The organism is Gilliamella sp. wkB18 (genome assembly GCF_001690875.1).
GTDB lineage: Bacteria > Pseudomonadota > Gammaproteobacteria > Enterobacterales > Orbaceae > Gilliamella > Gilliamella apicola_A.
The window spans coordinates 1-40,786 of sequence record NZ_LZHM01000053.1 but is presented as its reverse complement, the minus strand read 5'-3'; the positions used below and the strand labels follow the sequence as shown (position 1 = coordinate 40,786).

Here is a 40,786-nt window from a genome sequence, read left to right as displayed (position 1 = left end):
GGATTGCAAATCCGTCTACCTCGGTTCGATTCCGGGACGCGCCTCCATTAAAATCAACGACTTACCCAACAATTTCTTAAGTAGATAACAACCGGTGGCGGTAAAATGGCGGTTGAAATTTTTCAAGAATTTTTATTGATAGAGTTTTATCGATTTAACTTACTAAAGTTAATACACGTTATAAATTTCAGTTTAATTATTTAATAATTAATTGATTATTAAATAATTATGGTTTATTTCAAATTTTGATACACCTGTTTATTGTTCACCTAAAATAAAAATGTTATTATTACTCATAACGTTAATTATTTACTCCGATCTTTTTTATAAGTTAAAAACTGAAAAATATTGAAAAGTATTTCATTTATTTCAGTTTTATACGATCCTTTAAGATCCTTTTTTCAATAAGCCTTTGAGCTTTGTTTTGTAATAAAATCCAACTGAAAAAAAATTCACGTACAAACCTCGTAGGCGGGTGCGGTGTAGCGCCGATTTGGTCACATGATCGATTTTGTCCCCCGATTATTTATTTTTAAAAATTTAGATATAAAAACGCCAATAGTTCAGATGGGTTATTGATTTATTTTAGTTTTGTTTGAAATATATTTTAAAAGTGTTGACTTTATAGGTAGGTGCATCTATAATTATAAACATCAGCAGGGCTGATAAAGCAAACCCCCAGCTTTCGATGGGGGCTTAAGGGAGAAAGAAGATGATTCGGATCTTAATTCTCTTGGTTCTATTAACGGTATATCTACCGGTTTACTAGTTCCAATCAAAGGCGGGGGTGCGACCCCGCCGATGACCTTAATATATCACCGATTAACAAAAAATCAAGAGGCAAACCATGGCATTATCAAAAGCCGAGATCCAAAAAAGAAGCGACGAAAAAAGAGGCTTTAAATCAAAAGGTTATAAACTGCCGATTAAAACCATAGAGATGATCGCCGAATTAAGTGAAATAACGGGCAAACCACAAAGCGCAATCATTTGTGACGCAATCAAATTATATAATAGCATTCTGCAAAAAAGCCCGCAGTAGCGGGCGAGCTGAGGCATAAAAACTATTTAGCAATTACTGGCGAGTATTTTTCATCTAGATTTATTGCGTCAATTTTAACGACAGCAATTTCGCCGGCGTTAGTCGGAGGGGGGGTGTTCGGGTGTGTATGTTGAGCTGTCAAACCAGCTAAACGCTCAATCAGTTCTAATGTGTCTAACATCAATTGCAATACATTTATCTCGCCGCTGCCGATCCAAACCTGCGGGGCAATAACCTCTTGTTTTGCGTCGGCAATACTCTGGCGAATTGTTTTAATCTGTTCTTTGATTTCGTTTGCTGTTACATCAATTTTATTTTTTACTGATATCGATTGATTGCCGTTTATTGTTAATGAGTAATCAACATCAACAAACTGCACAAAATTCGAATTAGTTCCGATTGTGTAATCTTTTAGTGCCAGCTGCGTTATAGTGTTCGCAGATAACTTATAATTACTGTACGTGTTGATAGTATAATTAGCGTTAACTGTTGTTATTTTTGTTGTTGTTTTTTCAGTTGATGAATCGCTATTTAAACAATAATCCCTAGCATTATCTGTTATAGTCTGATCGCTTTCACGTATCATATTGCCGACGTTATCAATCTTGGTAAACACTTCTGCACGTTGTTGCAATAAATGCTCATTTTTTTTTATATTTGGCATTGTTTTATTATTTGGGTAGATATTACGAATAACCGGCTGATCCGGTTTACCGTTAATAAACCCTATTTCCACCTCTGCGCCTTCTTCTGGATAATGATACGATCCACCCTCCGAGCCAATATTTGTGACTGGCAACGGCACAGCCTTATAAACTGGTGTCGTTGATTCTTTGCCGTTTTCATCTAATAACTGCACATTAACGGCGTACTTAGGGCGGAATGGGGTAGATATATCACCCAAGCTTGCCTCATCTGAAATTGCTACAACCTTGGCCATTTTTGATAAGTGGTAGCCGTCTGCCAGTTCCGGGAATTCTTTTTCAATTTGTCGCCGTGCTGCCGATTTTTTCCCTGCTTTGTCCTCAAGGGTTATTATCATGTCATCGTTAATCAAATTGACAATAGAGACCTTTTTACCGTTGATTTTGACACCCGGGCGAAGTTTTGGCACTAGCGGAATTTCAACAATGTTAGATCCAGCGGTTGAAGATGCGATTTTATTTAAATTATCCCCAAAATTGATACATTTATCATTAAAATAACTATCGTTGTAGCTACCGCAATAGATTTTGCCTGTTGGTGTTTGAAAAAATGTATATTCTGGAATATTGAACGCCCTCCCGATCTCTCGCAGCAGATGGAATCCTGTGCCAGAGTGTTTAAAATGTGGGATTTTTATGTTAACATAATCAACACACGGTAAATCGAACTGCAGCCCATTTTTTGATGTTAGATACTCAGTAACAACTGTTAACGTTGGGTGCTGAAACGAACAATCAATTGTTTGTTGATAACAACCGATTAATTCACGTATAAATAGCCTGTTAGCGTTGTGCGCTGCCGTCTGTTCGCTCTCAATATATCCGGTAAAAAATCGTTGTAAATCATTTCCATAACCAACATTTATTATTAATGTTTTATTTTTTAATGCCCCCCTACAGCCAGCAGGAACTGTAATAAAACCTCGCCCGCACGCATTTAGTTCTAGTATAATATTACAGTCAATAATTTGAATGCGTTCATTGTCAATAATTGCATATTTATTTATTTTCATTTACTAACCCATAACATCGTCAACATTAGCTAAAATGTTTTTCTCAAACCACGACAGCGCCTCGTTTTCATCCGCTGGCACACTCTCAATTATTGCGCCGACATGTTCGTCACCATTTTCAACGGCTCGCTGGCGCCCCCTTAATTCTCGTTTTTCCGGTACTGATTTACGCTCTGACAGGACAAATTCAACCTGCCATGCCAGCAGAGTAGAATGCGGAGAAACCGATATCCTCCCACTAAAAACAGCCTCACGCAAATTCATGACGTTAGCTGTAGCATTGGCTACACGATATAATTTTTTAGTGCCGTCGATTTCGGTTTGATATGACAATTCAATCAAACGCCTCAGACGGTCTGGCGCCGAGTGTTCAATTAATCCGCTAACCGCTAATTTTTTTGGTTTGATGCCGTTTTCACTACTGTTTGTTGATGATGAGCCACCACTCTGATCCTCCTCTGGCAAATCATATTCCACCCTAATAGCCAGATTTTTTAATATAATAGATTCACCATCCAGCGCTAATACAATATTATCAACGCCACTAGCAGATCCATTATTGTTTATCTGTGAGTTTTCTATCATGTACTAAATCCAAAATAGGGGTTAAATTGTTATCTGAAAACGCCAGCAAAAACGTAAAAATATGCTGCTTATTTGGTAACCCTTTATGCAAATCACACGGCAAACCACAAAAAAATGTTATATCAATACTACCGCCAGTTAATGACGTCGTCTGACTTGCAACTTTATTTAAAACCGCTGCTTTTTGCTGTGCAAACTGCTGTAATTCACTCATTACGCTATCAATTGATGCTGTAGCGTCTTTTTGTGCTGCTTTTAACGTTTGACTGTTAACAATTGCACGTGTATTGCTGGATGATAGCTGTTTGACAACTTTACGATCTGCAGGATTCGGTATAACCATTTTTGTGATATCTAAATCTTGCACTGTTTTAGCTGTTCTCAGTGCTCGCTTAATTTCCGGCAAATCCCAGCATTGACTGAACGCCGTCAACTGATTAATAAAACCGGTTTCTGTTACAGATGATATCAATATAACAGCAACCGGCGTTATGCTGTCGATTTTTGCTAATAACGCCCTGATCGCCTCTTCGGGTGATAAAAATTTGCTATTAGTGATTTTATATGGCTCAATTGCCACAGCTTCAAAGCTCATTGACTTATATTTTGCTAATGAAAATGTTTTATTACACCACACGATCGATTACTCCGGTTTTTCCGGCCAATCAATTTCTGGCGCAGCATCGACATCAATACGATTTAGTAATGCACGATATTTTTTCCATGTTGCGTATAACGTTTTTTCTTCATCAGTTGCTATTTCTGTATCAATTGCATCTTGTAGATAATCAATTTGCGTAGTAGCTTCGCTTAATAGCTGTTTTTTCTGTGCTGCCGCTACAGCTACATAGTGCTGATGCTGTTTATGTTCATCTAACATCCATTTCTCACCGTCCCAGCTATCAAATTCGCCTGACGGTTTTAATAGCGTGTAGTCTTTTGGAATATCGCCGATTTCTGTTACTGTTAATTCTGCACCTGTTTCAGTTGAGTAGATTTTTTTACCTCTATTATCAAATGGATACGTCCACCGATTTCCAACTCTAACGATCGCACGGGTGTCGTCAACTGATCGTGGAGCATCTAAACAAACGTGCGGCGGCAAACCTATACCCTCCGAAACATATTCGTATGTTGCGTTTACAAATTCACCGGTTCGAATATTTGTGTTATAAATTAATGCCCACCCTGCGGCCACTACAAAACCGCCGCTATCAAACTGGGCCATTACTGGTGTGAATTGATATTTCATTGGTTACTCCTTTACTTTACTTTACTCTGCTTTAACTATATACATAAATGCCAGATTTCGTGGTCGGTTATCGTGAGCAGTCGGTGCGACCCTCGACGCATCAAATATTAATGATTGGTGCGAACCTCCGGCTACGCCTGATACTGTATATGCACCCCAGTTAAAATTACTGGTGTAAAATGCACCACTGCCAATATGGTTAGCTGAGCCACTGATAACTGTTTCGATAGAACCGTGAATATTTCGTATTGCATCCCTCTGCCAACTGAGTATCCCACGTCCTGGGTCAACGTTTTTACCATCATCCCACCCTCGGATAAATTCCCCCCGTAAATCCGGCAGATTTCCGGATGGATACACATGTGCGAGACGTGGATACCGATTTTTATCAAATTTCCAACCGTTGCACTTAAGCCACCCCGGTGGCGGGGTTGTTGTTGGCCATGGTTGAGGTATGCCTACTGGTAGCGAATGGGAACGAACATATTCGTCTAGACCGACAACTCTATCGCAACCGATATACCCATCAATCCCACCATTTTGATTAATCAGCCACGCGAATTTATTTGTTAAATGATTATAAACACCGCAAACTCCATCGTTGCGCATAACAATTTGATAGTTATGATTAGGAGAAAAAACGACAGACTCATTATCGGTAGACGTGAATTTACTAATTACGTTCAATAGATTGTTATGATTTTCAGTTGCTAAATCGTTAACTGTTTTAATAGCCAAAGGCGTTGCTGCTTCTGTTTCTGATGTGCTATTTGTTGCTGAACTAAGCCGAACAATTCCCATTTTTTCAGTCGTTGAATGATCGTACGTTGTAATAAATGACTTCGCCTTAACAACAACTAACTTACCGCTTGCATCAACCGACGCTACACGTTCGACATAGTGCTTAAACCCGTTTGTTTCGTAATCTTTTAAATTAGTGCCAGCAATTAAATTATAGTTTACAGACCACTCTCCAGTTGTCGTCCCAGACAGCCACGCATCAACGTATAACGATTGATTATTTTCAACTGTTATCGATGTTTGCGCCGTGTGCTCAACTCGTAAACCAGCAACATATGCCAGACCTGCAGATACTGTTAATTTGTTATCCTTTTTTGTTATTGTAAAACCGCTGTGAATTGCTAACCGATTATATAAATCATAATTAGTTAATCGAATACGCTCATCTTCGCCAGCTAATCGTTTTGAATAATCGATCTGCCACGTTTGTGCATTAACAGTAATCCCCGTCGATTCAGAAGCGTTATCGATTTCAAGCCAAATTGATTCTGTTATCGTGTTACCTTGACGCTGCCCTGCGGTTTTTATTTTTCGTGTTAGATCAGTATGCATTACCATGCATAGCGTGTTAGTTTCTGCGTTGACAAGCCCGATATAGTTAAATGAAAAATCACCGATGCTAGTGTCAAGAATAACAGAATAAACCACAGTCTTATCATTCAATAACCCCGATTGTGTTACTGGGGCAGTATGTACGATCTGACTTGCGTCAGGCATTGAACCGTTTAAATCGATTTCAGTATCGCCATTGATTCCGCTAATATTTGCAAAAATTACACGATCGAGTTTAATCGGTTGTGACTTGCTCAATTGTTTTATAAAAAACTGTTCGCCTGTTTTTACTATTGCCGTTTTACTCATTGCTGTACTCCATTAAATTCTTTTACTTCACCAAAACCACCCACTTTTAAAATTACTGTTACTTGGTGTATTCGTTTAAAATTAAATTTAGAACCGTTGTAATGTTGATTATTATTAAACTCGCCGCATCTAAATTTCATCGGCTGCACGTGAACAATTTCAAAAAAATAACGCCGACATGTCCGTCCGTATTGCCTTATTATTTCAGTTAGTAGCTCCCGATTATTTGTTAACTGATTATCAGATAATCGCAAGATAATAACGTCCCAGTCATAGCCGCTTTGGCGTTCTAATATTTGAACCGTGCCAATTTCTAGCCGCTCAAATATATTTTTAAACCCAACAACAGATCCCGAATCTGCAGCATTAGCGTATGCGTATTTAATACGTTTTCGATACAGTGCTAGCGGCTCGTTATTTAGTCGTTTAACATCGCGTTGATATGCATATAAAAATAATAATCGCTCGTCGCATGTTAGCGGGTCGAATTGCATAACTGGGAATTTTAACCATTGATACATACGATCCCAGTACTTAACCGCGGCATTAGCCAGTTTTAACGGCTCGCCCCGATTCATCCACACCGGCAGTTTGATTTTTAATTTCATTCTGCGACCTCGGTATTAATGGTTAGATTTCGCAGCCGCGGCACTTCTAACTCGCTGACAATGTCGCCGATGTTAAATACAATCGAATGTAACTCGTTAAATTGTTCGTGTAATTCTTCGTTTAATTTTGAGATACTAAACCGTGAATAAGCATTTACCTGCGTTACGTTATAGTCGTTATTTTGACGAAATACGCAACGTATAAAATGCTCAACGTTTAATACATATTGATTAATGTCGATCGGTTGTTGTTCACGTTCAAAATATAACGTAACAACAACATTAATTTTTTTATCCGGCACAGCAAAGCACTTTAAATCGTCACCGTGCCCGCGGTAACCCTGTCCCATGATGTAATTGTTAACTTTATCGATAAAATATTTTGAATCTACGCCATCATTCAGTAACAAATATAAGTTAGCTGTGCCCGGCCCGCGTGGCGCGTCATGCACAAAATAGACTTGCTTGGTTGAAATACCGGTAATTGTTGTCACAATGCCACGATATACAGCATCAGTATGATAATGACCAACAAAATTGTATTGATTCTTGGTTCTATCCCTTAAATCGTCATCTGATTCAATATTAGCGCCGGGTGAGATCAACCAGTTATCATCGTTTGTAACCGTTACCCCGTCTATCTGTTCAACTAAAAAACGATAATAACCAGCAGCTAAGTTATAGTTTTCACCGCTACCAACTGCTACTACTTGAATGCGTGCAGTTTCGACACCGGCAGGGATGCTATACTCTTGAGTAGTTTGTAATTGATATGTAACGCCGTTAATTTCTGGTGAGCTGATCACCGTGCCCATGGGTATTACTACCGACTGATTTTTATTTGCTTTAGTGAATAATATTTCACCCGTTGCCAATGTTGCAGGTTTACGCTCTAAATTAACCGCATTAGCAAACAAATCTAAAAACTGACCGCTGGCCGTCATTAAAAACATATTCATTAATACATTTTTGATAAATGCATCTTTTAGCCAAATATATGGCCGTATCACAATCGCAGACATCAAACGCCAAAATGGCGAATACTTCGACGTGTTTGTAATTAAACCCTCCGCCTTTGTTAATTCTTCGAACTCTTTGCGTGCTGCGTTCTCGTCAACCGGCATACCATGATCGTGTAGAATTTTTTCAAACATTTTTTGATAATCAGCCATCGATCGATACTCCAATTTTTCCAAAATCATAAGTGTCTGCTGTAAGATAAAGTCGCTCTGCTGTTTCTTCTTTGATGTGCGCTGTTCCCGGCACTATGCGGCGGTCGCTTTCAACTAACAAAATAATCTTAGTAAACACGTCATACCGCATTGTTGGCGAGCGTTCAGCAACTAATTCAGTCGCTAAACCGCTTTCAATAATCGCATGTTTAATATCTTGCCCGATGCTTTGCTGATTTTTTGCCAAATTCGGCTCATAGCCGTTATTTAACGAAAAATCACGATCTGTAATGAGTAAATCAAAATATCTATCCTGCATACAATTGATTCCACTCTTGCAATTGAGCTGGCGTCATCGGCTGCGCGTTATTAATTGTGACCGACTGAATATTCTTACTATTGTCAATATTCTGCGATTTACTGTTTTGAATCTCTTTTGACAATCCACCGTGATCGATATCACGCACGATCGTGCTTGCGATCGGCGATTTTGCAGTGCTAACAGGGGATTGCTCGGGTGCGTCGATTTTTTCGTATTCAAGCAGCTCAATGTTAACGCCCGGGATATAATTTAAGCCGTCGATAATTGTATTAATAACAGCTATTCCCATGTTTTTTACTGTTTTCCATGTGTTAGTAAACATTTTTACTAGCGATTCACCAATTTTTGAAAATGAATCGATAAATGAAAAATCGGTAAAAAATGCAATAAAGCTATCCCACGCATTTGTTAACCACTCAACCACATTAACAAACGCATTGCCAATACCTCTCCAGATACCACAAACAAAATCAAATAAAAACTGAAACCCCTTAATCAACGCTTGAATTATCCAAGTGTCCTTAATGCTATCCCAAAATTGCATTATCCAATTAATACACCACTTTATACCCGCCATTATTTCATCTCTGAAATACCAAACAATTGCAACAAGTGCGATTATCCCCAGTATAATTAAGCCCCATGGTGTAAATAACAACATGACCGCCTTTGATAGCTTTGTGAATATCCCTGTCATCATCTCCAAACCAATTAGCGCACTACGTACATATTTAACAGCAACAGATATACCAACTAATGTAAGTCTAAATAGTTTTAAAATTTGAATTGATGAAACCACGACAAATTTAAATAAATTAAAGACTGCAATTAGCATACTAATAGAGCCCGACAATATAGATATAACAGCAGAAATGCCTGCAAAGCCAAGCAATCCGACCGCAACAATACCGATCCATTTGGCGATGTTTGGGAACATTTCCATCCATTTTGCAAATTTGCCGATAATGCCACTAATAGCATTCATGACAGGCATTAAAACTGGCAACAATGCCCGACCGATTGATTCTTTAATATTCATAAACTGGGCATTAATACGCTCCAGCGGTTTAACATTACCCTGAGCCATTTTTTGCATCAGCTTGAAGTTTTGACCTTTTCCGATTTCTTTCATGTGCTGATTTAATTCATCTGAATTACCAGCCAACGCTTTTACGATATCTGAGCCAGCGCCCAGCGCTTTATCTAAAGCTTCTTGTGCTTTAATGTTCTTTGATAAATCCTTGCCAAATTTACCCTGTATTTTTGCGATAATTTCCGGCATTGATAGCATTTTGCCGTTAGCATCAGCAAACGAAAGCCCTAGCTCTTTACCCGCTTTGCCTAAATTTTTGTACAGCGCGGCATATGACCCCGCCGCACCAGCGCCTAAGCTTTTGCTTGCCATGCTTAGAACGACGGCCTGCTCCGACATGCTTACGCCGTTGTTGGCGGCTGTGCCTTTGGTTTTTTGCATCATGCTTTGCAGTTGCTGAGTTGACACGTTAAAATTATTTTTAGCATATGCAGCTATGCCCGCAGCATGCCGAGCAAAATTTAACTGTCCGATTTTGTTAACTGTTCCTTTGTAGCTAGCTGCCATCTGTTCGATATAAGCGGTTGATGTATCCACGCTTTCGCCGGTAGCTTTTGACAGCATATTCATTGCCGCCACGGCTTGCGGCACGTCTGCATCACTAATCCCCGATAACGCCCCTTTAATTGATGATGCGGAATTAACAAAATCAATAGCACTAGTGCCGTATTCCGCACTGAATTTTTTTGCTGCTGTACGCAGCTCATTAATTGACGAAACACCGCCCAAACTTGCATTTTTAAGAGCCCGATCCATTTCTTCCGCAGGTGATAGTAAACCGGTAATACCCTTGGCAACGGCAAAAAGGGCAATGCTGCCGCCGCCGATTTTTTTAAATGAGCTGGCAGCAGTCGCATTAAATGACTTAAATTGAGACTGCACACGCTTAAGTGGCGCTGTTACGCGATCAGTTAATTTAATTGTAAAATCTAATGATGATGACATTTATTTAACACCTTTAAACGCTTTACCTATGCCGTTTGCTACCGCTGCAGCCATTGCCTCGGCTAAATGATTATCTAGCCATGCCGCACGGGCGAGGCTTTCGCTACTATCATCCTCGCCCGGTAAATAGTAGCGACGTAAAATCAAGAGTTGTTCTAACGAATTCTTCTCAATCCTACTTACTCGCCGATTTAGTTTTTTACTTCGATCTCTAAGTCGGGCGCGTATTGTTTGATAACTTTTTCAATAATCTGTAATGCTGCCCCGACATGGTTTTCTAAAATTTCGTTTAACTTCTCTTTATCTTCTGCTAACACAGTACGACGTAAAAAGTTGGTTGCGGGTGCAATTTTGTCGTTCATCGTGATATCGTTGATATACGTGTTATAAGCCAGCTTTGTTGGTTCGAATGTGATATCTGTGCCATTAATTGTTAGTGTGATTTTCATGTTGTACCTCTATTGTTTCTACTAAAGTGTTATGTCTCAGCGCACAATCGATATAAATACTGCGCCACTCAATTAATGCGTTTTGTATTGCTGCTGCTGAGTTGTTCTCAATTTTCGGCAATATTTCAACGCACTTTGTTAATGTGTTTTGTTGATAAAATTTGCTCGTAATCTGCTGTTTGTTTGTTGAACAGCTCGACAAAATCACGACTAATGCAATTGCTATTAACAGCATTGCTAATGGTCTGCGCTTTCTTGTTATTTTGTCGTTCATACGTTCTTACCTGATTTAACTTAGTTTCTAGCTCTTGCGATTTATTGTTAATAACTGATTGTTGTTGCTGTGTTTCAAAATTTAGCTTGTTTATTTGTTTTAGTGATTTGCTATCATGTTGTAACGATGAAAAATAAATACCAAAACAAAAAATCAACACTGCAATAATCGCCAGTTTGTATTTACTCATTCGATCCCCACCGAGCTTTTACTACTCTAACATCAATATGGGTAAATGTGCGATATCGACCGATCCCGAAATTTTCCGGACATTTTGCATCTAAATAATCAGCAACAGCAGACGGCGGAACGTTTTTTACTCTGATATCAGCAGCGTTACCGAGCACGTGCTGGCTACTGGTTTTACCCCCAACGGCTTGATTATGTTTTTTGCAGCGACATGCGCTATTAACAAAAACAGGAGCATTAAAATAAGCACGAATATCTTCTAATACATCAATTAAAAGTGGATTTACATCATCAAAGCCGCAACCGCATTTACATGCAAATTCTGAGCGTTTAAAGTGTGCTGATAAATTCATTGATTTTATCCTTTTTGTTTTTTATCAATATACGTAATTACAACCCATTCGATAAGCGAATGGCCCAAAATACCCAACAACGCCGCCGCTCCAACAACAACCAATTGCGGCGCGTTCGGATGTGGGATCATGATCAAACCGGCAATCAGTGATGAACCAGTTCCGAGTAACGCTCGCCCTAAAACTTTACGCCATGTAATCGCCTCATCCCCAGCCAACAACTTGGCGACGCCGAGCATAAACCCGACCAATCCAATTTTTACTAACAGCGAATCTTCATTAGTCATCACCGAACTCCATTAATAATTTAATAAATTACGTGTATCAGTTGCGGACAAATATGGTACGCCGTTAATACTGACAAAATCTGGGGACGTGACAATGTAATCGATAGTGTGAGTTGTCTCGTCGTCACTAGATTTATCCGCATTAAGCAGATCTGATATTTTTAATCTACACCCAAAAGCTTCTATTTTTTGGCTTTCATCGCCAGTATCTGCATAAAACATCAAATCAAAGTTTGGTAGATTACGAAATGAACCAGCATTGCGAGCAAAATCAATCAATTTGTTAAAATATTTGCTCGAAAAAGTCAGCGCGCCCTCTGCTGTTACTGAACCAGCAACGTACCCATCTGGGACGCCGTTAGTTGATGCTGCCGCGCTATTATCAGTAATCGATAGCGTCGCGGTTTTTACTTGAACTAATTCGCCGCCGATGTTGACATCGAACGATTTTCCCGTGATTCTTGAACCCATTTAATTACTCCTGTTATTGGTCTAATGACGCATCAAGCATTAAGCTGATAGTGATTTGCATCGGAATATCACGCGTGCGCACAACCGCATAAATATCAACGGTTTTAGGTGTTTTCCACGTGATCATAATGTCGCCATCTTTTGGCGTTTTAACTTCGCCCGGAAATTCAATTCCGTTTATTTGTGATGTGATTGACATTTCACGCATCGGCTTAGCAAAGTATTGCTGATGTACAGCTATCGAATTAGCCGAGCTATTGAATGAGGCATCGGCAATTTTGGCGATCGCTAATAATCGAATTTTACGAGCCACTTTATCGATAACGCGTACTGTTTCGGCTGATTGATAATCACCGCCCTCAACGTCCAGCGTTCTATCATCTGCCCAGTAAACGCCGTCGTAATCCGGATACCACATTGGGACGCTATACCGATTTGCGTTTAGTGTTTGCAGTGTGGCTAATGGCAATTCAACACCGGCAGAATCAACAGGCAGGGTGTCACGCCCTAAATTACTTACCGCGCCAGTTTTAACGCGTGCTAGCGCATCAGCAATGGTTACCGACCGATTGCATGAACGCCCTGCGTTGACAAAAGGCTCGTTGCCAAAAATCATGGGTACAAGTGTAATTGCATATTCATCAATACCATTTTGTAGTGTTGCTAGTCGTGATTCATATTTTGCCCACGTTTCGTCAGTCTGTAGTCCCTCGACACCTAAAATAAATCTTACCCAGCGCCCGTACTTTGCAATTAAATTTTTGCGCAGACTAATGGCTTTATTAATTTCGGCTTTGGTATTGATATTTTCAGCATAAACAACCGCTTCAAACGATCCGATTTTTTGAGCTTGTATTACTGCATCTGTCCAATCTTGGCCATCGTTTAAAATAGCAATACTAGCAAACCAATTCTTTCCTGCGTTTTCTAATGCCGCTAATACGCCTTTTTTTAGTGTACTATTGTCATTGCCCAGCACGCCATTAAAATCAGTCTGGGCATTAACTGATATAATTTGCCCTTTATTTTTATTTGCATTGCCGATAAACAAAAATCGGCGTTCTACTTCGTCGGTTTCGCCCTGAAGTAGATTTAATTGGTTAATTGTAATTGTTGGCCAAGTCATTTAATTTTTACCTCGTTTTATGTTTTGGGCTTTTACATCCCAGCCAAAGCTAATATTTTTAAGTTGTCGTTCTAATATTTTGGAAAATTCATTATCAGTCATACCCATAAATGCACGGCTAGGGATTTTTACTGACCAAAATTGCTTAACTAGCTCATCGACCATTCTTTTTATCACTACGCCCGCCTGTGCCTTTGAATAATTTTCACGAAGCCACTTAACCGATGATTTAACTTCTTTTCCTTTTCTTGAGTGCGTATGTCCCAGCTCTCTTAATTTTTTAATTTGTTGTTTTGTAATCGAACCCTTTTTTTTGCTATTAGATTGCTTTTTAAATTGCTTAGCATTTTGTCGAATTGTCCGCCCATTTTGTTGCACATCAGCAACTACGCCTATAGGAATGTTTTTATCCGACGTGCTTTTATAATGTCCTTTAAAATAGAGTTTCACCGCTTCAATCGCCGGCATTTCTCTAACTACTATATATTTAGCTATTTTTTTCAAAAGCGGGCTTTTACGCTTGCTTTTCCTTTCTTTAAAACCAGAACCATTAAAGTCTTTTTGTTCTTTAATATTCCTTTTTATTGCCGGAATCAGCCCCAACTTTGCTATACGCCACAAAAGACGTTGTTTTTTCTTGGGCGGCATCTCAAGCTTTTTAATAGCTTCTTGTAATTCTTTTAGTTGGGCTTTGTTTAATTCGCCACTAATTTGCATTAATATTCACCTCGTCGGGATGAACCCAAACGCTAGCAGTACCCAATTTATAACGATCACCCTTATATGGTATTGATCCGCTTTCATCTTCGATCAACGTGATATCTTCCGATAAAGGTACCGCAATCATTAAGTACGCTGTTTGTTCGTCATTTTCTGAAACATCAATGTCAGGGTTAACATTATCGAACTGCGCATCGTCCCGGTTTTTGCTTTCAAGCCAACACATGACTAACGCAAATACTAAGCACGGGTCGTAAACTCGATAAGGGAATTCGTCAAATGTTATTACCGCGTCGTATTTCAGTTTTGCGCATAAAAGTTGCTCCATTGGCTGTTTTGTAACTAATTTAAATACGCGATCGATCTCTAAATTGTCCATAAATGAGCTGAATTTTTGCCCACGATAAACCGCAGCTGGCAGGTTATCTTTTAAAAATGTGGTTAACTCAGTAATCAAACTCATATCAGCGCAACCCCGCAGCGGCGTAAGCCCAGTAATTTACGTATTTCCCTTGTACTTTCTGCTAATAATGCCGTTTTCATTTCTTTTTGGCTTTCGCCGATTTTGTCATCTCGACTAGCAATACTGACAAACTCACCGAGCAGGTCGGCTTTGGCTCGTGCAAACACAGCTTTTTTATAAATAATCACTGTTGAAGAAACACCCCCAACGCTGACTACTCCGCAATTTTCGGCGCTCGTAATACCGTTCGCCATTTGTTTATTTTTGTACTGTTCTAACGTTAAATTAATTTCAACAACAGCCGACACGATCGCATCACGCAATAACTGATTATTAATGTTTGGCGACATAGCGCGTTCTATCTGAAATTCTGATAAATTCAGATCGGGCCAAAATCCGTCATTCTGTATAACTGTGTCTGATTGACTAAATGTCTGTCCACTAAACATAAAAACATCCGTAAAATAGCGCCCGTACGCGGGTTTTGAATCCTGACAGATGCCAAATTCGCATCCGCTGGGCACTGGCGTTGTGTGTAGTCTGTTATTTACTTAATGCGTTAATTCGTTGCTCAATATTGCCTAGCATTGTTTTAACGCCCACTTTGGCATAAATATTTTGCGCCCGAGTTAATAACTCTTTTGCCTGATTTAATACTTCGACGTTATCGATTGCCGTGGCTTTTGGTGCGCCGTTTTCATCACGTAATAGATATAAACCGGCAAACTTGTACCACTCAGCTTTATCTGATTCGTATAATCGCCATTTATTTTTAACTAACTCAAAAACTCGACTAAAATACGGCTCAACAGAATGCCCGTTTGCGGCCGTTGTTTCGACCCAATTAAACATCTCACGGGCAACAAACCCCGGCAGTTTCATGCTCCAATTTTTTGGCGTGTTTTGATTTTGTTCTATTGCAATTTCTGCCCAGTCAAGCCCTTGATCGAATTGCTGAGTATCAAACAACCAAACAATGCACCAAACAAAAATTGGGTTAGGGTAGACTTTACCCTCCTGTAAATATCGCTCAACTTTCGGCATCCATTTGGGCAATACAACGTTTAATTTATATTCGTTGCGCTCTGCCATATCATTACCAAAGGTACGCAGGTATTCGATATCACGTTCAAGCTCAGCATTAACAATATGCAAGCTACTTTTTGAATCAACCAACACCGCTTTTTCTTGACTGATTTGTGCAACTTTTTCCCGGTGTTGCTGAAATGGTGATAAAACAACTGTCATATAAAAACCTTTTATTGAGCCGCCAATAATAACTAGCGGCGTGGTTAATTAAACGAATGAGATAGCACTTTCATCAATCGATACGTACAATTCCGGTACTTCTAATGCATAACCTTCATTACGCCAATACTTGTTTTCGAATTGTTTACGATCTTGAACATCTTCGGCCGCCCGGCGACGTGAACCTTTTTGCGTGTAGATGTGAAGATTTTTAAGCGTGGTTGCTACAATACGTTTACCGGGCATAAATGGCGGCACAAATGCCTTTTTACCTGCAATAATCGTATCAAGCTGAGCCGCTGCCAAATTTTCCGTTGGCGTATCAGCTTTGCTATATAAGCGGAATTGTTCACGAGCAAGCAAATCACTGCCGACTAAGATAACAATATTAGGATCGTTACGGCATTCAACCGGTAAATGATTAACTAAATCCGACGCCATAGCGTCTAATGTTTCATAACTACCACCCGGGCCTAATGTAACCGGAGTTGTTAACACCTGAGATCCACCGTTCCACTCTTTAGCGATTTGATGCCAGCCTTTGTTAACATCTTCACCATTTGGGTACTGATCAGGATCGGAAGTATTTGCAACACTAACACCATTAAAGCCAATGCGAAGCATATCTAGTGCGAACTGCTTATCGATGAAATCTTGCATCATGCGGAAAAATTCACCCTCACCGCCGGAGTTAGCCCAGACGCTTAACGTAGCCCAATCTAATGCCGCACATGAGTCGGTTTCGCTTAGTTCGTAGGTGTTACCGTCTACGCCTAATTTTCTGATAAATCGACCGCCTGACTTTCGTCCCGTCAATAATTGAGAAGTACCCGTAACAACAACTTGCCCTTTCAGTTGATCAACGTCAAAACACGTTATCATTTGTAAAAACTCGGTGCTGTGTAAAATTGCCTCGCGGAGGCGGGTATCCATTGGATTCGATAACGAAAACTGCTTAGTAATATTCGTAACACCGGCTTGCTTAGCTAGTGCCGTGCAATATTTTTGTATTAACTGTTCTGCTTTTTGATTTAACATGTGTTTATCTCGGTTTTAGTTTTATCTTGTGATTAAAGTACTTAGTGCAAATCAATGCTAAATGCTTGTGAACCAATACCCGGTTTTTGACTTACGGGGGTTTTCATCAATGCATTAAATTTATTTGTTAATGCTTTATGTTCTGCTTTGAGTTGCGCCATTTCTTTTTTAATTCGTGAAAACTCAGCATTGTCTGCCGCTTCTTCGGTTACTTCTTGAGCTTCCTCAATGTTATCGATTGCTTGTTCAGCTTTTTCTTGAATTTCTTCGGCTGTTGCTTGTGCTGCTTCGACATTCCCGCTTTCAAGCTGTTCAATCAGTGTCTTTTTTTGTTCTTGCAGTTCTGCAATTGTGCTCTTAGCTTCTTCAAGCTCGGCAAGCAATGCATCAATTTCGTCTTGTGTCATGCTAAAATTCTCTCTTTTAGTGAGTTTTGATAAATTAATTTTTTTATTTGGTAAGCAATTATTTTTTTCAGAATTAAATAGTAAAACCGGCTCAGCTCGAAACCTCTTTTTATTGGCTGAAAAAGCAAGCCGTGAAGTTCCTGTACTCGCCGGCTGATCGGTAGCAGCCAAGCCGACAAGGTAAAAATCGCCGTCTTCCGGAAAGTCGGGTAAAATTTCAATTGATGAATAGATTTTCTGTTCTTGTTCATTCATAGATTGAAAAATAGCGTTAGCACGCAATCGAGCCATTAATCTTAGTTTTCCGTCTTTTTCCTCTAACTTTAATTCTTCAACCGTGCCCAAGTTAGCGGAAAATTGCCGCCAAAATGGTTCTTCATGCTCACACCAAACCAATGCCTGATATAATTCTGCACTGTAATTTTTTACAACACTTTCGAGCCATTCACGTTTGATTTCTCGCCCGTCGATTGTTTTGCCTTCTTGAGCAATGCATAACCAATCACTGATTTTGATTTCTGCCATATTTTTAACTTGGTTGAATTGATTTAAATGATGTGAGTATGTTAACGGCTAGTAATTTAGTTTGCACGGCGTGCGTTTCGGATATAAAGCCTTTTCCGAAAAGGGTTTGATGAATGTTTTATGTGATTACTAGACAATAGTTACATGAGATACAATACCGAACTAATTAAAGCAGCGCAGGCGCTATATTTAAAGCGTCACACGCCAAAAGAGATAGCCAAATCGTTACATTTAAAAAATGTAAGGATCGTTTACTATTGGGCGGAAAAGTATAAATGGTCGTTACTATTAAGTGAGGAATCGGTCGAAGATGCGATCAATCGCCGACTAGCGTTATTAATCGGTCGAGATGATAAAACTGAACTTGAATTAAAAGAGATTGAAAGCTTAGTTATTCAGCACGTCAAGCTTGTTAATGCTCGTTCTAAAACCCCAAAAAAGGCAGAATCAACCGAAATTACGAACAACGTTAATACTGCGGTAAATAGTGAACAAAATTTACAACAATCAAACGAAAAACCTGGTAAAAAGCCACGCCGACGCCGAAAAAATGACATATCAGGCATTACAAAAGAAACCTTTGACGACGTAGCACAAACGCTTTTATATCCGCACCAGCTTTATGTTAGAGAACACAAGCAAGCATCACGCTATCGCTTTATTTTAAAAAGCCGCCAAATTGGTTTTACGTTCTATTTTGCATTCGAGGCGTTTGAAGATGCGGTATTGACGGGCAATAATCAAATATTTGTATCATCATCAAAAGCACAAGCACGGGTTTTTTCAATGTATATAAAGCAGATTGCAGGTAAGTTTTTTGGTGTTGAGATCAAAGGTGGCGACTTTATTACATTGAGCAATCATGCCAATTTAATTTTATGCGCCAACAATGTAAGCACAGCTCAAAGTTACAGCGGTAACGTCTATTTTGATGAAGTTTTTTGGATGTCCAAATTTATCGACCTGTACACCGGCGCCAAAGCTATGGCAACGCTAGGGGATTTTAGAATAACGTTATTTTCAACACCAAGCACTAAAGATCACCCATGTTATAAATTATGGTCGGGCGAAGAATGGAAAGATGGATCACCAAAACGGAAAAATATCGACTTCCCGGCCGATGAAACGCTGCGCATGAATGGCACAATCTGCCCAGACAAGTTTTGGCGGTTACTTATCACGATGGAAGATGCAATCAACCTCGGTTTTGATAAAGTTGACATTGATGATCTAAAAGATTCGAACAGCACCCAAGCTTTTAAAATTCTGTATTGCTGTAAATTCGCTGAAAGCGGTAAAGGTGTTTTTGACTTTGAAAAATTGCAAAAATGCATTACTGATACTAGCAAATGGCAGGATTTAGACTTAAAAGCCGATCGGCCATTTGGAAATCGTGAAGTGTGGGCGGGCTTTGATCCGAGCCGAACACGTGACAACGCTACGTTTGTGCTAGTTGCTCCGCCGTTACACCCCGATGAAAAATTTCGGGTACTAACTATTTATCAATGGCGTGGCATGAACTTTAAATATATGGCCAACGAAATTAAAAAAATCAAGGCTAAGTTCAATATTACTTATATTGGCATTGACATAACCGGGATCGGCTACGGTGTTTATGAACATATTAAAGAGTTTGCACGGCGTGAAGTTCGAGATATTCACTATAACGTAAATATCAAAAATCAATTAGTTTTGAAAATGGTTGACGTAGTGGAAGAGGGGCGGATCGAGTGGGACGAGGAGCAAAAAACCTTAATCACGGCGTTTATGTCAATTGAACAACAAGCCACAGCCAAATCAAACCAGATCACATATGCCGCTAGCAGAACCGAACAAACGGGGCATGCCGACGAATTTTTTGCTATAGCGCACGCGGTATTTAATGAACCATTAAACAACACTAAAAAACGTCAATCAAAATGGGTATTACAAAAATGATAAATCTGTTTAAACGAAAAAAAGCACAAAAAACCGCTCGAATGAGTTCAATCGCATTTGAACGACCCGAAACGGTATTAACTGATCTAACGTACTATCATAATGCCCGCAATGAATATGAACGTGATTGCTATACGATCCCGATTGACCGGCTCGCCCTGTCACAACTGCCAAACATCAACGCACAGCACGGCGGAATAGTGCAAGCACGGCGTAACATGTTACTAAGCACGTACAAAAGTGGCGGATTAAGCAATATGCAAGCCATGTCGGCTTTTTTAGATTTAATTATATTTGGTGATTGTTATCTGCTAAAGCTGCGTAACGCCTTTGGTAATGTTGTGGGATTGACGCCGCTAATGTCGTTATATGTCAGAGCACAAAAAAACGATGATGAAAACGAAATAACTGGCTTTGTTTTCCCAAATAAAAATGAAACGATTATTTACCCGGTTGAAGATGTAATTCAAGTAAAAATGCCCGACACACAGCAACAAGTTTACGGTCTGCCTGATTATTTAGGTGGTGTAAATAGTGCCATGTTAAACAGTGAATCTACTATGTTTCGCCGTCGCTATTATAATAACGGGGCGCATATGGGTTACATTTTTTACGTTAATGACCCGAATATCACCGATGAGGTCGAAAATGAGATAAAAGAACGGATAGAGAACTCTAAAGGCGTGGGTAACTTTAAAAATATGTTTGTAAGTATCCCCGAGGGCAACCCCGAGGGTATAAAATTGATACCCGTTGGCGATCTAAACTCGGCCAAAGATGAATTTGCTAATATCAAAAATATTTCAGCACAAGACCTTTTAAATGCGCATCGTTTTCCTGCCGGCCTTTCGGGTGTTATTCCGGCCAACGGATCAAATACAGGGGATGTTACAAAGTTACGCAAGAATTATATGGCAACTGAAACCAAGGTTTTACAGGATTTAATTCGTGATTCAGTGAACAGCGATCAAGACATCATTAATTCACCATTTTCTAATCGATTACTATTTGATTTTGAAGTAATTATTTCAACAACTGATTAAAATATGTTATAATTGGCTCGTGTAGAACTTCCCGGGGAATAACATGAGCCGAACACCTTTATTATTCTGTCCCGAATGCGGCCAAAAAGCCGTAATAACCAAAACCGCACGAACCCACAAACTGCTAAATTATCAATATTGTTCATGTTCAGATCCTGAATGCGGCTTGACGTTTAGAATTAAATCGGAATTTGATAGAGTGTTAAGCCCGAGCGCAAAAGGACTAGATAGATTAAATGCTTATTTAGCCAGTCATGGCAATAATTCACAACTGGCTTTTGATGTGATTAATCCTGCGTAGTTTTGTCAATTTCTTTCATTTTTAATAATATTTCATGCAACAAACATAAGCCGATTTTTATATCATTGTTTGATAACTCAGCATCAATCATTAATTTGTTTAAAAATTCGGCTTGCTCTAACTTAATGCTATTTATTGTTATTTGATCCATTCTTTCACCCTTTGTTAACTGTGCATATATACAGTATATTTATACAGCTATCACTTGGCAAGAAAAAATTAAAAAAATGTGATCAGTGTCTAACTATTTGATTATTAATACATAAAGCCGCATAAAAAAACAGGTAAAAAATAAGCAGATTACAAAGCTGCCGAATTAACGACAGCCATTTCTATTCAGATTGTTCAATCACAGAATGCAACAAATCAGCAATACAGCAAATTATCACCATGAAATCGGTTGGAGTTGAATGTGCATTAATGCAATTACGGGCGATTGTTTCGGCTTGTTCGATTTTTGCAAAATTATTTAGATGGATGATAACATTTTCTGATGTGTCAACTGTTGTAAGTTGGTTAAAGTTTTTCATAGTATTTACCTTTGTATAATAAATTAAGTAAACACCAACAGCGATTCCAAGCGCTGGCGGTGAACTGAATAAGGTTGGAATTCCGCCTACAAAGAAAACGGCGAGCCTTTCGGCTCCCTTACCCAGCCACCATTGAAAAGGTATGACTAAGCGCGCATAAAAATACCGCGTTGAGCGGTTATGCTCTTTGTAAGTTTAGGATTCCAAGCCTAACGTTAGATTTTGCTAACGTATTTTTACTATATATCGATTTTAGTTTTATTGTCAACATGTGTATTAATTCCTGTTTTAAGTTGAAACGGTATAGATTCCTGAAAGTTTTTTACAAAATTTAAAAACTCCACTCTATATCCGGCGGCGTACCACTCCATTTTTGGCGTAAGTCGATTATGGCCAACTTGTCTTTAACCCATTTTATTAGTAATTTGTCACTAAATTTTAGTTCCCGACCCGCTAAAAGATGATTTAACTGATGAGAATTGTAATTGATTTGATGTTTTTTTAGCTCATTTATCACTTTTTGACGCTGATCGTCCTGTGGTGATTTTTTAACCTCCGTACAGTTATTGACAGAACTCCAAGGGGCGCATTCGCGCCTATTTTTAGAGACAATAGCCCATTTAATTAGCCGCGTACAAATAAATGACGCAGCACCAACCAGCGGCGAAAAAACACCCTTTATTTTTTGTATAGTCTCCTCGAATTGATTTTGCTCGTCCTCGTACGAAATTCTGACCCGCAGGTCTTTGCGCTGAACCATCGCACCCCCCTGTAGCTGCGTATACGCCGCCCAGTCGCCCGCATCGGCTGCGGCCAAAACCGGATCAATAGCTGGGCTTTCGACTTTTTGACTGCCGAGTCGACGCAGTTCACGCCACACGGTTACTGGTGCGCCGCCGATCTGCTGAAATTGACGAATGCCCCAGCGGTTCGCCCAAGCCGTTACGTTCTTCGCCATTTCTTTTAGGTTTTGTCCTGTTTCGTCGTCCGTTTCATTATCTAGCTGATAGCCATCAATATTTTTTGAGATGTACTTGGCAATATAACCCGTTGCAGTGCCTTTCTCTTTTTCGATATTTTCAAACTTAAAGCGGGCGTACTGTGCACCTTGTTCGCTACCGTCCGCCTCCAATGCGTATGATCGCATAATGTCGTAAACTTGCTGCTTATGTTCGGGCAACATAAAAACCAATATATGCCAATGTGGTGTCCCGTCGTGATGCGGCTCAGCAACTCTAAAGCCAAAGATTTTGATATTTTCACGATTAAGCTTTGCCCTGATTTTTGCCCATACGCCACATAAATAACGCTGCGTGTCCCGTGGCGTGCCGCCGTTCCAGTTTTTCACAAAACCACCTTTGGCGTGTACTGAGTGATATTTAGATGGTGCGGTCAATGTTATAAATGCCCCCTCATAGCCGTACTCGTCGGCGATATCCTCAAAGCCTCGCATACGGACCATTAATTCGCAACGACGGATTGCAGGGTTGGCATTTGATTTATCGACCTGTAAAACTAACTCGAACTGTTCGCCGGTTTCGACATTTTCGATACATTGATTTTTTAACCATTCTCTATTTTTTCTTTTTTGCTCTTTCCATTCACCCACGCAAGTGCGGCTTGCGTAAGGGCTTGCGGATTTCTGAACTTGCCCAGCGGCAATAGCTAAATGTTCACGTTGAAAAGCCCACTGGCGTTTTAATCTGCTTTGCCACCATTTGTTATCTGATAATTTTGCCAATGCGATAACAATTTGCTGTTCACTGATTTCACCTTTTTTATAATCAGCAAAATAAGGGGCTGTAATTTTTAGCGGCTTGAGTTGCCCTAATGCAAATTTATAGATAGCTAATTCGTGAGCGTTATTGCTTAACTTAAATTCGTCAGTTTCTAAAAACTTAATAATTAGACTGTGCATATAGTTAGCAATCTTCCCACCAAGTTCTTCAACGTCGATTTTGTCTAAAATTGGTAATCTCGATAATTGCTCATAAAATTCTTGTACAATCAGGCTTTCCCCTGCATTTTTGATTGCGTATTGCTGTTGCACTTCGGTACATCGAGTTAGTCCACAAGTGCGTAAATAAGTATTGGCTGTTTTTGAACCTTTTTCTTGATACAGGGTTGCATATTTGCGAGCAAAATAACTACCAATAAATTGCGGGACGTCACTAAAATACGGGTGAAAATAGTCATACTCATGCGGAATCTGTTCCCATAGTGGACGCTCAATAATTGTTAAATCACGAGGCGCACGGTGGGCTGTTGCGTATTGTGATTTTTGTTGAATGAATTTAGTCGGCAAAAATTTACCGACGGTATCGTAAAAATCACGCATACCAGAAAGCAGGGCGTGTTTAACCCCGTCACTTAATATTGGTAGATTCTGCGTGATTGTAGTCATGTTATTTGCTACGTTTTTTATTACGATTTTTTCGCGCCACTCGGCGGGCTTTTGCTATGCCTGTAGGCGTGTGTGCGGTTTTATTTTTGCCTTTGCCTTTCCTCAATTTCTGTGGCTGCATAACGATCACTGAACGTTCCAAAGAGTTAGCAGCACGTAATAAATATTTACATATATAATTGAACACAGTTACACCTCCCTAATTTTGATGATGATTGTTAAAGCATATCCGGCGTTAATACGCCTATGATTTCTTTTGCAGGCTCGCGGTTACCATTTGCCGCAACCGACCGCGGGGCGTCGATTTCGTAGATTTCGAAATCACTAAAAATACCTCTTACTATTGCGTTGTTACTGTTTGATACGATCGCAGTTGCCCCACGCCTGACAGCATGAACCAGTAAATCACGTAGCAATTTCGTAACTGGGTAATTAAATTTGTGGGGAGTGTAGCCGGTGAAAATATCGTTTTTAGTGCCCGAAATGTACGGCGGATCGCAATAAATAACGTCGCCCGCCTCGGCCATTTCGATCGCCGCTCTAAAATCTGCTGCTATTAATGTAACTGGGGTAGAAACCAGCTTATTGCTGAATGCGATTAGCTCAGCCTTGGGGAAATAAATTTTTTTATATTTGCCGCTCGGCACATTAAATTCACCTTTTTGGTTATAACGACAAACACCATTAAAACAATGACGATTTAAATAGATAAACTCAACGGCACGCTCCAACGTAAAGGGTTGCGTTATATTGCAATTAAAGCGGCAGCGAACTTCATAAAAATCGATGTCACTATCAAATAGTGATTGAGCGGTATTTACTAATCTGACTAAATCATCACGTAGCCAGCAATAAACATTAATTAAATCACGGTTTTTATCAGCTAATATATAGCTATTATAATTTGTATTGATAAACACATTACCCGCCCCAACAAACGGCTCTATTAGCCGCTTGCCGTCTGGCAAGTGAGGTAATAATTGAGGAATAAGCCGACCTTTACCGCCGACCCATTTTAAAAAGGATTTTTCTACACACATTTTTTGAGCCTTAAAAGATTTGGGGCTGATTGCCCCGATTGATTATTGATTGATGAATTTATTCTGTTTCGTATTTTTTGACTTCAAACTCAAGAATATCTGTAAAGTTATCAACCGCGGAATCATATAAACCGATTGCTTCACAAACAATCGCATCGCTACCGCACGCAATAGCAAAGATTGTTGCACACTTTAATTCTTTTACTTGCTCTTTAGAGATGCTCATTACTCGCACGCCATAACCCACAATTAGCTCAAACTGATAATCATCTACATTTATAACTTTAATTGTTTTGCAAGATTTATTTTCAAATTCACAAAGCATCTGCTTTTCTCCTTTATTTTTTTGTTTGAAGTAGCGGTGTTTCACGCTGCAAACACCAAGATTTTTCAAAGTGATCCGCAAGTTTTTGCAGTTCCGCAAGTATGCGGACGTGCTGCGGGGTATAACCCATGGCGGATCGCAATTTATTTACTAACCCCATGCTTTACCTCGTGTTCTTCTTTTTGCTTACAATAAACACACAAACTACAACCCGGCACGGCGTCACGCCTTGCCTCAGGTATTGGCTCGCCACATTCGTGGCAATAAAGCGAAGACACTCCACTGTAAACCTTTGCACTTGCATTTTTCACAGCCGCGGCGACAATTGTTTCAATGTGTGCTTGTGCAATATCTGCTAAATCTGTCATTAAATATCTTCCCGTTGTTGCGATCGCATGACTTCGGCTTCTTGTTCTAACAGCTCCGCCGATTCGATCGGTGTTAAGCAGCTGGTGCGGATATGTGTAGCTAGTCGTTCCAACTTTGCCGTAAATACGTCACAGAGTCCGCTTTTTGTTTCTTCTTTTGCTTGATTTAGAGCCTGCAATAATGCATCGCCCGATAATGCTGTCATTTTCATTTATGCCACCTGTATTTTGTTTCTTTCTTAAAATCCTGTTCTTCACATAGTCCGAATGCATCAATAATTGCTTGCAACCTGCGTAAACCTTTCTTTAAGTCGTCGACTTCTTTATCTGTCAGATTGTCATATTGCATTTGCCAAGCATGAGTAAATTGACTATCTGAGTTATAAATTTCCGTTGTACGCAATTCGATGCCCGACGCGCTGAGCAATAAACGTTTTTGCCCGGGCTTTAAATTGTTAAAAGCAGAACGAGCCAGACTACGTTTACCGCTCAAAATTTGATGAAACTCACGCAATAAGCTGCGTGGGTTAACTGTTTGTTGGTTTTGCATGGTTTTCACCATTCACTAACTTAATTACTTGCCCGTTTGACTTTTCGATATAGCCTTTCGGATTGTGGCTATTAATCTTGATATAAATTAAAGTCGATTTATTAGCCGACTTTGGGCTTAAATAGATTGCGTGGCTCATACTTAACCCTCAAAAATTAAATTGATTCGTTTTTTACTTTCCATTGCCGCACCTGCTGAGATATCGAACATATTAATCAGTGTACGGGTACGGCTTGATTTTTCTGAAACAGGTTTCTTCTTGACCGGAAGCTCCCCTTTTTTGACATATTTTTTAACTGTTTCAAGAGGTAAACCGGAAAGTTCAGCGTATCGTTCGACAGTTACCCAAGGTCCAAACTTTAAAGTTATTGAAATTGGTTCGCTCATAGTGCATTATGTCCTTTTTGGAATTATTGACCTTTATTGACCTTTATTGATATTTAAAAATAACCATATTGTGTTTTTTAATTAATTTAAAACACAATATGGTTAATGTCAACACTTTATGGTTAATTTTGTTTTTGTGCATTTGAGAGGGGAAATGGTTAAGTTTGATAATAGTAAAAATGTTGTTAACAGAATGGTTAATGCATACAAATTGAAAACGGTCAAAGCATTGTGTAGCCACTTTGATGTGGGGTTAAGCGTTATAACAAATAGAATATTAAGAAATTCTTTTCCTGCTGAATATGTCATTCAATGTGCATTGGAAACTGGGGCTGATTTGAGTTGGCTTTGCACGGGCGAGGGTGAGCCAAACATCGACGGTATCAAAACAGAAAAAAAATCAATTGAACTATCAAGCGAAGCGTTGGAAAAACTGGAACGAATTGCAGCACTAAAAAAGGATAATTTAATCACTGAAAGTGAATATCAATTATTAAAAGGTAGTATTTTTAAGAACCAAGTTTAATTTACAGAAATAAAAAAAGGAAATGGGATGACAATTTCAGAGTATTTATTAAAGGCAATTGAATCAGGTGAAGTGCTTAATATTATTTATCATGGCGGATCAAAACCGGGCGGAATGAGAACAATTATACCGCGTAGTGCAGACGGCGGAGCGCTGAGAGCGGTAGATGTTGAAACAAACCGAGTAAAGTCATTCAGTATAAAAAAAATAGAAATTCTTGACGAGAAAAACGAGATAATTAAATTTGATATTGATGAAAAGAAAATAGAAGAATTCCAGAGCTTAACAATAGAGCGAATCTATGAACAATATAAAGATACGCTAGAAGGATTTGGTTGGCAGACTTTTTTACAAAATGGCATGGATGACTACTGGAATGAGATAACATACATCACCTTGCACGATTCATTCAAAAACGGAAAGCCTAGGGCAAACCCCAATGTATACATATATCAATCCGAATCGAAACATAGACCATTCGGAGTGGGAAGCGTAAGAATGGAAACAAGGACATATTCAAATTTAAACAATGCATTAAAGCTGTTCCTAGAAGAAGCTAAAAATTGTGAAATAAAGAATCCAAGAAAATAACAAAAGGCTAAAATTCTGGGATGAGCGTACGCAAGCAATCCAACGGCAAATGGCTGTTTGAAAAATACTTAGAGGGTGGCAGGCGCATCCGCAAAACCTTTGCAACAAAAGGCGAAGCGCTTGCCTATGAAAGCTATATCGAAGAACGAGCAGCTACCAAGCCTTGGATTGCTGAAAAGCAAGATCGGCGGCGTTTGTCTGACTTAGTGAATACGTGGTATTTATCACATGGAAAAACACTAGCGGACGGCGAGAGAGAAAAGCGGATATTAGACTTTATTTGTGAAAGCCTAGGGGATCCACTTGCCGATAACTTCACTACAAAGGATTTTACAAATTATAGACAAAAGCGATTAAGCGGTGAAATTTACAGAGTAAAATCTAAACAAACAGTATCAAAAAGGACATTGAACTTAGAGCTTGTTTATTTACGCTCCGTCTTTAATGAGCTAAAAAGACTTGGAGAGTGGGACAAGCCAAATCCCTTGGAAAATATAAAACAGTTCAAAACAACAGAGCAAGAAATGGCGTACCTTACAGCAGAGCAGATCGATGCTGTGCTAACAGAAGCTGCGTTAAGCACAGATAAAGAACTGTTACTTAAAGTAAAGATAGGGTTGTCAACTGGGGCGCGTTGGTCTGAAATATGCGATCTGACTGCATCACAAATAAAAGACGGTCGGATTACATTTATCAAAACAAAAGGACGGCGTAACCGTTCAGTACCGATCGCGCAAGAGCTATTAAACGAATTACCCAAAACCAAGGGCAAGCTATTTAAATGTACTATTAGTGATAAATACTTTCGAAAAATGATTGAGAAGTGCGGCATTGATTTGCCCGACGGACAACTAACTCATGTATTACGCCACACTTTTGCTAGTCATTTTATGATGAACGGGGGCAATATCTTGGTACTACAAAAAATACTTGGGCATACTGATATTAAAGTCACAATGCGTTATGCTCACTTTGCACCCGATCACTTGGAGGAAGCAGCGGCATTAAATCCACTAATTAAACGCTAAAAAATGGCGGTAAAATGGCGGTCGAGTTGCCCCTTATCGACCATTAAAGACCTTTATTGACATTGTAAAATATTGATTTATTTATAAGTTGTTGTTTTTTAATGTGTGAGTTAAGGATTGCAAATCCGTCTACCTCGGTTCGATTCCGGGACGCGCCTCCATTTTAATAATCTTTATTTAGAATAATCTTATAATCACTTTATGCGAATTTGTCATTAATCAAATATTGTATATTAACGATTTATATTAACTTTAAATATGTCAACATGTTTTTAATATTTATTTTTTAGTTTATTGAGATAGGCTATGAGCTATTTTAATTATCATGCGAAAGCAAAGAATCTAATAAAAAAAGGTTGTCTTATTCGGTATGAATTTGTAGATAATTGGAATAACATTAAACCGGCATTAGTTTTATATTTTAATGGGGCTAAACCTATGCCTATTAGGGAATATCGCTGGAGTGAATATTTACCTTTACTTAATAATGCTGATTAAATTATTTGCAATAAATGTTTTATCTATAATTTAATTTTCTGTCTTTATACAATAAGATATTTATTAACTTTTAGTGCAGTAGGCTTATAAACATTTGCTATGCTGATAATAGCTGATTTATTTGCTTTGCTTTTAAATAAAGCTAAATATGGTGATACTTTGATTGCTTTGATAATATATATTTGCCAATCAAAATTCTAAAGCGTAAAATGCCCTCTATTTTGCTTAACCTATTACTTAATATGTAATACTGACTTGAAATCAGAGGCATTTTTGATGACACTTTTATATGCTAAACCAGAATTACTTTCTCCTGCCGGTTCTTTAAAAAATATGCGTTATGCGTTTGCCTATGGGGCTGATGCGGTATATGCAGGGCAACCTAGATATAGTTTGCGGGTTCGTAATAATGAATTTAATCATGAAAATTTAGCAATTGGTATTAACGAAGCCCATGCTCAAGGCAAAAAGTTTTATGTGGTAGTTAATATTGCTCCTCATAATTCTAAACTCAAAACTTTTATTCGTGATTTAGAACCCATTGTAAATATGAAACCTGATGCTTTCATCATGTCAGATCCAGGTTTAATCATGTTAGTTCGCGAACATTTTCCTGATATGGAAATTCACTTATCTGTACAATCGAACGCTGTTAACTGGGCAACAGTAAAATTTTGGCATCAAATGGGATTAACTCGAGTCGTTTTATCGCGTGAATTATCACTTGATGAAATTGCTGAAATCCGTGAAAAAGTTCCTGAAATGGAGTTAGAAGTGTTTATCCATGGCGCATTGTGTATGGCATATTCTGGGCGCTGCTTGCTTTCGGGCTATATTAATAAGCGTGATTCAAATCAAGGAACATGCACTAATGCCTGCCGTTGGGAATATAAAGTTGCTGAGGGTAAAGAAGACGAAGTGGGGCAAATTGTACATAAATGTGAACCGATCTCGGTAAAACAAGTTGAACCAACATTAGGAATTGGTCAAACTACTAGTAAAGTATTTATGCTTGAAGAATCAGGTCGCCCAGGTGAATATATGCAAGCTTATGAAGATGAGCATGGTACATATATTATGAACTCAAAGGATTTAAGAGCAGTGGAACTAGTAGATGATTTAACAAAAATTGGTGTCCATTCGCTCAAGATTGAAGGAAGAACTAAATCTTTTTATTACTGTGCAAGAACAGCACAAGTGTATCGCCAAGCTATTGATTCTGCCAGTGAAGGTAAGCCTTTTGATCCTCGCTTGTTACAAGATCTTAATGCTCTCGCTCATCGAGGGTATACAGAAGGATTTTTGCGTCGCCATAAGCATGAGGAAATGCAAAACTACGAACATAGCCATTCAGTTTCGGAAAGGCAGCAATTTGTTGGTGAGTTTTCTGGTAAACGATTAAATGGGTTGGCTGAAGTTATCGTAAAAAATAAATTCTCTGTTGGAGATAGCGTTGAAATTATGACACCGAAGGGTAATAAAACTTTCACGATTGAGCGAATGGAAAACAAAAAAGGACAACCTGTTCCTGCTGGTTTAGGTGATGGACATATTGTTTATATTCCAATTCCTGAAGAAATCGATTTAAATTATGCATTATTAATGCGTAATTTTGATTAGTTTGGTTAAGCATAAAAAACTGTTCGGAATGCTCGAACAGTTATATTAAACAGAATCTTATTATTGACGAATTAAATTGTCTCCATAACCTATCCATTTATAGGTAGTTAAAGCTTCAAGCCCCATTGGTCCGCGTGCATGTAGTTTTTGTGTACTAACTGCTACTTCTGCACCTAATCCAAATTGCCCACCATCAGTAAAACGTGTTGATGCATTGACATAAACTGCAGCTGCATCAACCTGATTTACGAACTGTTCTGCATTAAGCAAGTTACGCGTGAGAATGGATTCTGAATGACCCGTACCATATTTGCGGATATGCTCTACAGCCAGCTCAAGTGAATCAACAATGATCACGTTTAAATCTTTTGATAACCATTCTTGCTGTAATTCTTCATTTTTTACTGGTAGGATAGTTGCATTACCTGTTTTTAATATGTCATAACAGTCTTGGTAGGTATGTAATACGACGTTATTATCTGCCATGACCTGACAAAGTTTTGGTAAAATTCGGTGGACTAGTAACGTTTCAAGCGTATTACAAGTGCTTGGACGCTGAGTTTTGGCGTTGGCAATAATAGATCTTATAGATAGAAAATAGCTGTTCCCAAAGTTGAATAAGCTTACTTTGTCCAACAGAAGCGAGCAATTGCTTTGAAGCAACGGTATTAGGTAGAGTGGGGTAGTTAAGATATTCGCGACCTGCTGCAATTGCACCTGATGTAACAATAATAATTTTATGTCCATCTTGATGTAAAAGTGCGCATTGTTGAATAATTTTAATTATTTGTGCTTTATCTAATTGCTTAGAGCCACCAGTAAGCACACTAGTACCTAATTTAACAACAATTGTTTGTTGTTTTTTGTTGCTCATAATATTACTCTTTTGTTTAAACGTGAATTATAGAACTGACTCCATCCATTTTACTGATTGTGTTAACGCTTGATGCAAGCTTTTCTGTAATTGTTTTTTAGGAACAGTTACTACTTTGTTTTGTTTCGTTGAATGAATTAATTTTGCTTCACAAAGATCACTTAACTTATCACCCTCAAAGAGGATATTCATAACAGGCACATGACAAGAATGAGTTAAAAGTCCTTGATTTTTTAGTGAAAAATAATTTAATTCTGCTGCCAATTGTTGGTTGGATATTGAAGGTAATCCCAAACGGCTAGCTAACATATCTTTATAACTATTCGGTAGATTTTTTTGCAGATCTTTATCAACAAAGATTTGATGAATAAACGGAGTAAAATTAAATACGCCTTTTATTTTATTTGGCATCAAATAAGCTAAGCGTGTAGCAATATGCGAACCAAACCTAAATCCAGCAACAATAATCCGATGATCATCTATCCATGGAACAGAAGACAACTGCTCTAATATAGCTTGATGAATTTGGCTACTATTTTGTGATAAAGAAAAGTTACGGCTATAACCAACAGTTGGTAGATCAACAGTTAGCATGGCAAATCCAAGCGGCGCTAAAAATTCACTAAAATAACGATAATAATCGATCTGCAAATTGCCTAACGCATTACAAATCAACACAACAGGGCAAGTCCCTTCGCATTTTGGTAAATGTAAAATTGTTTTGACACTACGATTATCGACTTTAAATTCCAGTTCTTTTATCAAAAATGGCGAAAATTGAAGAGCTTTTGCATAATATTGATAAGCGCATGTTTGGGCATACATTGCTAGCTGGTCATTTTTAAAATGAGGATAACTAGCAATACTTGCATATATGCTGGCTATAAGATAATAATTGTGTAAATTATTTTTATTTTCATCTATAAGATTTGCTTCATCAATTGATTCAGCTTTAGCTTGCCATACTGCCGCTTGATTTAAAAATTCATAGGTCCAGTTGCCAGATTGATAACCAACAACAGTGTCTAGGCAGGTATCATTTGTGTGGATTCGAGTTGAAGCGGCAATTTTTGATAAAACCGCTTCAGCCTCTAATTTGGGTAATCCACGCCAATGCCATAAAATGGGATTAATAATTCGATACCATCTGAAGTCAATTTCCCCATCTAAGGTGCTAATGCTACTACCATTACTATTATCAATGCGATTGATAAGTGTTGAAGTTTCAGGATAATCAAATTGTGGTTTAAATATCTGTTCAGTTAGATTTTCGGTAGTTGCCATAACAACCTTAACTTCCTTATCAATTATTTATGATCGCTAATAGGTTTAACAAACATGACTCCTGTATCCCATGGCTGTTCAATCCAAGTATCTTGTGCAATATCGACAACATAATCATCAACAAGTGGTTTGCCAGCAGGTTTTGCAAAAATAGTAACAAAGTGAGCTTTTGGGTATATTTCACGGATAGTATGAGCGGTATTACCAGTATCGACCAAATCATCAACAACAATAAAACCTTCACCATCGCCATTAGCTTGTTTTAATATTAATTTTTCTCTTTGGTGATCATGATCATAACTTGAAATGCAAACAGTATCGACATAGCGAATACTTAATTCTCGGGCTAAGATAGCAGCAGGCACTAATCCACCACGGCTAACGGCAATAATACCTTTCCATTGATTTGCAGGTAATAAGCGCTCAGAAAGTTGGCGCCCATAGGATTGCAACATTTCCCAAGTAACATTGAATTTTTTCTTTTCAGCAATAAGCTCTGCCTTATGTTGTTTTTTGGCTTGTATTTCTTCTTCTGTTAATAAAATTTGATCTGTTGACATTGAGTAACCTGCAATTTTAATCGATTGTATGAATAAATAAATATTAATGAACTAAAAATAGATGTAAAATTGCACCTTATTATAATGTGATTCAATAAAAAAAACCACTCATTAATTTATTACATACTTAATATTGAGGTTATATTATGCTTTCTACCTTAACGCCTAAATTTGTTTGGCAGATTTTTAATGATATTTGTAAAATTCCGCACCCATCTCACCATGAACAAATGATAACTAAATATATTGTCGATTTTGCTAATACTCATGGTATTGATTGCAAACTTGATAAAGTAGGTAATATTTTGTTAAGTAAACCTGCTACCAAAGGTATGGAAGAGTGCCCATCAATTGCATTACAGGCTCACATGGACATGGTGCCACAAAAAAATGAAGGTACTAGTCACGACTTTTTAACTGATCCAATTCAAGCTTATGTCGATGGTGAATGGGTAAAAGCCAAAGGAACGACATTAGGTGCTGATAATGGCGTTGGGTTAGCATCTGCGTTAGCCGTTTTAATCGATCCTGCTGTTGAACATGGACCGATTGAAGTATTGATAACAGTATCAGAAGAAACTGGGATGCACGGTGCCTTTGGTTTACAACCTAATTGGTTAAAAAGTCACTATCTAATTAATACTGATTCTGAAGATGAAGGCGAAATATTTACAGGATGTGCTGGCGGCGTTGACTTTACTACAACCTTTGCCGTTACTTATGCAGTAATGCCAGAAAAGCATGATTGTTATATGAATATTTCACTTAAAGGATTAAAAGGTGGACATTCAGGTTGTGATATTCATCTTGGTCGTGGTAATGCAATTAAATTGATGGCTCGTTTTTTAGCGCAATATGCACAAGATATCTCGTTTAGATTAGCTGATATAAAAGGTGGTTCACTACGTAATGCAATCCCAAGAGAAGCCTTTATTGAAATTACACTAAATAAACAAGATCTGCCAAAATTAGAAGCCATGGTTAAACAATATCAAACAATTTTACATAATGAGTTAGGTCATGTAGAACCTGCTATCGAAATAACGTTATCGGAAGTTGAATCAAACAAAGTAAAACGCGTATTAACTACAGAACATCAAAATAAAATTATAAGCTGGTTAAATTCAGCGCCTAATGGTGTAGTTAGAATGAGTAATCAACTTCATGGTGTGGTTGAAACATCGCTCAATTTAGGTATTGTCAGTATTGAGGACAATCAACTTAATGTCCATTTTCTAATTCGTTCTCAAGTCGATAGTGCTAAAGATGCGGTTGTATCAACTTTGATATCTCTTAGTCAACTCGTAAATGCCAATTATGAAATAAGCGGTGGTTATTCAGGATGGGAACCTAATTTAGATTCACAACTACTAAAATTAGCCAAAGATAAATATCACGAAATTTTTTCTCAGCAAGCAAAAATAATGGTGATTCATGCAGGTCTTGAATGTGGTTTATTCAAACAAAGTTACCCAAATATGGATATGATATCAATTGGACCAACGATTGTTTCGCCGCATTCACCAGATGAAAAAGTTAATATTCAAAGCGTTTATCGTTATTGGGAATTATTGATAGCAATCTTAAAATCAGCAAACCACCTAAAATAATCTAACGTGTACCTGCCGATCTTTATCGGTAGGTATTTTGAAGATATTGCTCGTGTTTATATTTACTAAAAAAACAATTCAAAGAAGAATTACAGTTAATTAAAAATCCTGAAAAATGGGCTGAATATGCCTTTTCAAGCCTTAATCATCAACAATATTATGTGACAATCTTAGCAGGAGAAACTCCCTTAGCTTGCATAAATAATTCATTTTATGGAATAGACCTTAGCTTTTTAGAATAAATAAACGGATGTAAAGTCTGCACCGCCGCCGATAAAATTCCAATAACCAATATACCCGCATTTGGGATATGTCAAAAAACGCAACAACCTTGCGTACCGGTTCCGTTAGAATGGAAAGACACCTACAAAGTAAAAGTCAAAGGCAACCAAACCCTACTCTATAAAAGCACCTTACCGTGCAGTTTGGGCGGCAAAATAGAATTTATAACCAGCGGACAAATCCCCGTAAGCCGAGAAGACTTAGATAAACTAACCGAAGAAAACGCCGAAGACCCGCCGCAAGAAGAAGGCTTAAGTTGGTGGGATGCAGTAGAAATAGTACCCTTTGCAGGCGGTGTGGTTGGTATGGTACGTTCAGGAATTAAAGGAGACTGGGTAGGATTTGGATTGAGCGCAGCCTCTTTAGCACTAGATATAGGAGGTTTATTTTCATTTGGCGCAGGAAATGCCGCTTCAGTAGCAGTAAAAACAGCAAAACTGGCCAAAGCGGCCAGTAAAGTAGGCAAGGCAGCATCCAAAATAAGTAAAGCCGCCCTAACCGCAGGCGGAAAACTGCTAACCAAAGCAAGTGCTAAAGCAGCAGCCAAAGCCCTTGCCAAAAAAGCCGACGACATAGCCATACGATACGGCAAAGTATGCGTATTCGCTTGTTTCCCGGCCGGAAGGCCTGTTCACACACAGCAAGGCATAAAAAAATAGAACAAATACGCGATGGAGATCGGGTATGGTCGCAAAACCCAACCAATGGCGATAAGCCTAAAAAAAGTAACCGCCATAATCCGCAAACAGATAGACACCACCGTACAAATAGAACTGGAAGGCGAAACCATAGAAACCACCGCCGAACACCCCTTCTACACCAAACAAGGCTGGAAAGATGCCGCCGACCTCACCGAACAAGACCACATAAAAACCAAAAATAAAAAATGGTACCGCGTAAAAAGACAAAACTTTCTTTATACTAAGAAAAAAGTCTATACTTTTGAAGTAGAAGACTGGCACACCTACTTTGTTGGCAAACTCGCTTGGCTGGTGCATAATGCTAAGCCTTGTTTGAGCGGAATATTCAAATTCATAGAAAGATATGGGATAAAATCTTACAAGGAATTAAAGGCATTAGTTAAAGGAAAAGGTCTTCAAGTTCATCATTTTATTGAAAAAAGATTTGCAAATATATTAGGTGTAAATAAGAGAGAAATTCTATCTATTGTGTTAACAAAAGAAGAACATCAAATCTTCACTAATGCATGGAGAAAAGCTATACCATACGGAACTAAACCTACTAAAGAACTTATAACCAAAGTAGCAAAAGAAATATATAAATACTATCCAGAAATATTAAAAGTATTAAAATTATGAAAATAAAATATAGATTTTTTAAAAATTTTTCCTTAAAAGAAGTTTGTAAATTAAAAAATATAAATATTTATGTCGATGTGGGATGTGATGCTTTTACATTCTATGAAAATGACGAAACGAACGAGCAACTTCAATCCATATTCGGAAGCAACTATAAAAACTATGTTACTGTTGTCAAAACAGAATTTTCAGAAAACGAAAGAATTAATGCCGATTATTTATCAATTAAGTCTAGTAAAATATTGGGATATCCTCAACCAGAAGACTTAGATGGAAATGATGAATTGGAAAAATTTCCTTTTAATGTTTTTCCTTATTTAAACAATGTATTTGAAATAACAAAAAGAAGTGAGCATTTTGGAATTATTAGAGGAAAGCAAATTGGAAATATCTCACTATTAAGCGAACCTAAATGGAATAAAAAGGGTATAGGAACAATATATTGGCTTGAAGATACATTTTTTACTACACCTTCAATTTATGAAAATATATTTAAACCACTAAATATACAAAGCAAAAGTGTAATTGGGTATGGTAATCAAAAACCTCTAGTTACAGTAGTTCAATTGTTACCACAAGGAATATCCTCATCTAAATTAAATATAAATGATAATAATATAGATGAGAAAACACATATCCCAGAGTGGGAAATTACTAGGTTTCATTTAAACAATAAAGGATTTTTTCCGTCTTTTGAAAATCATCCTGGAAATTTTGATTTTTTTGTATCTCAAGAAAATTTTGGTTCCGGTCATGCCAATTATAAAGAAGTCTTTGTATCGCAAAAGCTATATCAACTTTTAAAAAATAATAATATAAAAGGACTAGATTATTACCCAGTAAAGAAATAGTAAGCCGAAAATTTACACAGTTAGGGAAAGTAACAGAAAGAACAGCAAAAAAATATATTGATGAACTCACTAGCAAATACGCCCCCGGTACCGTTATTAAAAACCCCGAGCGTAATGCGGAAAAATTTCCAAAGAAGTTTTAGAGTACGCGGCAAAACATAACATAACAATAAGAGATATAAAAAGTCTATACTTTTGAAGTAGAAGACTGGCACACCTACTTTGTTGGCAAACTCGCTTGGCTGGTGCATAATGCTAAGCCTTGTGGTACTGATACAATTAAAGGAGTTATTAATTGGTCTTCTAAAAGTGTAAAAACTTTTGGACATACATTTTTGAAGCATGGACAAAATAATTTCAAAAAATTACAAGAAGTTGCAAGGAAAAAAATATATCACAAGGTATATGGAAAAATGATAAAGAAGCAGCTAAATTAATAGAACAAAATTTTAATAAATTAAAAGTAGGAGAGAATATTATAGATTTACCTAAAGGTTTAGGGCAAGTGATTAAACCTGATGGTTCAGTTGTTGAAGCTACAAAAGCTATTATTATAAAAAATCCTGATGGCTCAACTAATATTTTAACTACAGCTTACCTTAAAATAATACCTCAAAAAAAAATGAAATTTGATTTAATCATTGAAAAACCATTAACGAAACTAACTGACTTTAAGTTTGAGTTATATGATAAAGATTCCTTAACAGAGGCACTTTCTATCATTGAAGATGCTATTTATCAAACTCATAAAATAAAGTTTTATTTCAATTCACTAGGTGAAGTATGGAACGTTACTGTATTTGGTGATCTCTCTGTTTTTCTGGAACAATTAGATGATATATTAAAAGTCACAAAAGGTGTTAAAAAACAACATATCTTAGATTTTTACGAAGTAGGAACAAATAGAAAATTACTTTTAATTCATGATAAAAAAATAGTTGAAATTAAAAACATTTCAACTACTGGTTGGAAACCTTCTATAACAGCCGAAACACAAGATGACTTAAACAATCAAATATTATTTTTTGTGAAGAAATTGAAAGGTATTGTAGAAATAATATGCCCAGAAGTGAATCAAATAGCTATAATAAAAAAGTGGTACAACTTATTTCAATAAAATTAAATGTGAATTGTAAAACTAAACAAGACAAATAGAAGACTGGCACACCTACTTTGTCGGCAAACTCGCTTGGCTGGTGCATAATGCTAAGCCTTGTATTAATGCAATAAAAGGAACTTCGGAAGCAATAAAGAACAGAGTTCATCAAATTTCTAAAAAAAATATCCGAACCATACTAAAATGATTGAAAATGCGATAAAAAAGGTCATCCAACTAAAAACTTAAAACGAGGAAATGGAACTAATGCTGCTAAAAAGAATCGTTATGAATCTCAAAAAGCTATATGTAAAAAAAATGGTGCTCCTCAGAATGGATATGATTATGATGAATATCCTTATGCCTCAACAGAACAAGGAGGTAGAGGAGCACATATAGAAGAAGTCGCCAGTGCAGAAAATCAAGCAGCAGGAAGGGATTTAGGAAATTTTTATAGAGAAAATGATATTAAACCTGGCGATACTTTTGACATTGAATTAATTGAATAAAATTATGGAACAACAATTTATATTGTACTTACAACAATCAGATAAGTTAAGAAGCGGTTATTACACAAGTTTACTCCCCATATATAATAATTGGGAAGTTAAATTAAAAGAAGTTATGAATGAAATCCCTGAATTATTTAAAATAATCTATAGTAGAATATCAGGAACTAAATATGAAATTGATAACCAAATATTCATGGATTTTGTACCTGGTTTTTTATTAATACATATTTTAGAGTACCATCAAAATTATCTTGATTTGAATAAAATAACTAATAACTTAGAAACAAAAGGAATTTTTTATCCTATTGTTAGAAATTATTCTTCTGATTTCATAGCAATGGATAAAGACTTAAATAAGATTTATTTAATATATCATGATGATCCCAAAATTTATTTAATTCATAATGATGCAAATAAGTTTTTAAAAACATTAAATGAAAATTACAAGCAAAACGTCTATTTTCTTGATCAAGACGGTTATTTAGATTATAACCAAGATTTAGAATATAAAGTAGCAAAAGAAATAAATAAAGATATTGATTTTTGGTTTGAATAAAAAATGTTCTAAAAGATTGAAAAAAATATATTGATGAACTCACTAGCAAATACGCCCCCGGTACCGTTATTAAAAACCCCGAGCGTAATACGGAAAAATTTCCAAAGAAGTTTTAGAGTACGCGGCAAAACGTAACGTAACAATAAGAGATGTATCAGGTAAAATATATAAATAAATCAAATAAAGGAAATAAACTATGACAGTAAAGTATTTAGGTTTTTTTATGCAGAAAATAAAAGACCAAACAAGTTCAGTAAGCAGATGGGACACATGGAATAATACTAAATTTGAGAAAAAAGTAGAAAAAGGCAAACTCACCTCTGAAGAAGTAGCTAAATATAACCATGAGCATTTATTGGGATATGAGTTTTGCGTATTACACTCCGAAAAATCACTTTACCCCTATTGTTACGTTACGATAGTGCCTAGAAATAAACATGTTGGCGTTAATTTTATCGATAATGAAGGTCGTGAGTATTTATCTTATCTTTTTCATGAAGTAAAAGAAGACCGCACCTTATTTCTACGAGAAGTTTGGTTTTATCAATTTATCCCAGGAAACAGCAGCGAAGAGCAAGAGTACCGTATGCACTTTGCATTTGATCAGGACGGAAACTACGCTGCCCGAAAATATATCGATTCTAAGGGGAAATACGAAGATTACGAAGGCAATCAAAAACTTGACTTTTCAGGCTTATACGAAAAATATCCCGAATTTGGACAATACGAAGGCATAATCCAACTT

The 40,786-nt window shown here is 37.7% G+C and carries 50 protein-coding genes and 4 pseudogenes; 17 read left to right on the top strand and 37 right to left on the bottom strand.

What is annotated here, in order from left to right; all coding sequences use genetic code 11:
- Window positions 1-847: 847 nt before the first annotated feature.
- Window positions 848-1,042, top strand: coding sequence for a hypothetical protein (locus A9G48_RS05795; protein WP_065575943.1), 195 nt, complete (start codon window positions 848-850; stop codon window positions 1,040-1,042).
- Window positions 1,043-1,064: 22 nt separating this feature from the next.
- On the opposite strand, the gene A9G48_RS05790 is transcribed toward A9G48_RS05795, so the two are convergent.
- From A9G48_RS05790 to A9G48_RS05690, 22 genes are all read right to left on the bottom strand, one after another.
- Window positions 1,065-2,759, bottom strand: coding sequence for a hypothetical protein (locus A9G48_RS05790; protein ID WP_065575942.1), 1,695 nt, complete (start codon window positions 2,757-2,759; stop codon window positions 1,065-1,067).
- A gap of 3 nt (window positions 2,760-2,762) precedes the next feature.
- Entirely contained in the window at window positions 2,763-3,344 is a 582-nt protein-coding gene (locus A9G48_RS05785) for a baseplate complex protein (protein WP_065575941.1), read from the bottom strand.
- Window positions 3,316-3,981: a hypothetical protein gene (locus A9G48_RS05780; RefSeq protein ID WP_141672965.1), complete on the bottom strand. Its 666-nt coding sequence runs from the start codon at window positions 3,979-3,981 to the stop codon at window positions 3,316-3,318. The genes A9G48_RS05785 and A9G48_RS05780 overlap by 29 nt, the downstream gene beginning before the upstream one ends.
- A 6-nt stretch (window positions 3,982-3,987) precedes the next feature.
- Window positions 3,988-4,596, bottom strand: a complete 609-nt coding sequence (locus A9G48_RS05775) for a tail fiber assembly protein (RefSeq protein ID WP_065575939.1) — start codon at window positions 4,594-4,596, stop codon at window positions 3,988-3,990.
- 21 nt (window positions 4,597-4,617) lie between these two features.
- The gene (locus tag A9G48_RS11950; protein ID WP_065575938.1) at window positions 4,618-6,258 is read right to left on the bottom strand and encodes a phage tail-collar fiber domain-containing protein; all 1,641 of its coding nucleotides are present in this window, start codon (window positions 6,256-6,258) and stop codon (window positions 4,618-4,620) included.
- Window positions 6,255-6,866, bottom strand: a complete 612-nt coding sequence (locus tag A9G48_RS05765; protein WP_065575937.1) for a phage tail protein — start codon at window positions 6,864-6,866, stop codon at window positions 6,255-6,257. Before A9G48_RS05765 ends, A9G48_RS11950 begins: the two co-directional genes overlap by 4 nt.
- Entirely contained in the window at window positions 6,863-8,038 is a 1,176-nt protein-coding gene (locus A9G48_RS05760) for a baseplate J/gp47 family protein (protein ID WP_065575936.1), read from the bottom strand. Before A9G48_RS05760 ends, A9G48_RS05765 begins: the two co-directional genes overlap by 4 nt.
- Complete coding sequence (locus A9G48_RS05755; RefSeq protein WP_065575935.1) at window positions 8,031-8,357, bottom strand: DUF2590 family protein; 327 nt, start codon at window positions 8,355-8,357, stop codon at window positions 8,031-8,033. Before A9G48_RS05755 ends, A9G48_RS05760 begins: the two co-directional genes overlap by 8 nt.
- A complete protein-coding gene (locus A9G48_RS05750) occupies window positions 8,347-10,398 on the bottom strand; it encodes a phage tail tape measure protein (RefSeq protein WP_065575934.1) in 2,052 nt (683 codons plus the stop codon). Before A9G48_RS05750 ends, A9G48_RS05755 begins: the two co-directional genes overlap by 11 nt.
- Entirely contained in the window at window positions 10,399-10,545 is a 147-nt protein-coding gene (locus A9G48_RS11595) for a DUF6890 family protein (RefSeq protein ID WP_176702000.1), read from the bottom strand.
- 44 nt (window positions 10,546-10,589) lie between these two features.
- Window positions 10,590-10,847: a putative phage tail assembly chaperone gene (locus tag A9G48_RS05745; RefSeq protein ID WP_065575933.1), complete on the bottom strand. Its 258-nt coding sequence runs from the start codon at window positions 10,845-10,847 to the stop codon at window positions 10,590-10,592.
- 125 nt (window positions 10,848-10,972) lie between these two features.
- Window positions 10,973-11,311 (bottom strand): hypothetical protein, encoded by a 339-nt coding sequence (locus A9G48_RS05740; protein ID WP_065575932.1) that lies wholly within the window; start codon window positions 11,309-11,311, stop codon window positions 10,973-10,975.
- The gene (locus tag A9G48_RS05735; RefSeq protein WP_065575931.1) at window positions 11,304-11,663 is read right to left on the bottom strand and encodes a D-Ala-D-Ala carboxypeptidase family metallohydrolase; all 360 of its coding nucleotides are present in this window, start codon (window positions 11,661-11,663) and stop codon (window positions 11,304-11,306) included. The genes A9G48_RS05740 and A9G48_RS05735 overlap by 8 nt, the downstream gene beginning before the upstream one ends.
- A gap of 5 nt (window positions 11,664-11,668) precedes the next feature.
- Window positions 11,669-11,950: a hypothetical protein gene (locus A9G48_RS05730; protein ID WP_065575930.1), complete on the bottom strand. Its 282-nt coding sequence runs from the start codon at window positions 11,948-11,950 to the stop codon at window positions 11,669-11,671.
- Window positions 11,951-11,962: 12 nt separating this feature from the next.
- Window positions 11,963-12,421, bottom strand: coding sequence for a phage protein (locus A9G48_RS05725; RefSeq protein ID WP_065575929.1), 459 nt, complete (start codon window positions 12,419-12,421; stop codon window positions 11,963-11,965).
- Between the two features lie 13 nt (window positions 12,422-12,434).
- The gene (locus tag A9G48_RS05720; RefSeq protein WP_065575928.1) at window positions 12,435-13,547 is read right to left on the bottom strand and encodes a DUF2586 domain-containing protein; all 1,113 of its coding nucleotides are present in this window, start codon (window positions 13,545-13,547) and stop codon (window positions 12,435-12,437) included.
- The gene (locus A9G48_RS05715; protein ID WP_065575927.1) at window positions 13,548-14,264 is read right to left on the bottom strand and encodes a hypothetical protein; all 717 of its coding nucleotides are present in this window, start codon (window positions 14,262-14,264) and stop codon (window positions 13,548-13,550) included. It abuts the gene before it with no gap.
- Entirely contained in the window at window positions 14,254-14,730 is a 477-nt protein-coding gene (locus A9G48_RS05710; protein WP_065575926.1) for a phage tail protein, read from the bottom strand. Before A9G48_RS05710 ends, A9G48_RS05715 begins: the two co-directional genes overlap by 11 nt.
- Window positions 14,727-15,179: a head completion/stabilization protein gene (locus tag A9G48_RS05705; protein WP_065575925.1), complete on the bottom strand. Its 453-nt coding sequence runs from the start codon at window positions 15,177-15,179 to the stop codon at window positions 14,727-14,729. Before A9G48_RS05705 ends, A9G48_RS05710 begins: the two co-directional genes overlap by 4 nt.
- 94 nt (window positions 15,180-15,273) lie before the next feature.
- Window positions 15,274-15,978, bottom strand: a complete 705-nt coding sequence (gene gpM / locus A9G48_RS05700; RefSeq protein ID WP_065575924.1) for a phage terminase small subunit — start codon at window positions 15,976-15,978, stop codon at window positions 15,274-15,276.
- 48 nt (window positions 15,979-16,026) lie between these two features.
- Window positions 16,027-17,016, bottom strand: a complete 990-nt coding sequence (locus tag A9G48_RS05695; protein WP_065575923.1) for a phage major capsid protein, P2 family — start codon at window positions 17,014-17,016, stop codon at window positions 16,027-16,029.
- Between the two features lie 41 nt (window positions 17,017-17,057).
- Window positions 17,058-17,948 carry a GPO family capsid scaffolding protein gene (locus tag A9G48_RS05690; protein WP_065575922.1) on the bottom strand — a complete coding sequence of 297 codons (891 nt, stop codon included), beginning with the start codon at window positions 17,946-17,948 and terminating at the stop codon, window positions 17,058-17,060.
- Between the two features lie 144 nt (window positions 17,949-18,092).
- On the opposite strand from A9G48_RS05690, the gene A9G48_RS05685 reads away from it, so the two are divergent.
- The 3 genes from A9G48_RS05685 to A9G48_RS05675 are packed head-to-tail and all read left to right on the top strand — an operon-like array spanning window position 18,093 to window position 21,230.
- A complete protein-coding gene (locus tag A9G48_RS05685) occupies window positions 18,093-19,886 on the top strand; it encodes a terminase large subunit domain-containing protein (RefSeq protein WP_065575921.1) in 1,794 nt (597 codons plus the stop codon).
- Window positions 19,883-20,929, top strand: a complete 1,047-nt coding sequence (locus A9G48_RS05680; protein ID WP_141672964.1) for a phage portal protein — start codon at window positions 19,883-19,885, stop codon at window positions 20,927-20,929. Before A9G48_RS05685 ends, A9G48_RS05680 begins: the two co-directional genes overlap by 4 nt.
- A 43-nt stretch (window positions 20,930-20,972) precedes the next feature.
- On the top strand, window positions 20,973-21,230 hold the full coding sequence (locus tag A9G48_RS05675; protein ID WP_065575919.1) for an ogr/Delta-like zinc finger family protein: 258 nt from the start codon (window positions 20,973-20,975) through the stop codon (window positions 21,228-21,230).
- On the opposite strand, the gene A9G48_RS11590 is transcribed toward A9G48_RS05675, so the two are convergent.
- From A9G48_RS11590 to A9G48_RS05630, 11 genes are all read right to left on the bottom strand, one after another.
- Window positions 21,217-21,381, bottom strand: coding sequence for a hypothetical protein (locus A9G48_RS11590; RefSeq protein ID WP_176701999.1), 165 nt, complete (start codon window positions 21,379-21,381; stop codon window positions 21,217-21,219). The two genes, A9G48_RS05675 and A9G48_RS11590, sit on opposite strands and share 14 nt — an antisense overlap.
- Window positions 21,382-21,562: 181 nt before the next feature.
- A complete protein-coding gene (locus A9G48_RS05670; RefSeq protein WP_065575918.1) occupies window positions 21,563-21,760 on the bottom strand; it encodes a hypothetical protein in 198 nt (65 codons plus the stop codon).
- Between the two features lie 331 nt (window positions 21,761-22,091).
- Window positions 22,092-24,164 carry a replication endonuclease gene (locus A9G48_RS05665; protein WP_065575917.1) on the bottom strand — a complete coding sequence of 691 codons (2,073 nt, stop codon included), beginning with the start codon at window positions 24,162-24,164 and terminating at the stop codon, window positions 22,092-22,094.
- Window position 24,165: 1 nt separating this feature from the next.
- Window positions 24,166-24,351: a hypothetical protein gene (locus tag A9G48_RS05660; RefSeq protein ID WP_065574067.1), complete on the bottom strand. Its 186-nt coding sequence runs from the start codon at window positions 24,349-24,351 to the stop codon at window positions 24,166-24,168.
- Between the two features lie 31 nt (window positions 24,352-24,382).
- Window positions 24,383-25,204, bottom strand: a complete 822-nt coding sequence (locus A9G48_RS05655) for a DNA adenine methylase (protein ID WP_065575916.1) — start codon at window positions 25,202-25,204, stop codon at window positions 24,383-24,385.
- Window positions 25,205-25,262: 58 nt separating this feature from the next.
- On the bottom strand, window positions 25,263-25,598 hold the full coding sequence (locus tag A9G48_RS05650; RefSeq protein ID WP_141672963.1) for a hypothetical protein: 336 nt from the start codon (window positions 25,596-25,598) through the stop codon (window positions 25,263-25,265).
- A gap of 74 nt (window positions 25,599-25,672) precedes the next feature.
- On the bottom strand, window positions 25,673-25,897 hold the full coding sequence (locus A9G48_RS05645) for a TraR/DksA C4-type zinc finger protein (RefSeq protein ID WP_065575914.1): 225 nt from the start codon (window positions 25,895-25,897) through the stop codon (window positions 25,673-25,675).
- Window positions 25,897-26,109 carry a DUF2732 family protein gene (locus A9G48_RS05640; protein ID WP_065575913.1) on the bottom strand — a complete coding sequence of 71 codons (213 nt, stop codon included), beginning with the start codon at window positions 26,107-26,109 and terminating at the stop codon, window positions 25,897-25,899. The genes A9G48_RS05645 and A9G48_RS05640 overlap by 1 nt, the downstream gene beginning before the upstream one ends.
- Window positions 26,106-26,447 (bottom strand): hypothetical protein, encoded by a 342-nt coding sequence (locus tag A9G48_RS05635; RefSeq protein ID WP_065575912.1) that lies wholly within the window; start codon window positions 26,445-26,447, stop codon window positions 26,106-26,108. The genes A9G48_RS05640 and A9G48_RS05635 overlap by 4 nt, the downstream gene beginning before the upstream one ends.
- On the bottom strand, window positions 26,425-26,586 hold the full coding sequence (locus A9G48_RS11585; protein ID WP_176701998.1) for a hypothetical protein: 162 nt from the start codon (window positions 26,584-26,586) through the stop codon (window positions 26,425-26,427). The genes A9G48_RS05635 and A9G48_RS11585 overlap by 23 nt, the downstream gene beginning before the upstream one ends.
- Window positions 26,587-26,588: 2 nt before the next feature.
- A complete protein-coding gene (locus tag A9G48_RS05630) occupies window positions 26,589-26,834 on the bottom strand; it encodes a hypothetical protein (protein WP_065575911.1) in 246 nt (81 codons plus the stop codon).
- A 154-nt stretch (window positions 26,835-26,988) separates the two neighbouring features.
- Here A9G48_RS05630 and A9G48_RS05625 point away from each other — a divergent pair, with 154 nt between their 5' ends.
- The 4 genes from A9G48_RS05625 to trhP all read left to right on the top strand — a co-directional run bounded on the left by A9G48_RS05625 (window position 26,989) and on the right by trhP (window position 31,097).
- Complete coding sequence (locus tag A9G48_RS05625) at window positions 26,989-27,360, top strand: helix-turn-helix transcriptional regulator (RefSeq protein WP_065575910.1); 372 nt, start codon at window positions 26,989-26,991, stop codon at window positions 27,358-27,360.
- A gap of 27 nt (window positions 27,361-27,387) precedes the next feature.
- The gene (locus tag A9G48_RS05620) at window positions 27,388-27,951 is read left to right on the top strand and encodes a hypothetical protein (RefSeq protein ID WP_065575909.1); all 564 of its coding nucleotides are present in this window, start codon (window positions 27,388-27,390) and stop codon (window positions 27,949-27,951) included.
- 20 nt (window positions 27,952-27,971) lie between these two features.
- On the top strand, window positions 27,972-28,979 hold the full coding sequence (locus A9G48_RS05615) for a phage integrase (RefSeq protein ID WP_065575908.1): 1,008 nt from the start codon (window positions 27,972-27,974) through the stop codon (window positions 28,977-28,979).
- A gap of 774 nt (window positions 28,980-29,753) precedes the next feature.
- Window positions 29,754-31,097, top strand: coding sequence for a prephenate-dependent tRNA uridine(34) hydroxylase TrhP (gene trhP, locus A9G48_RS05605; protein WP_034945434.1), 1,344 nt, complete (start codon window positions 29,754-29,756; stop codon window positions 31,095-31,097).
- 60 nt (window positions 31,098-31,157) lie between these two features.
- Here the strand turns inward: trhP and A9G48_RS11815 are convergent.
- From A9G48_RS11815 to gpt, 4 genes and pseudogenes are all read right to left on the bottom strand, one after another.
- Window positions 31,158-31,679 (bottom strand): annotated as a pseudogene (locus A9G48_RS11815) (gamma-glutamyl-phosphate reductase); the annotation flags it as partial.
- Window positions 31,666-31,971: pseudogene (locus A9G48_RS11810) on the bottom strand (amino acid kinase family protein); the annotation flags it as partial. The pseudogenes A9G48_RS11815 and A9G48_RS11810, both read right to left, overlap by 14 nt.
- Before the next feature lie 27 nt (window positions 31,972-31,998).
- Window positions 31,999-33,255, bottom strand: coding sequence for an alpha/beta hydrolase (locus A9G48_RS05595; RefSeq protein ID WP_065575907.1), 1,257 nt, complete (start codon window positions 33,253-33,255; stop codon window positions 31,999-32,001).
- Window positions 33,256-33,278: 23 nt separating this feature from the next.
- Complete coding sequence (gpt, locus tag A9G48_RS05590) at window positions 33,279-33,815, bottom strand: xanthine phosphoribosyltransferase (RefSeq protein ID WP_080715877.1); 537 nt, start codon at window positions 33,813-33,815, stop codon at window positions 33,279-33,281.
- 146 nt (window positions 33,816-33,961) lie between these two features.
- On the opposite strand from gpt, the gene A9G48_RS05585 reads away from it, so the two are divergent.
- The 9 genes and pseudogenes from A9G48_RS05585 to A9G48_RS05550 form a co-directional block, all read left to right on the top strand.
- Entirely contained in the window at window positions 33,962-35,425 is a 1,464-nt protein-coding gene (locus tag A9G48_RS05585) for an aminoacyl-histidine dipeptidase (RefSeq protein ID WP_034945439.1), read from the top strand.
- 242 nt (window positions 35,426-35,667) lie between these two features.
- A pseudogene (locus tag A9G48_RS12175) lies at window positions 35,668-35,874 on the top strand (PAAR-like protein); the annotation flags it as partial.
- Between the two features lie 180 nt (window positions 35,875-36,054).
- Window positions 36,055-36,366: a hypothetical protein gene (locus tag A9G48_RS11945; protein WP_255309147.1), complete on the top strand. Its 312-nt coding sequence runs from the start codon at window positions 36,055-36,057 to the stop codon at window positions 36,364-36,366.
- 12 nt (window positions 36,367-36,378) lie between these two features.
- Window positions 36,379-37,026, top strand: coding sequence for a polymorphic toxin-type HINT domain-containing protein (locus A9G48_RS05575; RefSeq protein ID WP_034945443.1), 648 nt, complete (start codon window positions 36,379-36,381; stop codon window positions 37,024-37,026).
- Window positions 37,023-37,877: a hypothetical protein gene (locus A9G48_RS05570; protein WP_034945445.1), complete on the top strand. Its 855-nt coding sequence runs from the start codon at window positions 37,023-37,025 to the stop codon at window positions 37,875-37,877. The genes A9G48_RS05575 and A9G48_RS05570 overlap by 4 nt, the downstream gene beginning before the upstream one ends.
- A gap of 505 nt (window positions 37,878-38,382) precedes the next feature.
- Entirely contained in the window at window positions 38,383-38,994 is a 612-nt protein-coding gene (locus tag A9G48_RS05560) for a hypothetical protein (RefSeq protein ID WP_065575905.1), read from the top strand.
- Window positions 38,995-39,260: 266 nt separating this feature from the next.
- Window positions 39,261-39,482, top strand: a pseudogene (locus A9G48_RS12170) (NucA/NucB deoxyribonuclease domain-containing protein); the annotation flags it as partial.
- A gap of 4 nt (window positions 39,483-39,486) precedes the next feature.
- Window positions 39,487-40,041, top strand: a complete 555-nt coding sequence (locus A9G48_RS05555) for a hypothetical protein (RefSeq protein ID WP_081299248.1) — start codon at window positions 39,487-39,489, stop codon at window positions 40,039-40,041.
- 196 nt (window positions 40,042-40,237) lie between these two features.
- On the top strand, window positions 40,238-40,786 hold a 549-nt coding region (locus A9G48_RS05550; protein WP_065575904.1), incomplete at its 3' end, for a hypothetical protein.

What these genes read in the sequence shown, in the direction of transcription:
- A9G48_RS05795 (WP_065575943.1), top strand. Translation starts at nt 848, where the DNA reads ATGGCATTATCAAAAGCCGAGATCCAAAAAAGAAGCGACGAAAAAAGA.
- A9G48_RS05790 (WP_065575942.1), bottom strand. Translation starts at nt 2,759, where the DNA reads ATGAAAATAAATAAATATGCAATTATTGACAATGAACGCATTCAAATT.
- A9G48_RS05785 (WP_065575941.1), bottom strand. Translation starts at nt 3,344, where the DNA reads ATGATAGAAAACTCACAGATAAACAATAATGGATCTGCTAGTGGCGTT.
- A9G48_RS05775 (WP_065575939.1), bottom strand. Translation starts at nt 4,596, where the DNA reads ATGAAATATCAATTCACACCAGTAATGGCCCAGTTTGATAGCGGCGGT.
- A9G48_RS11950 (WP_065575938.1), bottom strand. Translation starts at nt 6,258, where the DNA reads ATGAGTAAAACGGCAATAGTAAAAACAGGCGAACAGTTTTTTATAAAA.
- A9G48_RS05765 (WP_065575937.1), bottom strand. Translation starts at nt 6,866, where the DNA reads ATGAAATTAAAAATCAAACTGCCGGTGTGGATGAATCGGGGCGAGCCG.
- A9G48_RS05760 (WP_065575936.1), bottom strand. Translation starts at nt 8,038, where the DNA reads ATGGCTGATTATCAAAAAATGTTTGAAAAAATTCTACACGATCATGGT.
- A9G48_RS05755 (WP_065575935.1), bottom strand. Translation starts at nt 8,357, where the DNA reads ATGCAGGATAGATATTTTGATTTACTCATTACAGATCGTGATTTTTCG.
- A9G48_RS05750 (WP_065575934.1), bottom strand. Translation starts at nt 10,398, where the DNA reads ATGTCATCATCATTAGATTTTACAATTAAATTAACTGATCGCGTAACA.
- A9G48_RS05745 (WP_065575933.1), bottom strand. Translation starts at nt 10,847, where the DNA reads ATGAAAATCACACTAACAATTAATGGCACAGATATCACATTCGAACCA.
- A9G48_RS05740 (WP_065575932.1), bottom strand. Translation starts at nt 11,311, where the DNA reads ATGAGTAAATACAAACTGGCGATTATTGCAGTGTTGATTTTTTGTTTT.
- A9G48_RS05735 (WP_065575931.1), bottom strand. Translation starts at nt 11,663, where the DNA reads ATGAATTTATCAGCACACTTTAAACGCTCAGAATTTGCATGTAAATGC.
- A9G48_RS05730 (WP_065575930.1), bottom strand. Translation starts at nt 11,950, where the DNA reads ATGACTAATGAAGATTCGCTGTTAGTAAAAATTGGATTGGTCGGGTTT.
- A9G48_RS05725 (WP_065575929.1), bottom strand. Translation starts at nt 12,421, where the DNA reads ATGGGTTCAAGAATCACGGGAAAATCGTTCGATGTCAACATCGGCGGC.
- A9G48_RS05720 (WP_065575928.1), bottom strand. Translation starts at nt 13,547, where the DNA reads ATGACTTGGCCAACAATTACAATTAACCAATTAAATCTACTTCAGGGC.
- A9G48_RS05715 (WP_065575927.1), bottom strand. Translation starts at nt 14,264, where the DNA reads ATGCAAATTAGTGGCGAATTAAACAAAGCCCAACTAAAAGAATTACAA.
- A9G48_RS05710 (WP_065575926.1), bottom strand. Translation starts at nt 14,730, where the DNA reads ATGAGTTTGATTACTGAGTTAACCACATTTTTAAAAGATAACCTGCCA.
- A9G48_RS05705 (WP_065575925.1), bottom strand. Translation starts at nt 15,179, where the DNA reads ATGTTTAGTGGACAGACATTTAGTCAATCAGACACAGTTATACAGAAT.
- gpM (WP_065575924.1), bottom strand. Translation starts at nt 15,978, where the DNA reads ATGACAGTTGTTTTATCACCATTTCAGCAACACCGGGAAAAAGTTGCA.
- A9G48_RS05695 (WP_065575923.1), bottom strand. Translation starts at nt 17,016, where the DNA reads ATGTTAAATCAAAAAGCAGAACAGTTAATACAAAAATATTGCACGGCA.
- A9G48_RS05690 (WP_065575922.1), bottom strand. Translation starts at nt 17,948, where the DNA reads ATGGCAGAAATCAAAATCAGTGATTGGTTATGCATTGCTCAAGAAGGC.
- A9G48_RS05685 (WP_065575921.1), top strand. Translation starts at nt 18,093, where the DNA reads ATGAGATACAATACCGAACTAATTAAAGCAGCGCAGGCGCTATATTTA.
- A9G48_RS05680 (WP_141672964.1), top strand. Translation starts at nt 19,883, where the DNA reads ATGATAAATCTGTTTAAACGAAAAAAAGCACAAAAAACCGCTCGAATG.
- A9G48_RS05675 (WP_065575919.1), top strand. Translation starts at nt 20,973, where the DNA reads ATGAGCCGAACACCTTTATTATTCTGTCCCGAATGCGGCCAAAAAGCC.
- A9G48_RS11590 (WP_176701999.1), bottom strand. Translation starts at nt 21,381, where the DNA reads ATGGATCAAATAACAATAAATAGCATTAAGTTAGAGCAAGCCGAATTT.
- A9G48_RS05670 (WP_065575918.1), bottom strand. Translation starts at nt 21,760, where the DNA reads ATGAAAAACTTTAACCAACTTACAACAGTTGACACATCAGAAAATGTT.
- A9G48_RS05665 (WP_065575917.1), bottom strand. Translation starts at nt 24,164, where the DNA reads ATGACTACAATCACGCAGAATCTACCAATATTAAGTGACGGGGTTAAA.
- A9G48_RS05655 (WP_065575916.1), bottom strand. Translation starts at nt 25,204, where the DNA reads ATGTGTGTAGAAAAATCCTTTTTAAAATGGGTCGGCGGTAAAGGTCGG.
- A9G48_RS05645 (WP_065575914.1), bottom strand. Translation starts at nt 25,897, where the DNA reads ATGACAGATTTAGCAGATATTGCACAAGCACACATTGAAACAATTGTC.
- A9G48_RS05640 (WP_065575913.1), bottom strand. Translation starts at nt 26,109, where the DNA reads ATGAAAATGACAGCATTATCGGGCGATGCATTATTGCAGGCTCTAAAT.
- A9G48_RS05635 (WP_065575912.1), bottom strand. Translation starts at nt 26,447, where the DNA reads ATGCAAAACCAACAAACAGTTAACCCACGCAGCTTATTGCGTGAGTTT.
- A9G48_RS11585 (WP_176701998.1), bottom strand. Translation starts at nt 26,586, where the DNA reads ATGAGCCACGCAATCTATTTAAGCCCAAAGTCGGCTAATAAATCGACT.
- A9G48_RS05630 (WP_065575911.1), bottom strand. Translation starts at nt 26,834, where the DNA reads ATGAGCGAACCAATTTCAATAACTTTAAAGTTTGGACCTTGGGTAACT.
- A9G48_RS05625 (WP_065575910.1), top strand. Translation starts at nt 26,989, where the DNA reads ATGGTTAAGTTTGATAATAGTAAAAATGTTGTTAACAGAATGGTTAAT.
- A9G48_RS05620 (WP_065575909.1), top strand. Translation starts at nt 27,388, where the DNA reads ATGACAATTTCAGAGTATTTATTAAAGGCAATTGAATCAGGTGAAGTG.
- A9G48_RS05615 (WP_065575908.1), top strand. Translation starts at nt 27,972, where the DNA reads ATGAGCGTACGCAAGCAATCCAACGGCAAATGGCTGTTTGAAAAATAC.
- trhP (WP_034945434.1), top strand. Translation starts at nt 29,754, where the DNA reads ATGACACTTTTATATGCTAAACCAGAATTACTTTCTCCTGCCGGTTCT.
- A9G48_RS05595 (WP_065575907.1), bottom strand. Translation starts at nt 33,255, where the DNA reads ATGGCAACTACCGAAAATCTAACTGAACAGATATTTAAACCACAATTT.
- gpt (WP_080715877.1), bottom strand. Translation starts at nt 33,815, where the DNA reads ATGTCAACAGATCAAATTTTATTAACAGAAGAAGAAATACAAGCCAAA.
- A9G48_RS05585 (WP_034945439.1), top strand. Translation starts at nt 33,962, where the DNA reads ATGCTTTCTACCTTAACGCCTAAATTTGTTTGGCAGATTTTTAATGAT.
- A9G48_RS05575 (WP_034945443.1), top strand. Translation starts at nt 36,379, where the DNA reads ATGGAGATCGGGTATGGTCGCAAAACCCAACCAATGGCGATAAGCCTA.
- A9G48_RS05570 (WP_034945445.1), top strand. Translation starts at nt 37,023, where the DNA reads ATGAAAATAAAATATAGATTTTTTAAAAATTTTTCCTTAAAAGAAGTT.
- A9G48_RS05555 (WP_081299248.1), top strand. Translation starts at nt 39,487, where the DNA reads ATGGAACAACAATTTATATTGTACTTACAACAATCAGATAAGTTAAGA.